We start from the raw sequence: 57,671 nt of genomic DNA on the forward strand, positions 1-57,671 counted from the left end.
GTCCCTATCCGGCGTGGGCGTAGGATATTTGAGAGGAGCTGCCCTTAGTACGAGAGGACCGGGGTGGACTGACCTCTGGTGTATCGGTTGCATTACCAAGTGCATGGCCGAGTAGCCAAGTCGGGACGGGATAAACGCTGAAGGCATCTAAGCGTGAAGCCCCCCTCAAGATGAGATATCCCATACGAATGTAGTAAGACCCCTTGAAGACGACGAGGTTGATAGGCAAAAGGTGGAAGCGTGGTGACATGTGGAGCTGATTTGTACTAATAGGTCGAGGGCTTAACCAAGTAAGGTTAAGGTTTGGATAGAGAGTGAGAAATCACTGAACAAAACGAGGGTTATTCTTAAGGAATAATCAAACGGATGATATATTTAATGTGCAGTTTTGAATAAACAAGAACTTAAAGCTTAGAGATTTTTCTCTAAGCTTTTTTTACGTTTACAAAAAAGCTTAGAAAAGCCATAAAGACAATTCTAATAAATACAAAATCCACTTTTCAAAATATAACTCAAGGGGTATAATAAATTTAAGCAATATTTTAAATTATATATACTTTAGAGGTTTTATATGGGAGATAGGGGAAAGAAATCTGAGACTGCCGAATATATGGCAGCAAAGAAGATTCTTGACTACGTTCTTAGCAATATTGAGTTAGGAATTATTGTAAGGGACGTGGAATCTGGAAGAGTTGTATTTGCCAATGAAAAGGCAAGTTCTGATATTGCTATTGAGACAGTTATTAGAGAGACCTACGATGAAGCTATAGTGAATAACGGAAAGCTTAAAGAAGGCTTTAAATACAATAATGTCAAATATTATTCAAAATACGGACGTTGGTTTGAGGTTAGATTAAAGGAAATGGCATGGGTTGATGCTAAATCTGTAGTTGTTGCTACAGCCCTTGATGTAACTGATAGCAAACGCCAAGATAAAAGAAAATATAATAAACACGAGGAATTTATAAAAGAAGCAGTAGAGACAAGAAGAGATGAATTTGTGTTGTTTTATCAGCCTTTAGTGGATGCTAATACAAAGGAATGCATTTCCTGTGAAGCACTTATTCGCTGGGATTCTAAGTCTCTTGGATTTTTATATCCTGGCGATTTTATTCCTATGGCTGAATATTTAGGTCTTATTACAACTATTGGTGAGTATGTAATGGAGACTGCTTGCATTCAGTGTAAGGACTGGAATGATAGAGGTTTTAAGGATTTTAGAGTAAGTGTGAACCTATCGGTGGTTCAGCTCATGCAATTTGATATAGTGGATTCTATTAAGGAAATTATAGAGAGAACAGAAGTTGATCCTTCTAATATTTATGTAGAGGTTACAGAATCCTTTGCAATAAATGATATGGAAAGGGTTATAGCTATTTTAAAAGCCCTTAAGGGACTTGGAATTAAGATAGCTCTCGATGATTTTGGCACAGGTTATTCATCTCTTAATTATATAAAGAGATTACCGCTAGATATAATAAAGATTGATAAGACCTTTATTGATGACATAATAGAAGATGAGTATTCAAGGGCATTTGTTAAGCTTATTGTGGATCTTTCTAAGACTCTTAAAACTAAAGTTGTAGCCGAGGGCGTGGAGACCGAGGAACAATATATAATGTTAAGGGATTTTGGAGTAGATTATATTCAGGGATTTTATTTTGGAAAGCCAATAGATGCTATAAGTTTCGAGAAGGAGAATTTATCTAAGCTTAAAAAGATAAGCTAAATGTGTATTAAAAGATAAGCTAAATGTGTATTAAAAAATGCTAATAGAAATTACTAGAATAAAGAGGGGGAGATGGTAAAAATGAAGATTTTAATTAAGAATGGTAGGTTAATTGATCCAGCAAATAAGATTGACGACCAAATTGATATTTTAGTCGACAATGGTATCGTTAGCCAAGTAACTAACAATATTGACGAGGCTTTAGCTTCAGGGGAAGATGACACAATTATCGACGCTAGTGGACTTTATGTTTGCCCAGGATTTATCGATTTGCGAGTACATTTTCGCGAGCCAGGATATGAACATAAGGAGACAATAAGAAGCGGTTCAAGAGCAGCTGCAAGAGGCGGCTTTACAACAGTTTGTACAATGCCAAAGACAAAACCTGCTATGGATAGTGAGGAGAGAATTAGAGAGGCTATTGAAAAGGCTAAGGAAGTTACAGATATAAATGTAATCCCAGTTGGTGCTATTACAGCAAGTGATGAAGGCCAGTATATTACTGATTTTACAGGCATGAAGGAAGCAGGAGCTGTGGCAGTTTGTGAGGATGGAAATTCTATTATGGATGCAAGAATTGCAAGACAGGCACTAAAGCAGGCTGCAGAGGTAGATATTCCTGTATTTGCTCATTGCGAAGATAGAAATCTTATGGCTAGAGGCGTTATGAATGCCGGGGAGAGAGCTAAGCAGTTAGGACTTTATGGCATTTTAGATGCAGTTGAAGAAACTATGGTGGCTAGAGACATTTTACTTGCTAAAGACACTAAGGCTAAGCTACATATTTGCCATTTATCAACAAAGACTGCCGTAGACATGGTTAAGCAGGCTAAGGATTTAGGTTTAAATGTAACAGCAGAAGTTACACCACAGCATTTAATATTAACTGAGGATGACGTGGATGGTTCTGATGCAAATTATAAGAGTGCTCCTCCATTTAGAAAGAAAGAGGATAGAGACGCGCTTATTAAGGGCCTAAGACTTGGGATTATCGATGCAATTGCTTCAGATCATTCGCCACATCACTATTCAGAGAAGGCAGAGGGCTTTGTGGAGGCGCCATTTGGTCTTTCAATGCTTGAAACTTCAATTAGTTTAGTTATGACTGAACTTGTACAAAAGGGCTTACTTACACCAGTTCAGATGGTGGATAGAATGAGCGTTAGACCAGCTAAGATTATTGGTCTTGATAGAGGAAATTTAAAGGCTGGTAAGGTGGCTGATATTACAATCATTGATCCAAAGGCAAGCTATGTCATTGACTCTAATATGTTCGCATCAAAGGGCAAGAATACACCATTTGATGGTAAGAAGGTAAACGGTAAGGTTCTTTACACAATTGTTAATGGTAGAATTATTTATTCTAACAAGGATGGCAATGAAATCATTATTGATAAGGACATTTTAAGAGATTAAATTCATATAGAAGTTTGAATTTATTTAGGGGACAAGGAAAAATTAGATATGTGTGTGGAAAAGAGGTTGTGAGATGTAAATTTCATGGCCTCTTTTTCGTGAATATTCGCGTATTTTATTGAGAAAAATACTTAAAAATGGTATTCTAGTATAGGTGTAAATTACATCAAGGAGGAGATAACTATGAAGGTATGTGCATTTTTAACAGATAATTTTGAGACAGTAGAATGCCTAGCTGTCGTTGATATATTAAGAAGAGCTGGAATAGAGGTTGATACAATTTCTATTACTGCTAAGAAGGAAGTTGTAAGTGCTCAGGGCGTTACAATTGTGGCAGACTATTTATTTGGTAGCTATGAGTTTGACGGTACTGAGTTATTATTCTTACCGGGCGGCCCTGGAACTAAGAACTATTTTGACCGAAAGGTTTTACTTAACCTTTTAAAGGAACACTACGAGAATGGTGGCCGTTTAGCTGCTATTTGTGCGGCTCCTAGCGTATTTGGCAAGTTAGGTTTCTTAGAGGGTAAGAAGGCAGTTTGTTTCCCTGGCTATGAAGATAGCTTAGAGGGCGCAATTTGCCTTAATGATAGTGTAAATGTTGTCACTGACGGCAATATTACAACTTCAAGAGGCATGGGAACATCTATTGATTTAGGACTTGAGCTTGTAAAGCTTTTAATAGATGTTAATACAGCTAATGAATTAGCTAAAAAGATTCAGTATGAAAGGTAATTTAGATGGACGAGTATAATTTAGATGATGAGCTTGAGCTTGCTAAATTATCCGTTAAAAAGCGTGAGAAAGTCATTGCTGCTATAAAAAGAAAAAGAGCTAGACAGCTCCGAAGACAGAAATTTTTGCTAGTTTTAATACTCGGAATTATAACAGCTGGCATTACGTTTGTCGCCATTAAAGGCGGGGGTAGTGAAGTAAGAGGATTAGAAAGCGATAAAGGGCAAGAAGAACTTGCTGCAGATGAAAATGCAGTGGAAGAAGAGACAAAAGAGACTTATCCATACGCTAATATTTCAGCTAATTATGTAGAAGTAACAGATGAAGATATAGATAGTGCCTATGGTGCTATTTTAGATGTGACTAATAATGAGATTATTGCTGGTAGACTTGCAGATTCTATTATTGAACCAGCCTCTATGACAAAGGTTATGACACTTATTATTGTATTAGAGAATATCGATGATATTGATAATACAACTTATACCTTTGACGATGCGATTTTAAGACCGCTAGTTCAAGATGGCGCATCAAGAGTTGGCTATGAAGGTGGCGAGACAGCAACAATTAAGGACTTGCTTTACGGCCTTATATTAACATCCGGTGCTGATTGTGCAGAGGGCCTTGCTATAGCAACGGCAGGTTCCACTGAAAACTTTGTGGCCATGATGAATGAAAAGGCTAGCGAATTAGGTCTTAAGAATACACATTTTATGAATACTTGGGGAATCTCAGAGGATGGGCATTACACCACTTGTCAGGAGATGGCTATGATAATGTCTTATGTAATTAAGAATGAGACTGCTAGAGAAATTCTTGGAACAGAAACCTATACCACAGCAGGAACTAACAGGGTTCCTGAAGGTTATTATATAAGAAGTACTATGTGGACAAGAATGTATGGTACTGAAGTTACTGGTGTTCAGATTTTAGGCGGAAAGACAGGTTATACTGATACAGCAAGAAATTGCTTAGTAAGTTATGCTTCAAAGGATGGCAACATTTATATTTGTGTTACAGCCTACGGAAGTGGTAGATATAAGCCAATTTTTGACTGCTTTAATTACTACGGTAGATACTTGCCAGCCTCGGCTACTACAGTTGATGAAAATGTTAGCGAAAGCACAAGCTAATAGCGGTTTAGCAGAGGAAATCAAATCTGGAATAATTTAAAATAAATTTTACTGGTAATATTAAAATAAGTATGCTATAATCCCATAGTATGCACTTTTAAGGTCTAGAAGTGACCTAATTTAAGGAGGATTTTATTAAAATGAGTTTTACAGTTGAAAATTTAGAAGAGAAAAACATGGTAAAGCTTGTTATTGAGTCAACTTCTGAGGAATTCGAAGCTGCTCTTAACACAGCTTATAATAAGAATAAGAACAAGATTAGCCTTCCTGGTTTCAGAAAGGGTAAAGCTCCAAGAGCAATGGTTGAGAAGATGTATGGCAAGGAAGTATTCTTTGAGGATGCTGCTAATGAAATTATTCCTGATGCATACGCTAAGGCTGCTGATGAATCAGGTTTAGAGATCGTTTCTCAGCCTAAGATTGACGTTACACAGCTTGAAGCTGGTAAGCCATTTGTATTTACAGCTACAGTTGCTTTAAAGCCTGAAGTTGAATTAGGTACATATAAGGGTATCGAAGTTTCTAAGACAGAAGTAGAAGCTACAGATGCTGATGTTGAAGAAGAATTAAAGAGAGTACAGGATCAGAACGCAAGAATCGTATCTGTTGAAGATAGAGCAGTTAAGGACGGCGATCAGACTGTAATCGATTTTGAAGGTTTTGTAGATGGAGAAGCTTTTGAAGGTGGAAAGGGTGAGAACTACTCACTTACAATCGGTTCACATTCATTTATCGATAACTTCGAAGAACAGCTTATTGGTATGAACGTAGGTGATGAGAAGGACGTTAACGTTACATTCCCAGAAGAATACCATGCTGAAAACTTAAAGGGTAAGGCAGCAACATTCAAGGTTAAGATCAATGAAATCAAGGAAAAGCAGCTTCCAGAATTAGATGATGATTTTGCACAGGATGTATCTGATTTCGATACACTTGCTGAATATAAGGATGATTTAAAGAAGAAGATCACAGAGCGTAAGGAAAACCAGGCTAAGGCTGTTAAGGAAGATGAAGCTATCGCTAAGTTAATCGAAGATTCTAAGATGGATATTCCAGAAGCTATGGTTGAAACACAGGTTAACAGAATGGCTCAGGATTTCGCTCAAAGATTACAGGCTCAGGGTCTTTCACTTGATCAGTACTTCCAGTACACAGGTGCTACAGCTGATAGCTTAGTAGATGAAATGAAGCCAGAAGCATTAAAGAGAATTAAGTCTAGATTAGTTCTTGAAGCTGTTGTTAAGGCTGAGAACATCGAAGCTACAGAAGAAGAATTCCAGGCTGAGTTAGAGAAGATGGCTAGCCAGTATGGTATGGATGTAGCTCAGATTAAGGATATCATGGGTGATTACGAAACACAGCAGATTAAGGAAGATTTAGCAGTTACTAAGGCTGTTGAATTAATCGTTTCTTCAACTGTTGAAAAGTAATTATTCTTGAAAGATAATCAAGATAATTAGTAAATTTATTTAGTTTGTAAATGAATAGGTAATAAGCACTAATTTTTATAAAAAAATAAAAATTAGTGCTTATTTTTATTTAAAATTTATGGATAGTTAGCTCCAATTGTTGTATAATTTAGTAAGTAGTTGATTATATCAAATAAATAAATTACGCTAATGAGGGCGTTTAAAGGAGGAAATAATGAGTTTCGTACCATATGTCATTGAACAGAATAGTAGAGGAGAGAGATCATACGATATCTACTCAAGATTATTAAAAGATAGAATTGTATTTTTAGGAGAAGAGGTAACAGATGTATCTGCTAACTTAGTAGTAGCGCAGATGCTTTTCTTAGAGGCTGAAGATCCAAGTAAGGATATTCATTTCTATATCAACAGCCCAGGTGGCTCAGTATCAGCAGGTTTTGCTATCTATGATACAATGCAGTATATTAAGTGTGACGTTTCAACAATCTGTATTGGTCTTGCAGCAAGTATGGGTGCCTTCCTTTTATCAGGCGGTACAAAGGGTAAGAGACTTGCTCTTCCAAACTCAGAAATCATGATTCACCAGCCTTCAGGCGGTGCAAGAGGTCAGGAAACTGAAATCAGAATCGTAGCTGAGAACATTTTAAAGACACGTAACAAGTTAAATGAAATTTTAGCTGCTAATACAGGTAAGTCTGTAGAAGAAATCGCTAGAGATACAGAACGTGACAACTACATGTCAGCACAGGAAGCCCTTGCTTATGGACTTATTGATAGTGTAGTTGATAAGAGAAACTAATAAATTAAATAGGAGAGTACAATATGGCAGGAAGAACAACAGATGATGGTGGTAAGCTTAGATGCTCCTTTTGTAATAAGACACAGGATCAGGTAAAGAAGCTTATTGCTGGACCTAATGGCGCTTACATTTGTGATGAGTGCGTAGGAATCTGCAGTGACATTCTTGATGAGGAGTTTGATGCAAGCGAGCTTGATGCCGTTGATGGATTAAATATCAACTTACTTAAGCCAAAGGAAATCAAGGAATTCCTCGATGAATATGTAATCGGCCAGGAAGAAGCTAAGAAGGTTTTAGCAGTTGCTGTTTACAATCATTACAAGAGAATTATGTCAGGAAGAGACCTAGATGTAGAGCTTCAGAAGAGTAATATTCTCATGCTTGGACCTACAGGTTCTGGTAAGACTTTCCTTGCTCAAAACTTAGCTAGACTTCTTAATGTTCCATTTGCAATTGCAGATGCTACAACACTTACAGAAGCTGGTTACGTTGGTGAGGACGTTGAGAACATTTTACTTAAGCTTATCCAGGCTGCAGACTATGATGTAGATAAGGCACAGTATGGAATTATCTACATCGATGAAATTGATAAGATTACTAAGAAGTCAGAGAATGTATCTATTACAAGAGATGTCTCAGGTGAAGGTGTACAGCAGGCACTTCTTAAGATTTTAGAGGGTACAGACGCTTCAGTACCACCTCAGGGTGGACGTAAGCATCCACAGCAGGAATTAATTCCTATTAACACAACTAATATTTTATTTATTTGTGGTGGTGCTTTTGACGGTCTTGAAAAGATCGTTGAATCAAGAATGGACCAGAGCTCAATCGGCTTTAACTCTGAGCTTCATGAGAAGTCGGAAGAGACAGTTGGTGAGATGTTCCATAAGGTATTACCTCAGGATTTAATTAAGTTTGGTCTTATTCCTGAATTTGTAGGTAGAGTACCAGTTGTAGTAGCACTTGATTCCCTTGATGAAGATGCTTTAGTAAGAATCTTACAGGAACCAAAGAATGCTATTATTAAGCAGTATCAGGCTTTATTTAACCTTGATGAGGTTGAACTTGAATTTAGAGAAGATGCTGTTAGAGAAATCGCTCATAAGAGTTTCGAGAGAAAGACTGGAGCTAGAGGACTTCGTTCTATCCTAGAATCAGTTATGAACGAGATTATGTATGAGATTCCTTCAGATGATACAATTTCAAAGTGCATCATCACTAAGGAAGCAGTTGAGGGCACATCGAAGCCTTTAATTGAATATAGAACAGAACAGGTTTCAAAAAAAGCACAGTAAGTGATTAATAGTGATTGGCAGAGTCTATCTGTCAATCACTACTTTTATAATAATACAGAAATGAAATTATAATTTAATTTTTAAATGGGCAGGAAAGTATGAAAAATGTTAATTTACCGTTCATACCATTAAGAAATTTAACCGTATTACCAGGTATGACTATGCAGATAGATATAAGTAGGAAAAAATCAATTATGGCTACTAACAAATCAATGGGTCAGAATCAGACAATCTTTTTGGTAACACAGATTGACCGTGAAGTTGTAGAACCTGACATAGATGATTTATATAAAGTTGGCTGTATTGCTAAGATAAAGCAGGTTGTAAAGCTACCTAACAAGATTTTACGAATTCAGGTAGAAGGACAACTAAAGGCTGAACTATGTGATATTGAGGATAGAGGGGATTATTGTTTGGCAAATGTAGCTCCTTTTGTGTCACATTTTTCTAAGCCAGATGAAGTAACTAATAAGGCTATGGTAATGGCGTTACATGAACTTATAAAGCGCTATGCAATTGCTGATTTGAAAATGAGTCGCGACCTTTTAAACGGTTGGCTTGCAATTAAGGATGCAAACAAGTTAATGGAAGCGATTTTAAAAGATTATCCAATGGACTATACTCAAAGACAGGTATTTCTTGAAGTAACAGATATCAATGAGATGTATGAGCTTCTAGCTAAGACTATGCTTGAGGATTGCGAGGCTTTTGCTATTAGAGAAGAGCTTGCAATTAAAGTTAAGAATAGAGTGGATAAGAACCAGCGTGAATACATTTTAAGGGAGCAGATTGGAGTCCTAAATGAGGAGCTAGATGGAAAGCTTGTTTCTGAAATTGACGACTTTAAGCAAAAAATTGAGGCTCTTGATGCAGCTGATTACGTTAAGGAAAAGCTTTTTAGAGAGCTTAGACGATTAAAGGAAGTTCAGGGCAGCTCTTCAGAAGCTAATGTACAAAGAACTTATATTGAAAATTGTTTGGAACTTCCATGGAATGTACAAACAGTGGATAATAAGGACATTTTCAATGCAAGGGATATTTTAGATGAAGACCATTACGGCATGAAGGATATTAAGGAGAGAGTTTTAGAGAGCTTAGCTGTAAGAAATATTACTACTAGGTCTGATGCTCCAATAATTTGTCTTGTAGGCCCTCCAGGAACAGGTAAGACATCTATTGCAAGAAGTGTAGCTAGAGCTCTTAATAAGAACTATGTAAGAATTTGCCTTGGCGGTGTTAGAGATGAGGCTGAAATTAGAGGACATAGAAAGACTTACATTGGTGCTATGCCAGGTCGTATTATTGATGCTTTGGTAAGTGCCGGTAGCAATAATCCACTTATGCTTCTTGATGAAATTGATAAGATGAGTTCAGATTACAAGGGTGATACTCAGTCAGCTCTTTTAGAGGTTTTAGATAGCGAGCAAAACACTCACTTCTTAGATCACTATATTGAGATGCCTGTAGACCTTTCAAATGTACTATTTATCGCAACTGCAAACGATTTATCAGGTATTTCTAGACCTTTACTCGACAGAATGGAGATAATCGAGGTAAACAGCTATACTGAGAATGAAAAACTTCATATTGCAAAGGAACATTTGATTAAGAAACAGATTAAGAAAAATGGTCTTATGCAAAAGGATGTTAAGTTTACAGATAAGGCTATAAATAAGATTATTACTAGCTATACAAGAGAAGCTGGTGTAAGAAATCTAGAACGTCAGATAAGTAAGGTATGCAGAAAGGCAGTAAAGAAGCTTTACGAGCTAGGTGCATTTTTAGAAGACGGAACAAGAAACAAGGATGTAAAGGAAGTTATCAGGGTTACAGATAAGAACCTTGAGGAGTTCCTTGGCAAGGAAAAATATAGAAGAGAAGTTAAGAACAAGAACTCTGATATTGGAATTGTAAGAGGACTTGCATGGACTGCAGTTGGCGGCGATACTCTCGAAATCGAGGTTAATACAATGCCAGGTAAGGGCGAGTTAAAGCTTACAGGTAGTATGGGCGATGTAATGAAGGAATCTGCTATGATTGCGCTATCTTACGTGCGAAGCATTACAGAGAAGGGCAAATATAAGGTTGACAGCGATTTCTTTGATAAGCATAATATACATATTCATATTCCAGAAGGTGCCACACCAAAGGATGGCCCATCGGCAGGTGTGACTCTTGCTACAGGTATTTTATCTGCGGTTACAGGTATTAAGGTTTTTGCAAATCTTGCTATGACAGGAGAAATTACTCTTAGAGGTAAGGTCCTTGCAATTGGTGGCTTAAAGGAGAAGCTTCTTGCAGCTAAGGCAGCTAAGATAACTAAGGTTTTAGTGCCAATTGATAACGAGAAGGACATTGAAGAGTTTGATGAGGAAATCCTTGAAGGCATGGAAATTGTCTATGTTAAGAATATGTTAGAAGTGTTAGATAATAGCTTAGATATTTAAGATGATTTAAAAGATGATTTTTAAGGGGTATTTAAGTTAGTATCTTACTAGTTAGAAGAGGTTAATATGGTTATTAAGAATGTAAATTTAGAGATTGTAATCGGTGTTACAAGTAAGATTCCAGAGACTACGCTACCTGAGGTAGCATTTGCAGGTAAGTCAAATGTTGGTAAATCTTCACTTATTAATGCTTTAATGAGAAGAAAGTCCTACGCTAGAACATCTTCTCAGCCAGGTAAGACACAGACAATTAATTTCTATAATATCAATGAGCTCATGTATTTAGTGGATTTGCCAGGTTATGGATACGCTAAGGTTTCCGAATCTGTTAAGGCTAAGTGGGGCAAGATGATTGAGAAATATCTTAGAACTTCAAAGCAGCTTAAGCAGGTTTTCCTTCTTATTGATATAAGACATGACCCATCAGCTAATGACAAGATGATGTATGATTGGATTGTTGAAAATGGATTTAGACCGATAATTGTTGCTACAAAGCTTGATAAGATCAAAAGAAGTCAGGTTCAAAAGCAGGTTAAGGCTGTAAGAAATGGACTAGGTCTTAGAAAAGAAGATGTGTTAATTCCATTTTCATCAGAGACAAAGCAGGGGCTTGAAGAGCTTTGGAAGTATGTGGATTCTTATGTCTTAGAGGATGAAGCTGTTGATGTGACTATTGAAGAGATGGTTGATGAAAAAAATAGTAAGACTGCAGAAGTAGAAGAAACTACTAGGTCAGGCAGCGAAGACTAATAAAGTAAAGATCAGTATAATTACCGATTTTGTTTATATTACTGATTTTGCTTATATTACTGATATTACTGAAAAAAAGAAGGCTTACAAATATTAAACTTAGATTTAATATTTGTAAGCCTTTATTTTGCATTAACTACATAAGCTTGTTAATGATGAATTCATAGATTTCCTGGCTGTTCTCACGCCATTTCGCACAAATTGTTTCTGCCTGTTCCTCAAGTGGAACGTTAAGGGAAAGTTCGATGATGTTAATGTTACCTTCCTTAACCTTGCAGTCTGTCATATAAGTTCCGTCTGTTGTTCTGTAGTAATCAGATGTTGTACCTGATTCGTTCTTCAAATTATACTTGTTAGTAATTAAATATTCGTCGATTTCTTCTCTAATGCTACTTGATATCTTGGTGTAAAAAAATGCAATAGTATCAACACCGTCCTTGGTAAGTTGATATTGTGTATTGTTCTGATAATTTGATCTCTTAATAAAGGAATCTGCAACTAATGAATTAATTGTTTCCTGAAATGTGAAATAATCAGTATATTGCTTCTCTAACATAAAGGTTGACATTTGACTATTAGTCAATGGAAAATTAACCTTGCTTAGCATGTAAAGAATCATTAACTTGTAAAGTGTTGTCGCATTGCCTTCCATAAATTTAGTCCCCATCTCTTTAAATTGCATAAAATGCCATACTGATAAATAATATACTAACTTTGCCTAATTGACAATATCTAAACGCTAAATAAGGTCTTTTTTTAGGCTATTTAGTCATTATTATCGAAAATTTCCCCTTGAATTATACATTTATCTACGAAATATTTATTCATAGAATTGAGTACAAGCTTCTTGTTTGCAGTCCACTGCGGCTCTACTAAAAGGCTCTTTGGGCCATCACCTGTTAGGCGGTGAATAACCATGTCCTTTGGAAGAATTCTTAGGGCTTCCCCTAATATGTCAAAATATTCCTCCATAGTTAATATCTTAAAGCCCGTAGCTTTGTAGTCATCATAAAGATCAGTGCCCTTTAATACGTGAAGGAGCTGTAGCTTTATGCCTTGAATAGGCTGTTTTGACAAGAATCTTACTGTCTCTAAAATATCTTCCTTAGTCTCCCCTGGAAGACCAATAATTACATGAACTATAATTGGCACCTTTAAGGCATTTAGCTTCTTTACAGCGTCTGTAAAGCAATCAAGTTCATAGCCTCGTCTTATGTATTTAGCAGTTTTTTCATGAATACTTTGAAGACCAAGCTCAATCCAAACTGGTTTAATTTTATTACAACTATCAATGACTTCTAAGACGTCACTATCAAGACAATCCGGTCTTGTAGCAATATCAAGTATCTTGATTTCTTCCCTATTAATTACATTTTTAAAAAGCTTATCAAGATAAGAGGCACTTGAATAAGTGTTTGTAAAGGATTGAAAGTATGCAATATAAGAATTTCCCTTATATTTATTTTGAACCTTTTCCTTTGCAAGTTCAATACTTTTATCAATATTTTCTAAAATGCGTCTCTGTCTTAAAGTCATGCCATCACTGGAGTTTGTGCCAGCCTCTATCGTTTTAGCGATAGAGACTGTGGCAGCAAAATCTCCAGAACCACCACGGCTACAAAATATACAGCCTCTAGTATCTAGCTTACCGTCTCTGTTTGGACAGGTCATGCCACCGTCTAGGGATAGGCGATACATTTTCTCACCGAAAGTATTCTTTATATATTCATTAAGTGAATAGTAATGAGGTAACATTATTTAATATGATCCTTTACAGCCTTAGCTACTGCATCAGCAACTCGTGGGTCGAAAGCTTCTGGTAAAATGTTAACATCAGATAATTCTTCGTCTGAAATAAGACCTGCAATAGCTGTAGCAGCAGCAAGCTTCATTTCTTCAGTAATCTGGCTTGCTCTTCCTTCAAGGGCACCCTTAAAGATACCAGGGAAGGCAATAACGTTATTTACCTGGTTAGGGAAATCAGAACGTCCTGTTCCAACAACTCTAGCACCAGCAGCCTTAGCAACATCTGGCATAATCTCTGGTGTAGGATTAGCCATAGCAAAGAGGATAGAATCCTTATTCATAGTCTTAACCATGTCAGCTGTTACGATATTAGGAGCAGATACACCAACAAATACATCAGCACCAACTAAGGCATCAGCAAGGCTACCTGTCTTACCTTCAAGGTTTGTAACCTCCATCATTGATTCCTGCATCCAGTTAAGGTCCTTTGAAGCCTTTGAAAGGATACCGGACTTATCGCACATTGTGACATTTTTAAAACCATAAGTAAGTAAAAGCTTAGTAATAGCAACACCAGCGGAACCAGCGCCATTAACTACAACCTTAACATCTTCCTTCTTCTTATTAGTAACTTTAAGACCGTTAATGATACCAGCTAAAACTACGATAGCTGTTCCGTGCTGATCATCGTGGAATACTGGAATATCAAGTAATTCCTTTAAACGAGTTTCAACTTCGAAACATCTAGGAGCAGCGATATCCTCTAAGTTGATACCACCAAAGGCTGGAGCAATATTAACAACTGTCTTAATGATTTCTTCAGTGTCCTGTGTATCTAAGCAAATAGGCACAGCATTAACTCCACCAAATTCCTTAAATAATACAGCCTTACCTTCCATAACAGGCATAGCTGCATGAGCACCGATATTTCCTAAACCAAGAACTGCACTACCATCTGAAACAACAGCGATAGTATTAGACTTGATTGTATATTTGTAAGCTGCCTCCTTATCCTTAGCAATAACCTTGCAAGGCTCTGCAACACCTGGAGTATAGGCAAGACTTAAGTCTTCTCTAGTTGCGATTTTCATTTTTGGAGTAGTTTCAAACTTACCATTCCATTCTTCGTGAAGCTGTAGGGCTTTCTGGGCATTTGTCATAATTAATACCAAACCTTTCTTAAATACTACATAGTGTGAAAACGGATAAATAGTGAGTTCACACAAGTTTTATCATAGCACATTTGTAAAATTAAAAAAAGAAAAAGAAAAAGGGCTTTTATTTTTGAAAACTATGTTTTATAATCAAGTTGATAGTTTTTACATAGGAGTTCGAATAGTTTCTTATATTTCGAACATTAATCAAAGCAAAAAATTCATTTATTTTCCCAAACTAGAGCTAATTAAAGAACTTTGTAAGTTATAGGGTGAATTGGCATTTTTGCCTTTATTATTATAAATTTTCAATCGAAAGAGAGGTTTTATGGTGAAAGAAAAGTTAGAAGAACTTTCTTTGGTTTCCTTAAAACAGATCGCTAAGGATTTAGGAATAAAAAATGTATCTACATTAAAAAAAGGTGCCTTAGTTGATATTTTAACGGAAACTGCACAGTCAGATTCAAGAGTTGAGAATCTAGTTTCAAACTATGATGGAGTTAAAAAGACTAGAAAGTCTAAGACAGTGGTTACGGAAAGCAAAACAAAAACTGAAGGCGAAGACATTTCCACAAGTACAGAAGATTACGATGGAGATGCAGTTACAGATCTTTTGAAAAATGAAACGCAGCAGCAGCGTTACGAGCGCTACGAAAGATATATTACACCGGCACAGGAAGCAGAAAGTAAGCCTGTAGCTAAGGAAGAAAAGCACATTACAAGATATGTTGCAAAGGATGCTCAAAGAAGTCCAAGAAAGAGTTATTATAAGAGTCCACAATACGACAATCAAAGACAGGACAATTATTCTAGATACGATAATCAAAGACAAGATAATACAACAAGATATGATAATCAAAGACAAGATAATACATCAAGATATGATAATCAAAGACAGGACAATTATTCTAGATACGATAACCAAAGACAAGATAATACAACAAGATATGATAATCAAAGACAAGATAATACATCAAGATATGATAATCAAAGACAAGACAATACACAAAGATATGAGAATCATAATAAGGCTGTAGTTAATACAGATATTAAATTAGAAGCAGATGAAACATTAGCTAATGGTATCCTTGAAGTTTTAAATGATGGATACGGCTTTGTTAGATGTGAGAATTTCCTTCCAGGTGACGACGATGTTTATGTATCACCAACTCAGATTAGAAAGTTTAACTTAAAGACAGGTGATATTGTTGTTGGTCCATGTAAGTTAAAGTCAACAACTGATAAATTTAAGGCCCTACAGTATTTAATTTCAGTTAATGGATTAGATCCAAGCGTAGCACAGGAAAGAGTTGCTTTTGAGAAATTAACACCAATTTTCCCTAATGAAAGAATCCATTTAGAGCAGGGTTCAAGCTCATTAGCTATGAGAATGGTAGATTTAATCAGCCCAATTGGTAAGGGCCAGAGAGGTATGATTGTTTCTCAGCCTAAGTCAGGTAAGACAACACTTTTAAAGCAGATTGCTAAGGCAGTTGTAAGAAACAATCCAGAAATGCATTTAATCATCCTACTTATTGATGAAAGACCAGAAGAAGTTACAGATATGAAGGAATCTATTGCTGGTGATAATGTAGAGGTTATTTATTCTACATTTGATGAACAGCCAGATAATCATAGAAGAGTTTCAGAAATGGTTATTGAAAGAGCTAAGAGATTAGTTGAGCAAAAGCAGGATGTAATTATCTTACTTGATAGTATTACAAGACTTGCAAGAGCTTATAACTTAACAGTACAGGCCTCTGGCCGTACTTTATCAGGTGGTTTAGACCCAGCCGCTCTTCATATGCCAAAGAAGTTCTTTGGTGCAGCTAGAAATATGAGAGAAGGCGGAAGCTTAACAATTCTTGCAACAGCCCTTGTAGATACAGGAAGTAAGATGGATGATGTTGTATTTGAAGAGTTTAAGGGAACAGGTAACATGGAATTAGTTCTTGATAGAAAGTTATCTGAAAGAAGAATTTTCCCAGCCATCGACGTTATTAAGTCTAGTACAAGACGTGAGGATTTATTGCTTGATAATGATGAGCTTGAGGCAGTTAATATTATGCGTAAGGGCTTAAATGGCAGCAGAGCAGAAGAATCCGCTGAAAGAGTTATTGACCTATTTACTAAGACTAGAAATAACGCAGACTTTATTAATAGAGTTATTAAAGAAAGATATGTTTAACTCAGTCGGAGTACAAGCTCCGACTGAGTTAAATGCTCCGCGAGGATGCGCACTGATTCGGACAGGAATTTGTCTGCTTAAGCAGACCCGAATCCGGCGCGCAAGACTCGCGAGCGAGTCTTGACAAATGTATCTGTAAATCCAAGTAAAAATAGACCTAAAAAGAAATTTTAGATTGTATTTTATCCTAAACAATAAATAAAAACAGGCGCTGATAGTGGTATTTCTTGCTTATTTATGCTATAGAATAGATAGAAAAAATACTTGCATAACTAATATCTGTATGATAGAATATAAAAGCTGTTTATCGATAGATACTAAGTTATCGTTGTATACAAAGTTATCATTCGATGCAAGTTATCGCATGGCAACATGCTATCAGTCGATAACCAATTATTAGATAAATTATTCTTAATTGTAAAGAGGTGAAATCATGAGAGAAGGTATCCATCCAGAGTATTACCAGGCTAAGGTTGTTTGCAACTGTGGTAACGAATTCGTAACAGGTTCAACAAAGGAAGAGATCCACGTAGAAATTTGTTCTAAGTGTCATCCATTCTACACAGGTCAGCAGAAGGCAGCATCAGCTCGTGGACGTATCGATAAGTTCAACAAGAAGTATGGTGTTAACAACTAATATTAAAATATTAAAGATTGAGGTGTATGCCTCAATCTTTTTTAGTTTATAAAAAGTTTAGGACTATTCACAGGGATGGCTTTTCTTAGGCTTGATTAAAGCCTCTAACTAATGTTATTATAAGTATGTTTGTTATTGAATAAATTTTAGCTAATGTTAGCTTATAATAGATAGCTAGAATATTTGGAGGACTAGATAATGAAATTGTCAGGCATTGGTGGTCAGGCAGTCATAGAGGGTATTATGATGCGCAACAAGGATAAGTATTCCGTTGCAGTCAGAAAGCCAGACCAGGAAATTGAAGTCATTGTAAAAGATTGCAAGATGACCACACAGAAATATAAATGGTTAAACTACCCAGTAATTAGAGGTATCTTTAACTTCTTTGATTCGTTATTTACAGGAATAAGTGTAATTAACTATTCATCAACATTTTACGAAGATCCATCAGAACAGGAAAAGACAAAGATTGATGAGATTGGTAAGAATATTTTTAAGGATAAGTTTGAATCTATCCTTATGGCAGTAACAGTTATTATATCTATTTTCTTAGCTGTTGGCTTATTTATGATTCTACCATTTGCAGTATCGAGATTATTGTCAAATTATGTGGCTTCAAAGGGCTTATTAAACTTCTTTGAAGGCATTGTAAGAGTATTGATTTTTATTCTCTACCTTGTGTTAATTTCTCAGCTAAGTGACATTAAGAGAACCTTTATGTATCACGGCGCAGAGCATAAGTGTATTAACTGTATCGAGCATGGTGCAAGACTTACACCAGAGAATGTTAAGAACAGTTCTAGATATCACAAGAGATGTGGAACAAGTTTCCTATTTATTGTAATGTTTATTAGTATTGTTTTATTTATCTTTATTAGAGTGGAGAATACAGCAGCACAGATTATTATCCGTGTACTTTTAATCCCTTTAATTGCTGGCCTTTCTTATGAATTAATCATGTGGGCTGGAAAGAATGACAATAAGTTTACAAGAGCTTTGAGTAAGCCAGGTATGTGGCTTCAGAGACTTACAACTAAGGAACCTGATATGGATATGATCGAAGTTGCTATTAAGGCAGTGGAGAAGGTATTTGATTGGGAGAAGTTCTTAGTTGAAGAGTATTATGAAGGTTCAGAAAATCTCGTGGAAGATATTGAGAATTCTGAAAGAGAGCTTTCAATTTCAGCAGCTCAGGTTGGAAAGAGACATAGAACTACACGTTCTATCGTTGTTGAGAATAAAGAAGAGGACGAGAAGGAATTAACAGCGGAAGAGAAGTATATTAAGGCTGCTAAGGAATTTGAGGCCGCACAGCAAGGCGATAGCTTAGAGTCTGTTTATGAGACAATTAATGAGCTTGAAGAAGCTGAGGGTAAACCAGCTAATCACAGCGCAGGTAATTATGAAAGTGCTAACTTTACTACAGTAACTAAGCCTTTAGAAGAACTAGCAGAAGATACTGAAGCTTCTATTGAAGACGACTTCGTATTTGAAGAAGTAGAAGAAGTTCCAGCTAAGGATTCTTTTGAAAATGTAAGCACTAACGAGACTTCAGAAACAGCCCTAGAGGATGATTCCTTTGAATTTGAAGAAGTATCAGCTGATGCAGAGGGCGACCTTGATTTAGCTATTGAAGATTTATCAGAAGATGATGATGATGCAGGCTTTGAGTTTGAAGAAGTAGAAGAAATCGAAGCTAAGGCTGAGTCAGAAGAAGTTGAAATGCCAGCTTTTAAGACAAGACATAGAGATTAAGTGAATAATTAAATTACGAATTAACAAAAGGACTGTATATATTTTTTACAGTCCTTTTTGATAGAAAGGATAAATATGACTATAAGGGAAGAGATTCTTAATGCCAGTATAATATTAGAAGCAGCTAATATTGAAAATGCTAGCTATGACGCTAAAGAATTAATGCTTCATTGCCTTAATATCTCATCAACTGACTTCTTTTTAAAAAGAGAAGAAAGCATAGATGAAGAGACAAAGTTAAGATATGAAGCCCTAATAAATAGAAGAGCTAGCCATGAACCCTTACAACATATAACAGGAATCGCCTACTTTTACGGCCGCGAATTCAATGTAAATAGTAGTGTGCTTATTCCAAGATACGACACAGAAAATTTAGTGGAGCGAGTGCTTAAGTTAGTTAAGAGAGGCGACCACATTTTAGATATGTGCACAGGCTCAGGTTGTATTATTGAGACAATTGCCCTAGAGTCTAGACTTACTAGAGAAGAAGCATATTTTTTAGGAGTTGATATATCAGAGGAAGCACTTAAAGTAGCAAGGGCCAATAAGGCAAAGCTTGGGGCAGATGCCGTAGACATTATGCAAAGTGACCTTTTTGAAAACTTAAATGATAATTTAAGAAATTCTTTTGACATCATTGTTTCAAATCCTCCTTATATTAAGACTGCAGTAATAGAGGAGCTTGATAAGGAAGTTAAGCTACACGACCCATATATTGCCCTAGATGGCAGCAGTGATGGACTAAAGTTTTATAAGAAGATTACTGAGGAAGCGATACATTTTCTAAAAAAGGATGGATATCTTGCTTACGAAATCGGTAGTGACCAGGCAGAGGAAGTAAGGGATATTATGGCTTCTAAGGGCTTTGTAAATATAGAAGTTTATAAAGACCTTTCAGGACTTGATAGAGTAGTGATTGGTAAACTTGAGGATGGCCTCTAACTAAAACATCTTGCATAGTTTCTTTACTAATGTTAGAATAAATATTCGTGTGAGTTAAATTAGGTTATTGAAAGGTTAGGTTAATCTTATGGATATGTTTGATAGACTTGAAGATACAGTTAATAGATATGAAGATATTAATGCAGAACTTGCAAACCCTGATGTAGTTAATGATCAGGCTAAGTTTAGAAAGTTAATGAAGGAGCAGGCTAATCTTACTCCTATCATTTCTGCATATACAGAATATAAAACTAATAAGCAGAATGTTGAGGATAGCTTAGCTATTCTTGATGAAGAATCAGATGAAGAATTAAAGGATTTAGCTAAGGAAGAATTAGCAGAATCTAAGGCTAGAATCGCAGAACTTGAGACTGAGCTTAAGATTTTACTTCTTCCTAAGGACCCTAACGATGATAAGGATATCATTATGGAAATTAGAGCTGGTGCCGGTGGTGAAGAAGCAGCACTTTTCGCAGCAGAATTATTCCGTATGTATACTCATTATGTTGAGTCTAAGGGCTGGAAGGTTGAGGTTTTATCAGGTGATGAAACAGGTATCGGCGGCCTTAAAGAAATCGAATTTATGGTTAAGGGCCAGGGTGCTTACTCAATTATGAAGTATGAATCAGGTGTTCATAGAGTTCAGAGAGTTCCAGTTACAGAATCTAATGGTAGAATCCAGACTTCAACTGCATCTGTAGCATGTATGCCAGAGGCTGAAGAAGTTGATATTCAGATTAATGAGAAGGATATTAGAATTGATGTTATGCGTGCTTCTGGTAACGGTGGTCAGTGTGTCAATACAACTGATTCAGCTGTACGTTTAACACATTATCCTACAGGTATTGTTATTTATTCTCAGACTGAAAAGTCTCAGATTCAGAATAAGGAGAAGGCTTTTGCCTTACTTCGTGCTAAGTTATACGACTTAGAAACACAGAAGGCTCATGATGCTGAAGCAGATGCTAGACGTAGCCAGATTGGTACTGGTGATAGAGCTGAGAAGATCAGAACTTATAACTTCCCACAGGGTAGAGTTACAGACCACAGAATCGGTCTTACACTTTATAAGCTTGATAAGATTATGGATGGTGACATTCAGGAAATCATTGATGCTTGTATCGCAGCAGATCAGGCAGCTAAGCTTGCTAAGATGGGCGAATAATAATTTAGAGAATAATAATTAGATAAGACTTTAGCTAGGTACTTTAGTACCTAGCTTTTTTAATATCATGCTTTTTAATATCATGCTTTTTAATATCATGCTTTTTGACTGTTATGATTTTGCTTTCTTGTTATCAGGCTTCATTTCTTGTATAATATATAAATAATACCTATAGTATTCATAAGAGGTAAAATTATGGCATTATATAGAAATGTTACGGATAGAGGCGTAAAAAAGCCCTTAGACATAACGGGGCATATCCAGAATAAAATGCTAAAAAAGAATATAGGTGATTTAAGACGATTAGGAGCAGATATCTCAAATTCCAGATTTAAAGATATGGATATAGGCTCCGATAAAGTCATGCAACAATATATAAAAGAGCTAGTGACATTTCTTGAAAGCTACGATTTTTCAAGGCTTGATCAAAGACTGGCCAATGTGCAATTTAGCGCGGCACTAAATACAGCCAAAGAAATGGATGAAAAAGCGAAGGAACTTGGCATCAATCCTATATCAAAGCTACTGGGGGATATTATTAAAGACGTGAAAAAAAGAGATGATTCCTCAGCAAGACAAGAACTATCTTTAATTAATAAGAAGCGTAATGCTATCTTAGTTAAATTAGGTAGAAATAAAATTTAACATAGATTATTTCTGCAAGAGTAGAAAACTAGAAAGACAATTAATTTCAAGGAGGCATTTAATGGACAAGATTTTACAAAAAATCAAGACAGTAATTAACGAAATAATTTTGTTGTCTATTGCGTTAATAGTTGTGGGGGTATACTTAATTATTGAGCCTATGGGAGCTCAGATTGTTATCTGTAGAATATTTGGCGCACTATTTTTAGTATGGGGAGTGCTAAGAGTAATTACTTACTTTAGAACAGATAAATCAGTAATTTTTGCATCCTTTGGTTTGGTGCAGGGCTTAACACTTATTTTCTTAGGACTATTTTTTATCATAAATCCTGTGGAAATAGCAGCATTTTTTGGTATAATTCTTTCTATAGTTGTTATGATTAATGGTGTGTTAATGATTCAATATGCAATAGAATTAAAAAGACTAAATTCCCCTTCTTGGTGGCTTGAAATTCTCTCAGGAATTTTAATGCTAGTTTTAGGGGTAGTAGCCTTAGTTAATCCTTTTGCAACAAGTGCAACACTTATGGTATTCATTGGTGTTATCTTAATTTATGAGGGCATTGTAAATCTAGTTTCAGTCCTTAGAATCACATCCATTGCAAAGCAAGTAGAATACGAAGTAAAGGATGCAGTTAATAAGGTTAAGGATGAATTTAGACCAAACTAGGAAGGGCTCGCGAGCGAGTCTTGACATTCATTAGAAATTTTATTAACTAGAAAAGATATGGCAAAGAAATATTACGCAGTAAAGGCAGGCAGAAAGCCTGGAATTTATGAAAGTTGGGATGAATGTAAGGCCTTGGTTACAGGCTTTAAGGGAGCAATATATAAGAGCTTTACAAGTCTAGAGGAGGCAAAGGCCTTTATGGAGATAGGCTACGAGACAGCGACAGGCACTAAAGCCCCTAGCTCTAATAAGGCTAATAATGAAAATGTCACAAGTTCCGAGACTATTGATGACAATTACGCCTTCGTGGATGGCTCTTTTAATATTGCCACTGGAGTTTATGGCTATGGTGGATTTTTAATAGTAGGCAAGGAAAAGTATGTATTACAAGGATCAGGAAGCGATAAAGAGATGGCTTCAATGCGAAATGTATCAGGAGAAATCCTAGGTAGTATGGCAGCTATTAAGAAAGCTATAGAACTTGGACTTTCAGAAGTCTACATTTATTTTGACTATATGGGAATTAGAGCCTGGGCTCTTGGAGAGTGGAAGAGAAACAAGACCGGCACAATTAAATATTACGACTATATTCAATCGGTAAAAGATAAGATAGATATACATTTTATCAAGGTTAAAGGCCATTCCGGAGTGGAAGGCAATGAAGAAGCCGATAGACTAGCAAAAGCAGCAGTGGGAATCCAATAGGATTCCCATTTTTTTTACTCTCATTAAAATTTTTTTTTACACACTTAACAGTTTTTCTTTACAACTGTCTTGTCAGTTGTAAAGTTTAGTGGTATAGTCATAACAACGTTTAAAAAACGTTAAGGTTATTAGCAGATTAAACGGGGCTTTAGGTATAGTTATTAGGAAACCTAACTAATAACTATACTGACAAGCAAGAAAGGACTGCGGATGGGAGATTTATGTCAATAGTAGATGATATTTTAAAGCTTAAAGAGGAAAAGAACGCCGTAATTTTAGCTCACTATTATGTAGACGAGGAAATTCAAGAGATAGCTGATTACGTTGGCGATTCATTTTACTTAAGCAAGGTAGCAACTAAGGTAGACCAGGATAGAATAATCTTTGCAGGTGTAGAGTTCATGGGTGAAAGTGCTAAGATTTTAAATCCTAACAAGAGAGTCTTTATGCCAGATGCATCAGCGGACTGTCCAATGGCTCACATGGCTACTAAGGAAGAGATTTTAAAGATGAGAGATGAGTACGATGATCTAGCTGTAGTCTGTTACATCAATTCAACAGCAGAACTAAAGACATATTCTGATGTCTGTGTCACATCTTCTAATGCCGTAAAGATTGTTAAGAGCTTGCCTAATAAGAACATTTTCTTTATTCCAGATCAGAACCTAGGTCGTTTCGTGGCTGAGCAGGTTCCAGAAAAGAATGTAATTCTTAATAATGGTTTTTGCCCAAGACATGTAGACATTACTAAGGAACATGTATTAGCTGCTAAGAAGGCACATCCTAATGCAAAGCTTGCAGCACATCCAGAATGTACAAAGGATGTTCTTGATGAGGCAGATTATATTGGAGCTACATCAGGAATCATTAATTATGTAGTTAATTCTGATGAGGAAGAATTCCTTATTGGAACAGTTGATGGTGTACTTGCAGAAATCAAGAAGAAGGCACCTGATAAGAAGTTATATTTATTAAAGCCAGATCAGATTTGTATCAATATGAAGAAAGTCACTCTTGAGAAGGTTTTAGCCTGTCTAGAAGAGGACTGTAACGAAGTCTTTGTAGATGATGAAACAAGACTTAAGGCCTTAGTTCCACTTGAGCGCATGCTTGAACTTGCAGCCAAGTAGGAGCTAATAAAAGAAAGGGGTATATTTATGGAGAACAAGACAGATATTTTAATCGTCGGATGTGGATGTTCAGGACTATATGCAGCCCTTAATTTACCAGCGAGCAAAAAGATTACAATTATTACTAAGTCCGACCTAGAAAGCTCAGATTCCTTCCTAGCTCAAGGTGGAATGTGCATGTTAAAGGACAAGTCGGATTACGAATCATTTTTTGAGGACACCCTAAAAGCTGGTCATTATGAAAATGATAAGAAGTCGGTAGAAATCATGATTAAGTCATCACCTGAGGTCGTAGAGGACCTACTAGAATATGGTGCAGACTTTAATAAGGATGAGAAGGGAGACCTTGCCTACACTAAGGAAGGCGCTCACTCTACTAACAGAATCATTTATCATAAGGATGTAACAGGTAAAGAAATTACATCAACACTTTTAAGAAAAGTTCAGACATTGCCAAATGTTACATTTTATGAAAATACAAGAATGCTTGATATTATTGAAAAAGATCAGGTATGTGTTGGCGCAGTAGTTAAGGACGCTAATGGGAAACTTGTAAAGGTTGAGGCAGAGACAGTAATTCTTGCCACAGGCGGAATTGGTGGAATCTATAAGCACTCAACAAACTTTAAGCACCTTACAGGAGATTCTCTTGCAATTGCCCTTAAACATGGCATCGAATTAAAGAATATTAATTACGTGCAGATTCATCCAACAACCTTTTATTCAAAGGATGACAAGGAAAGAAGCTTCCTAATTTCAGAATCTGTAAGAGGTGAGGGCGCCCTTCTTTATGATAAGAATGGCAATCGTTTTGTAAATGAATTGCTACCTCGTGACCTTTTAACAGAGGAAATTAAAAAGCAGATGGCAAAGGATAAAACTGAATTCGTTTGGGAAGACCTACGTACAATTCCTAAAAAAGAGCTAGAGGAACATTTTCCTAATATTATTGCTCACTGCAAGGAAGCAGGCTATGACGTATTTAAGGAGCCAATTCCAGTAGTTCCAGCTCAGCATTATTTCATGGGTGGAATTAAGGTTAACTATGAATCTAAGACTAATTTTGAAAATCTATACGCTGTAGGCGAGACAGCTTGCAACGGCGTACATGGTAGAAATAGACTAGCTAGTAACTCATTACTTGAAAGTCTTGTATTTGCAAAAAGAGCAGCCCTTGATATGACAAACAAGGAGCTTGATTCTAAGGCAAGTCTTATTGTAAATAACGCAGATAAGATTATTGCTGAGGTGGATTTAGATAAGTATAAGGACGAAGAGGCTCTAAATGAGACTTACAAGAAACTAGTTAAAGATAAGATAGATGAGGAAAATAGAATTTATAAGGCTTTAAGAGCTTAGAATGGGAGATTATTTATGTTTGATGAAGTAACATTAAGACTTAACGTTGATCCTTTAATTTTAGGAGCGTTAAAGGAAGATATTACAAGTGAAGACGTTACAACTAATAGTGTAATGCCAACAAAGAAGCAGGGTAGCGTAGATTTAATTGCCAAGGAAGAGGGCGTTATTTGCGGCCTTCAGGTTTTTGAAAGAACCTTTAAATTACTTGACCCTGAAACAGTAGTTAGCTTTAGCGTAGAGGATGGCGACAAGGTAACTAAGGGACAAAAGATCGGCCAGGTTGATGGCGATATTAGAGTTTTACTTTGCGGCGAGAGAACAGCCCTTAACTATTTACAGAGAATGAGTGGTATTGCAACTTATACTAATAGCGTGGCTTCGCTACTTAAAGGTACTAAGACAAAGTTACTTGATACAAGAAAGACAAGCCCTAACAATAGAATTTTTGAAAAATATTCTGTAAGAGTTGGCGGCGGTAATAACCACAGATACAACCTAACAGATGGTGTTTTACTTAAGGATAATCACATTGGGGCAGCAGGCGGCGTAAAGGAAGCAATCCTTGCAGCTAAGGAATACGCTCCATTTGTAAGAAAGATTGAAGTTGAAGTTGAAAATCTTGACATGGTTAAGGAAGCTATTGAAGCTGGCGCAGACATTATCATGCTTGATAATATGAGCCATGAAGATATGGAAAAGGCCATGAAGATTATTGATAAGAAGGCAGAGGTTGAGGTTTCTGGAAATGTAACAAAGGAAAACATTGAAAGACTTACAGACCTTGGGGTAGACTTCATTTCAAGTGGTGCCCTTACTCACTCAGCACCAATTATGGATTTATCTTTAAAGAATCTTCATCCAACAGAGTAATATCTAGAAAATGAGCTAGACTTTAGAAAAAGTCTTAACCTTATAATTAGCCTTGTTGAAGATTTTGGGATAATTAATTATAATTATTCTATAATAGGATTTAGAAAGGATTAGCCAGATGAATGGTGAAGATAGAAGAAAAGGTATTGTTGATATTTTAAAAAAATCAGATAAGCCTATGTCTGGTGAAGCTTTGGCTAGAAAATTCGATGTAAGTAGACAGGTCATAGTTCAAGATATTGCCTTGATTAGAGCTAAGAACATTGATATCTATTCCACTAATAGAGGATACGTAATTAGTGCTAAGAATGAGGAATTTTCTAGGGTATTTAAAGTTTATCATACCGATGATGATGTGGAGACAGAGCTTAATGCAATCGTGGATTTAGGCGGATGGGTTAAGGATATCTTCGTATATCATAGAGTTTACGGCGTTTTAAAGGCCGATATGAATATTCATTCAAGACGTGATATAAAGGAATATATGGAAGAGATTAAAAGCGGTAAAAGCACCTTGCTTATGCATATAACTTCCGGATATCACTACCATACAATTGTAGCATCAGATGAAAAGACTTTAGAATATATATGGGATGAGCTTCAAAGATTAGGATTTATAGCCAAACTACAGGATTATGAGCCAGTAGATTTTTGGAGTAAAGAAGAAACAACAATATAGGACTAAGAACATTAAAGAATATGGACTAGGAAACTATTCGTAAAAAATAGTTTTCTAGTTCTTTTTTTAGTATATAATATAATTTACGAACTGGTAAGATTTTTCTTACTAGCTTTGGAGCGGAAAATTAAATCCGCTCTTATTTTATTGAAGGAGATTTATATGAAGAAAGCAAGAATTATTCGAAGAGTCTTAATAAGCGTTTTGCTTGTTATAGCGGTATTGTTTACAACTTTTTTTGTCTACACAGCCGATTATTATAAGGCCAGTGAAAATGTGGACACTAGCTTAGAATCAGATGATGACGTAAATGTATATATGCTTGATAGTAACGATATGGTATTTAGTCCCACAGGAGATGTAAAGGCAGGAATTATCTTTTATCCTGGAGGAAAGGTAGAGTACACTTCCTATGCACCATTACTTCATGAATTAGCTAGTGAAGGGGTTTTATGCATTTTAGTAAAGATGCCAAGAAACTTAGCTATTCTTGGAACTAACAGGGCGGATGGCCTTAAGGAGAATTTTCCAGAAATAACAGATTGGTATATGGCAGGCCACTCTCTTGGGGGAGCTTGTGCTTCTATGTATATAAGTAAACATAGCAGTGAGTACACAGGCCTTATCCTACTTGCAGCTTATTCCACTAAGGATTTGTCTAAAACCAATATAAATGTATTGTCAATTTATGGATCTGAGGATGGTGTACTAAAAAAAGATTCTTATGAGAAAAATAAGTCAAATCTGCCTGACAACTGGGTTGAAGAGGTCATACAAGGTGGATGCCATTCATTTTTTGGAAGTTATGGCTTGCAAGATGGCGACGGAAACGCTACTATATCTAACAAGGATCAAATTGATATAACAACAGGTTTTATAATTAATTTCATATCCGAACAAAGCTAATTGGAGGACGTTTACTTATGGAGAAAAGAAAAACTTTTGGTGGGTCAATAGGATTTGTATTGGCCGCAGCTGGAAGCGCAGTTGGTCTTGGAAATATTTGGAGATTTCCATACCTAGCAGCAAGAGATGGAGGAGGACTATTCCTTGTTGTATATATTGTGCTTGCACTTACCTTCGGATTCACCTTAGTAACCGCTGAAATTGCAATAGGAAGGAAAACTAAGCAAAGCCCCCTAACAGCATATGGTGTATTGAATAAGAAGTGGACATGGCTTGGATGGTTATCAAGCATCGTGCCTTTTATCATATTACCTTATTATTGTGTAATTGGTGGATGGGTATTAAAGTACCTAATTGCATTCATAACAGGACATGGCGTTGATGCAGCTACAGAAGGTTATTTTACTGATTTTATCACTAGTAAAACAGAACCAATCGTTATGATGTTTATATTCTTATTATTAGTTTGTATTGTAATTTACTTAGGCGTAAATAAAGGTATTGAATCCTTTTCAAAGATTATTATGCCAATATTACTTGTATTAGTTGTGGGAATTGCTATATTTTCATTAACAATTAGTAAGACAGATGACAGCGGCGTAGTAAGAACTGGTGTACAGGGATTAAAATATTACGTAATTCCTAACTTAGATGGAATAACAATCAAGAAGTTCTTTACAGTAGTAATGGATGCTATGGGACAGTTATTCTATTCGTTATCAGTAGCTATGGGTATCTTAATTGCCTATGGTTCATATGTAAGAGATGATGCTAACTTACCAAAGTCAATTAACCAGATTGAAATCTTTGATACAGTAGTAGCTTTCCTTGCAGGTGTTATGATTATTCCTGCAGTTTATGTATTTTCAGGAACAGAGGGTATGTCTTCAGGACCATCCCTTATGTTTGTAGCATTACCTAAGATTTTCGCATCAATGGGTAAGATTGGAAATCTAATCGGTGTCGTATTCTTTGCAATGGTACTCTTTGCAGCCATAACAAGTGCTATGTCAGTACTTGAGGCTATTGTATCTGGCATGATTGATAGCGATAAGAACTATAATAGAGGTCAGGCAGTTATTATTGAATTCTTTATTGCATTCATTCTTGCTTGCCTTGTATGCTTTGGTTACAACGACCTATACTTTGAATTCAAGCTTCCAAACGGAGCAGTAGGTCAGATTCTAGATATTATGGATTACATTAGTAACAGTATCTTAATGCCAATAGCAGCTATTGCTACATGTATCTTAGTAGGCTGGGTAATTAAGCCAAAAGCTATTATTGAAGAAGTAGAAAAAAGTGGAGATAAGATGGGCAGAAAGGGCTTATTCACAATTATGATTAAGTATATAGCTCCAGTTTGTCTATTTATCCTATTACTTATGAGCCTTGGTGTTTTTTAATATTAAATAAAAAGGAAATTAAAGGAGTGAGTTATGAGGGATGACCTTATGGCTCACTCCTTTTTAAGAGATAAAAATTTGACACTAAAGGTAAAATTTGCTACAATGTTGCGCGTATGAGAAGTAACCCTTTTCATGCAAATATGACCACTTTTTAAAACTAATTTAAAAAGTTAAGCCTAACGGACAGGCGGGTCGGTTGCCGGTGTGGTAAACCCACGTTATTGATTGAGCAAAAGCTCTGTTTTTTAAGTTGATTACTTTATAATCGGTGCTAATTAGCACATCATCTTGTTAAACGGTCAATAAAGAGTAACGCGTATTTGCATGTAATGCTATAGGAATTCTCTACATTTTATAACAGACTGATAACGAGACGATTGTGCGTATGTGCGATTGTCTCGTTTTTTAGTGACTAAAACTGTGCAGCAGCACGCTTTGCATGCTAGCATGCAAAAGCGATGCTATTGCACAGTCAAACAGAAATGAGCAAGTAGACGCAAGGCGTCGGATTGCGAATTTCTGCAGCATCATGAAAGTGCGAAGCACGAAATGATGCGTAGGTCACTAAATAGTAGAGGGATGTGCCCAAACAAGCAGCGACAAGGCAAGGCCGGAGTCGCGTCCGGCTAAAACAGCCAGCTGCAAGGCGAAGCCACTTGCAGCGTCATAAAAGAAGAAAGCCAAGCGGCTACGCCAAACAAGCAGCGACAAGGCAAAGCCGGAGTCGCGTCCGGCCAAAAAAACCAGCTGCAAGGCGAAGCCACTTGCAGCGTCCGGACCCCAAAATCCCTCCGGCTTTGCAGCGTCCGATAGCACAACTTAAAAAACAGAAATTATAAAGAGGAGGCAAGTACTATGCTAGATCAGACAAGAGCTCCTATATACGAGGCATTAGAAAAATTAAGACGACAAAGAGTAGTTCCCTTTGATGTTCCTGGGCATAAACGAGGAAGAGGTAACCCAGAACTAGTAGAATTACTTGGTGAGCGTTGTGTTGGAATAGATGTAAACTCTATGAAGCCACTAGATAACCTAAGTCATCCAATCTCTGTAATCAAAGATGCGGAAGACCTTACAGCTAGTGCTTTTGGGGCAGAGAATGCATTTTTAATGGTAGGTGGAACAACTTCAGCTGTGCAGGCTATGATTCTTTCAGTCTGTAAGCGAGGTGATAAGATCATCTTACCAAGAAACGTACATAAGAGCGCAATTAATGCATTAGTACTTTGCGGCGCGATTCCAGTATATGTAAACCCTGAGGTTAATAAGGATTTAGGCATCTCTCTTGGAATGGAAGTTTCAAGTGTGGAGGAGGCCATAAGACAGAATCCTGACGCAGTGGCAGTACTTGTTAATAACCCAACTTATTACGGTATTTGCTCAGATATTAAATCTATAGTTAAGATTGCTCACGAAGCAGGAATGAAGGTGCTTGCCGATGAAGCTCACGGTACACATCTATATTTCCAGCCTGACCTACCAATTTCAGGTATGGCAGCAGGAGCTGATATGTCAGCAATTTCCATGCATAAGTCAGGAGGAAGCTTAACTCAGAGTTCAATTTTACTTACTAATAAAGGAGTTAATGCAGACTATGTAAGACAGATTATTAATCTAACACAGTCTACATCCGCTTCATATTTATTACTATCAAGCCTCGATATTTCTCGTAGAAATTTAGCCCTTCGCGGGGAGAAATCATTTTCAAAGGTAATGGAAATGGCCGAATATGCAAGAAAGGAAATCAATAGCATTGGTGGCTATTATGCCTATGGTAAGGAATTAGTTAACGGTACTAGCGTATATGATTACGATGTAACAAAGTTATCAATTCACACATTAGGTATTGGACTTGCAGGTATTGAGGTGTATGATTTACTTAGAGACGAGTACGATATTCAGATAGAATTTGGCGATGTAAGTAACATTTTAGCTTATATCTCCATTGGCGATAGATTACAAGATATTGAAAGACTTGTTGGTGCCCTTGCAGATATTGCAAGAATTTATAAGAAGGACAAGACTGGTATGCTAACAGGCGAGTTTATTAGCCCAGTGGTTGCTAAGTCACCTCAGGAAGCCTTCTATGCCAACAAGATATCTCTTCCACTTAGGGAAACTAAGGGAAGAATTTCTGGTGAAAATGTAATGTGTTACCCACCAGGAATCCCAATCCTTGCACCTGGCGAGGAAATTACAGAAGAGATTATTGAGTATATCGAGTATGTAAAGGAAAAGGGATGTTCTATGCAAGGAACAGAAGATCCTGAAGTTAATAATTTAATGGTTTTGGTTTAGGAAGGTTTTAAGATATGGAAATGTGGTTTTCTGAACTTCACACATCTAATGTGAAGATATCAATGAGAATTGAAAAACAGCTATTTTCTGGAGTTTCAGATTGCCAAAGAATCGATGTATTGGTATCTGATGAATTTGGCAAGATTTTAGCACTTGATGGTGAGATACTTTTTTCAGAGAAGGATGAGTTTATCTATGATGAGATGGTAACCCATGTACCTATGTCGGTTCATCCAAATGTTAAAAAGGTTCTTATTATTGGTGGAGGCGATGGTGGTGTTGCCACATCTCTTACACAGTATGAAACAATTGAACAAATCGACGTTGTAGAGCCTGATGAGATGTTTGTGGAAGTTTGTAAGGAACATTTTCCTGAACTATCTAAAGGTTTAGAAGACGAAAGAGTTAATGTCTATATTCAGGATGCTCTTAGATTTTTAAGAAGCAAGTCAGATGAATATGACTTAATTATAAATGATGCAACAGACCCTTTTGGTTACACAGAAGGACTCTTCACTAAGGAATTTTATGGCAACTGCTATAAGGCCTTAAAGGAAGATGGTATAATGGTTTACCAGCACGGAAGTCCATTCTATGAGGAAGACAAAGAAGAATGTGTGAAAATGCATCGCAAGGCCTATAAGGCTTTTCCAATCAGCAGAGTTTATCAGGCACATATTCCAACATGTCCATCCGGTTATTGGTTATTTGGATTTGCATCTAAAAAATATCATCCAATTAATAACTTTAAACCAGCAGAATGGAAGAAGCTTGGTATCAAGACACGTTACTACACAACCAATCTACATAAAGGCGCATTTATGCTTCCAAAATATGTAGAGGATATGCTTGAAGAAGAAGAGAGAGACTAATTTTAAGGAGGATTAATAATGAGCCGTTTATTAATTATTGGCTGCGGTGGCGTAGCGCAGGTTGCTATTACAAAGTGTTGTCAGAATAGCGAAGTATTTACAGAGATTTGTATTGCCTCAAGAACAGTATCTAAGTGTGAGGCTTTAAAGGAAAAGTTAGAAAAGAATACAACTACAAAGATTACAACTGCTAAGGTAGATGCAGATAATGTAGATGAATTAGTAGCTTTAATTGAAAGCTATAAGCCAGAGGCTGTACTTAACCTTGCCCTTCCATACCAGGATTTAACTATTATGGATGCTTGTCTTAAGACAAAGGTAAACTATATTGATACAGCTAACTACGAACCAGAGGATACAGAAGATCCTGAGTGGAAGGCTATTTATGAAAAGAGATGTAAGGAAGCAGGATTTTCTGCTTACTTTGATTATTCATGGCAGTGGGCATATCAGGATAGATTCAAGGAAGCTAATATCTTAGGCCTTCTTGGTACTGGTTTTGACCCAGGTGTTACATCAGTATTTACAGCTTATGCTAAGAAGCACTACTTCGATACAATCGAAAGTGTAGATATCCTTGACTGTAACGGTGGTGACCACGGTTATCCATTTGCTACAAACTTTAACCCAGAAATCAACCTAAGAGAAGTTTCAGCTCCAGGTTCTTACTGGGAAGATGGACATTGGGTAGAAATCCCAGCTATGTCTATTAAGAGAGAATACGATTTCCCAGAAGTTGGTATGAAGGACATGTATTTACTTCACCACGAAGAAATCGAATCTCTTGCAAAGAACTATCCAGAGATTAAGAGAATTAGATTCTTTATGACATTTGGTCAAAGCTACCTTACACATATGAAGTGTTTGGAAAATGTTGGCATGTTAAGAACAGATCCTGTTAATATTAACGGTGTTGATATTGTTCCAATTCAGTTCTTAAAGGAATTATTACCAGACCCTGCAACTCTTGGCCCAAGAACAGTAGGTAAGACAAATATCGGCTGTATCTTTAAGGGTAAGAAGGATGGTAAGGATAAGACAATTTATATCTATAATGTATGTGACCATCAGGAATGCTACAAGGAAGTAGGCTCACAGGCTATTTCTTATACAACAGGTGTACCAGCTATGATTGGTGCTATGATGGTGGTAACAGGTAAGTGGAATGGAACAGGTGTATTTAACGTAGAAGAATTTGATCCAGATCCATACATGGAAGCACTTAATAAGTGGGGCTTACCATGGGTTGTTGATGAGAATCCAGCTATTGTAGAATAATAATAAAACTAATTGGAAACTAGTAGCGTCACTAGGCGGGCGTTACTAGTTTTTTTAGAAGGGAGTAAGAAATGAATATAAGAGACTTAAAAACTCCAGCTTACGTAATAGATGAGAATAAATTAGAGGAAAATTTAAAAGTGCTTGAAAGCGTTGAAAAGGCAGCAGGATGTAAGATTTTACTTGCACAAAAAGCCTTCTCAAACTTTTACACCTACCCTTTAATTTCAAAATATATTAGTGGAACTACAGCTAGTGGCCTATATGAGGCCCGCCTTGGAAAGGAAGAGATGGGAAAGGAAAATCATGTCTTTGCTCCAGCCTTTAAGGATGAAGACATGGAAGAGCTAGTTAAGATTTGTGATCACATAGTCTTTAACTCAATTTCTCAGCTAGAACACCATAGACCAGTTTGGCAAAAAGCAGGGGTTAGTGTAGGCTTAAGAATTAATCCTGAATTTTCTACACAGGGAGACCATGCAATATATGACCCATGCGCTCCAGGTTCTAGATTTGGCGTGACTTTAAAGAAATTAGAGGAAGCACTAGAAGCTAATCCAAGGCTACTAGATGGAGTTGAGGGAATACATTTTCATACTCTTTGTGAACAGGACTCAGATGACCTTGAGGCCACACTAGAAGTGGTTTTAGAGAAGTTTGATTTTGTCCTAAAGGGAAGAAAATGGATAAACTTTGGCGGTGGTCATCATATAACAAGAGAGGATTATGACATCGAGACTTTAATTAGATGCATAAATCAGGTGAAGGCTAGATATAACTGCGAAGTTTACCTTGAACCAGGAGAGGCTATTGCCCTTAATGCAGGTTACCTTGTAACCACTGTTCTTGATAAGGTGGATAACGGCATTGAGACACTAATCCTTGATGCATCGGCTGCTTGTCATATGCCAGATGTCCTTGAGATGCCTTATGTTCCACCCCTTAAAGATGCGCTTAAAGTGGAGGATACTGACCTTGATATTTGGACTATTAAGAAAATGTACAAAAATGGAATATCTCCAGTGAGAGCCATGGGTAAGCAAATCATGGAAGGTTATAGTCATGTCTATAGACTTTCAAGCTTTACCTGCCTTGCAGGAGACATTATTGGAGACTACTGCTTTAAGGATGAGATAAATATAGGTGATAAGCTGATCTTTGAGGATATGGCAATTTATTCTATGGTAAAGAATAATACCTTTAATGGCATACCTCTTCCAAGCATTGCCACTATGAAGGACGGAGATTGTAGAATAATTAAGGAATTTGGCTACGAAGACTTTAAGGGAAGATTAAGTTAAGAATTTTATGAAACTAAATTTTCCACAACTAAATAGATTATGATAAAATTAATATGCACGGTTTGTGCATATTAATTTTTTAATCCCATCACACATTTATGAGGTTGTAATGAGAATAGATAATAAAGCATGTATGGCAGAATATAGAATGCCTGCAGAATATAATAGACATAAGGCAACCATTATGATTTGGCCCGTTAGACCAGGCTCTTGGCCTAATGGTGGTGTAAAGGCTAAGGAAGTCTTTACTGAAATTGCAAGACATATTGCAAGACATGAAGAGCTTATAATGGTAGCAAGTAAGGAATATGAAGAAGAGGCTAAGTTTTATCTTTTATCTAAGGATAATGAGGCTGATTCTGATTTAATAAATAAGAACATTAAGATAGTAATTGCAGATACTAACGATGCTTGGGCTAGAGATACATCTCCAATTTTTGTAAAAAAGTTGGGAGACAACAAAGCTGTCCGTGGAGTTAACTTTACCTTTAATGCTTGGGGCGGGGACTATGATGGTTTGTATGCCCACTGGGAAGAGGATGATAAGCTAGCTATAAAGCTTTGCAATGAATTAGGATATGACTACTTTGATGCAGCCCCTTTCGTCTTAGAAGGTGGCTCAATTCATACAGATGGTAAGGGTACTTTAATAGCGACAGAAAGCTGTTTGCTTAGCCCAGGTAGAAATCCAAAGCTATCTAAGCAGGAAATTGAAGAGGTCCTTAAAAAGACCCTTGGTATGAAGAAGATTATCTGGATTCCTTATGGAATTTATAATGATGAGACTAACGAGCATGTGGACAATGTCTGTGCCTTTACCTCAGAAGCTAATCTAGTTTTAGCTTGGACTGATAAAGAAGACGACCCACAGTATGCAATGTCTATGGCGGATTTAAAGGTTTTGGAAAATGAGACCGATTGCGATGGGCTTCCTCTAAAGGTTCATAAGTTATATATCCCAGATATTCCTGTAACTATTAAGGAAGAGGATTTATTAGGTTATGAATTTGAAGAGGGTGAGGATGAAAGAGAGTTAGGCGAAAGATTAGCAGCAAGCTATGCTAACTTTTATATTGCCAATGGAATCGCTCTAGTTCCTCAGTTTAACGATAAGAAAGATGCAGATGCAATCGCTCTTTTACAGGCATTAATGCCTGATAGAAAAGTAATAGGAATCTATGCAAGAGATATTATTGTAGGTGGTGGCAACATCCACTGTATTACAATGCAGATTCCAGAATAGAGGGGTTTGCCCTAATATTTAGAAAGGTGCGTAAAGACGCAAAAAAGATATGAATAAGTATAGTAAATTTAAAGTGGCATATTGTTTAAACATTTGCCTAGTTGTATTGGGAATTGTAGGTTTAATCGTTAGTATACATAGTAACGGACTTGGATTATTTTCATATTACACACAGGATAGTAACATCCTTGGTTTACTTTCAAGTTTGTGCTTTGTAATCACAGGCTATGAAGGCTTTAAGAGTGGTGAAGTAAAGACAAATAACTTCGTTTCTAAGTTTAGATTTATGGCTACATCATGTATGTGCCTTACTTTCTTAGTAGTTGTATTTGTTTTAATTCCACTTGCAGGATTTAAGTGGACAGGCTGGTATTTATTTGGTGGTGCTAACCTTTACTACCACACACTTTGCCCAATCATTAGCTTTATAAGCTTTACATTCTTTGAGGATGTAGTGAACTTAAGATTTGTAAATACAGCAATTAATTTTATCCCAACTGTAATTTATGCAGCAGTAACAATTACACTAAATGCCCTTAATGTTATGTATGGACCATATCCATTCTTAAAGGTGCATGAACAGTCAGTACTTGCTTCAGTAATTTGGTTTATTGTTATTGTAGGCGGTTCATGGGGATTATCGATTTTAGTTTACATTTTAAAAAAGAAGAATTTAAAGGCAGCGTAAATTAAATTCTAAAGGAGATTTATGAATAAAAGAGAAGTAAAGGTGGCAGCAGTTCAGTTTGCCTGTACAAGAAATGTTGATGAAAATATAGCTACAGCCGATAAGTACGTGCGAGAAGCCGCTAAGGCAGGGGCAAATATTGTCCTTATTCCTGAACTTTTTGAAAGACAGTATTTTTGTCAGGAGAGAAGATACGATTATTATGACTTTGCTACAAGCATAGAGGATAATAAGGCAGTGAATCACTTTATAGAACTTGCTAAGGAATTATCAGTTGTAGTAATTGTAAGTGTTTATGAAAAGGATATAACAAGATTATTTAATAGCGTGGTAGTTATTGATGCTGATGGAACTAATCTTGGAACCTATAGAAAGACTCATATCCCAGATGATCACTATTATCAGGAAAAATTCTATTTCACACCAGGAGACACAGGCTTTATGGCCTTTGAAACTAAATTTGCAAAGATAGGTGTGGGAATTTGTTGGGATCAGTGGTTCCCAGAGACTGCTCGTTCTATGGCACTTCTTGGGGCAGAACTTTTATTTTACCCAACAGCCATTGGTAGTGAGCCAATCTTAGAGCTAGATAGTATGCCACACTGGAGAAGAGTTATGCAGGGCCACTCAGCAGCTAATTTAATGCCGGTTATTGCAGCTAATAGAATTGGACGAGAGGACGTTACTGCAAGCGAAGCTAACGGAGGCCAGACATCAAGCCTTAACTTCTATGGTTCATCCTTTATTACTGATAACACAGGTGAAATTGTTGAGGAGCTTGGAAGAGACGTGGAAGGTGTAATCTGCCACAGCTTTGATTTAGACGAGTTAGAAAAGGATAGAATGTCATGGGGCCTATTTAGAGATAGAAGACCAGACATGTATAAAATAATATCAGAAAAGTAGGAATAGAATATGAAGAAGCTTACGATTGGAATGCTTGCCCATGTAGATGCTGGAAAAACCACACTTTCAGAGGCCATTCTTTTTAAAACAGGAGTTATACGTAAGCTTGGTAGAGTTGATAATGGTGATGCCTTTCTTGACACGGACGAAGTGGAAAAGAATAGGGGTATCACCATTTATTCAAAAGAAGCCAAGTTTAACTATAAGGACCTTGAAGTCAATTTAATAGATACCCCAGGACATGTGGATTTTAGTGCAGAGATGGAAAGAAACCTCTGGGCCTTAGATATTGCAGTTATTGTAATAGACCAGGCAGACGGCGTTATGGGACATACAGAGACAGTATGGAATTTGCTATCTAAATATAAGATTCCTACTTTTATTTTTGTGAATAAAATGGACCAGGCAGGGGCTAGTAAAGAAAGAGTCTTAAAGATTTTACAGAATAGATTATCTACTAACTGCATTGATTTTAATAAAAAGGATATGGAGGAAATCTCCTTTGCATCAGATGAAAGTTTAGATGAATATTTGGAATCTGGGGAAGTTTCAAAAGAAACTATTGTGTCTGAAATTTACAAAAGACATCTCTTCCCAGTGCTTTTTGGTTCAGCATTAAAACTAGAGGGTGTAGAAGAATTACTGGATGCAATTAATGATTATAGTAAGGATGCTTATAGCGGCAAGGAAGAGCTAGACTTTGGCGCTAGAGTTGTAAAGATAACTAGAGAAAATAACGATAGATTGGTACATTTGAAATTAACTTCTGGTAGCCTTCAGGCAAAAGACATGATTGGCGAGGAGAAGGTAAATCAAATTAGAGTCTATAATGGTGATAAATTTAGCCCTGCAAAATCGGTATCTGCAGGAGATGTGTGCGCAATAGTGGGTCTTAATGAAGTAACTGCAGGCCAAGGTCTTGGTATTGAAAATCTAGCAAATACCGCAGTGATAGCACCAGTCCTTGAGTATAAGATGATTCTACCAAAGGATAAGGATCCGCTAGTTATGCTACCTCTCCTTAGACAGTTAGAAGAGGAGGAGCCAGCCCTAAATATTAGATGGAATGAAGAGTTTAGAGAAATCATTGTTAGTCTAATGGGTGCTGTGCAGCTTGAAATTCTAACAGGACTTATTAAGAAGAGATTTGGCGTAGAGGTTTCCTTTGGAACTGGTAGTGTGGTTTATAAAGAGACAATTAAGGGCAGCAGTTATGGTATTGGCCACTTTGAGCCTTTAAGACACTATGCAGAGGTACATTTAAAGCTAGAAGAAGGCGAGAGAGGTTCTGGTCTTGTATTTAAAGCTGAATGTAGCGAAGACTTACTTGATAAGAACTGGCAAAGACTGGTTTTGACACATTTGCAGGAAAGAAATCACAAAGGTGTCCTAATTCGCGCAAACATAACCGACATGGTTATAACTTTGGTAAATGGTAGAGCCCACCCTAAGCATACAGAAGGCGGTGACTTTAGACAGGCTACCTATAGAGCTATAAGACAGGGCCTTATGATGGCAGAGTCTGTGATTTTAGAGCCTTACTATGCTTACGAGATTAGGCTTGATAGAGCCTATATTGGTAGGGCTATGACAGATATTGAGAGAATGGGCGGTAGCTCTAATTTAATAGATAATGGAGATGAGTGCTTAATTCAGGGTGAGGCGCCAGTAGTAGCCATTGGAAATTATCAGGCTGAGCTTAATACTTACACTAAGGGTACGGGCCGCATTAGCCTTCAGATGGCAGGCTATAAGGAGTGCCACAATAGTGAGGAAGTAATTGAGGCTAAGGCTTATGACCCTGAAAGAGATACAAGAAACCCAGTAGATTCTGTATTTTGCGCTCATGGTTCAGGCTACACTGTGCCTTGGTTTGAGGTTAGAGACCACGCTCACTGTGAGATTATTGAAGAAAATGGACATACAACAGGAGATATATCACTTCGACCAATAAATGCTAAAGCTGCCTCAAGAACAGTGTCTGATGAGTGGATTGGAACGGAGGAAGTAGATAGAATTTTATCTGAAACCTACTACTCTAATAGTAAGTCAGATGCTGCTAAGGAAAGAAAGAGAAAGAAAAATGAAAATAATGGGGCAAGATATGTAACTGCCTGGGGAGACTCTTCTAAGGAGAGTTTGTATTCTGAGAAGTATGTAGGTAAGGACATGACCCTATACGGTAATAAGAACAAGGAAGGTGCAAAGAATTACCTACTTGTGGATGGTTATAATATTATTCATGCTTGGCCAGAACTTGATGAATTGCAAAAGACTAATTTTGACGGGGCAAGGGGTAGACTCCTTGATATTATGCAGCATTATCAGTCTCTAATTCATTCAGAGCTTATTGTGGTATTTGATGCCTATAAGGTAAAGGGCCACCAAGAAGAGTTTGTAGATCTTAATAACATTCATGTGGTTTACACTAAGGAAGCGGAAACTGCAGATCATTACATAGAAAAATTTGCCCATGAAAATGGCAGAAAAAGAAATGTAACAGTGGCAACCTCTGATGGAGTGGAACAGGTGATTATTAGAGGTCAGGGATGCATTTTAATGTCTGCAAGGGAATTGCTTGAAGATGTGGAGAAGAGAGAAGAGGAACTTCGAAAGAATTTCTTAAATAAACACTTCTAATATTGATAAAACTTTTTCAATGTATTAATCTTATAAAAGCGCAATTTTAAATTGCTTTGGCAATAAAGGAGAGATTTATGAGTAAGTTATGGGTTGTTGGAGATTCTACACTTAGTAGTTTTGAAGACAAGTATTATTATCCAAGATATGGATACGGAACAAAATTGGGAGAATACCTAAATGATAAGGTAGAAGTGGTAAATATTGCACTTTCAGGTAGAAGTTCTCTTTCCTTTACTAAAGAAGAAAATTACGAAACATTGATGAATAATATGGAGTCTGGAGATTTCCTACTTATGGGCTTTGGCCATAATGATGAGAAGGCTGAAGTAGACAGATTTAGAACTGCAGTGGGAGACTATAAGACAGAAGGAAGTTTTGCAAACTCACTATATATAAACTATATTGAACCTGCAAGAACAGCAGGAGTGGTGCCAATTCTTGCTACACCTATTGTTAGACGTAAGACTGAGGATAATTGGAGCAAGGTTTTGCTACATATCACTGAGGATAACGGTGATTTTAAGGGTGGCGACTATCCAGAGGCAGTAAGAAAGCTAGCTGCAGATACACATGTTGCCTTAGTTGATATGACAGAGATTACAAGAAAGTTTTATGAGGAGCTTGGAGTTGAGGAAACTGCTTATCTTCATGCTTGGTCTTGTAATAACATGGTAAGCGTAGATAACACTCACACTAATGTATGGGGGGCCTACGTCAATGCATTTTTTGTTATGAAGACTATTAAGGAGCTTGGAATTACTGGTCTTTCTGAAAATGTAATAGACCTAGCTAATTACATGCCATACCCTGCTAAGGAAAACTACCTTGAGGCTAATAAAGATTATAAGCCAGTAGAATTTAATTCTAACTTAGAAGCAAGTAAGCTCTTTAAGGATGTAGAAGGCTTTAAGGTATCAGCTTTTGGTGATATTTTAGCTCCTGCAGATAATAAGGACTTTAGTTGTGAGCTTGAAGAAAAGGATGGAAAGCCTGCTATTAGAATGGCAGTAAGAGAGAACAGAGGTAAGATTAGTATTGTAACAGATGGTATCTTATTTGCCTTTAAGCAGATTCCAGCAGCAACTAAATTTAAGCTAACAGCTGATATAACAGTTAATGACTATTTTAGTAATGACCAGGTTTCCTTTGGACTTATGGTAAGAGATGATGTCTATGTTGATATGGACACAGCTGACGTATTAGGAGATTATGTGGCAGCAGCTCCACTCTTCCTTACTAAGAAGGAAAATGCTACAAATTGCTTTGCAAGAAGAAGTAGCGAGCAGGTTCTTGGCTCAAAGCTTAAAAGAGAAATTAAGAAAGGTATGACAGTAAAGGCTTGCCTTTTTGCAACAGAAGATGGATATGGCGCAAGTTTTGATGATGGAGATGTTATAACTGGCGGCTTTGACTTTAAGCTTACAACAGTTGATCCTCGGCATGTATATCTTGGATTATTTGTAAGTAGAAACGCTGATGTTACATTTTCAAATATAAGCTTAGAAATGTAGAGAAACAGAGGAGGATACTATGAAGAAGTTATTATTGGTATTTAACCCTAATTCAGGAAAAGGACTTATTAAGAACAGCCTAATGCAGATAATTCAGATTCTATCAGAGGCAGACTACGAGGTAACTGTTTACCCTACAAAGAAGGCCAATGATGGATATGAGAAGGTATTAGAAGTTGGTGATAATTATGATGTCATTGTATGTAGCGGTGGCGATGGTACTTTAAATGAAGTAGTAGGGGCGATTTTACGTTTAGAGAATAAGCCTCAAATCGGATATATACCAAGTGGAAGTACTAATGATTTTGCTGCAAGTCTAAATATTGATAAGAACATGGTGCAGGCAGCTACTGCTATTGCTAATGGCAATATTTACCCTGTAGATATTGGACTAGTTTACACAGATGGAGAGTATGAGAGGTCCTTTAACTATGTTGCGGCCTTTGGCGCATTTACACAGGTAAGCTATAATACTCCACAGGAGTTAAAAAACGTGTTAGGTCATCAGGCCTACGTCTTTTCTGGCGCAAAGGAATTACTTAATTTAAAGCCACAATACATGCAGGTTTCAGGTATTGATGAGAATGGAAATGAATTTAATATAGAAGGAAATTTCCTATACGGCATGGTAAGTAATACTCAGTCAGTAGGTGGCATGAAGGGCATTATTGGTAACACAGTGGATTTACAGGATGGAATTTTTGAGGTTCTACTTGTAAAGGAAATTAAGACACCACTAGATGCACAAGAACTACTTGGCGCCTATATTACACAGGATTATGACAAGTGTAAGATGGTACACAATCTAAAGACTAGCCATATTAGCTTTAAATCGGATGTGGACGTAGATTGGACCTTTGATGGGGAATATGGCGGAGCAAGAAAAGAAGTAACCTATAAGGTTATGGAAGCTGCTGTAGACTTCTTAATTTAAAATAGTATATGCTTTATAAAATTAAGTAAATTAGGCAAAAACACCTTACACTTAATTTTCTTAAGCAGACATTTTGAAAACTAAGTTAATAATTTAAAGCGAAAAACTTCTACAAAAGTAAATTGTTGGAATTGTATCTTAATATTATTTTGAAAAAATTTAAAGATAGCCCTAAAAAGCCACTTTTTAATAATTTAAAGTGCTTTTGGGGCTATTTTTTTATGAAATTTCACACAATTTAGACACAATTCGTTACAACTAACTAGACTAATCCTTTTGAAAATGTGTATTTATCGGGAATAAATTGTCTGACAATTTAATTTTACAAGTTTTCCAAAAAGTTTTAAGATTTCTCACAAGCAAGTAAATATGCCAGTTATGGCGATTGGTTGTTTTAGTTATGAGGAAGTTACTAATAGATTTGACTTGCAATTTATCTTTAGGAAAGGGATTAAAGCTTATGGAAAAAGAAATGAGAAGACCAGGACTTTACAGATCAGATTTTGAACATGATAACTGTGGTATTGGTGCCGTAGTTAACATCAATGGTGTGAAGACACACAAGACAGTATCCGATGCGTTAAGTATTGTGGAAAATTTGGAACACAGAGCAGGTAAGGATGCTAAGGGAGAAACAGGAGACGGTGTGGGAATCCTTCTTCAGATTTCTCATAAATTTTTCGAAAAGGTTACAAAGAACACAGGAATTTCTATTGGAAAAGAAAGAGACTACGGAATTGGTATGTTCTTCTTCCCTAGAGATGAATTTGCAAGAAATAGAGCCAAGAAGATGTTTGAGATTATTGTTGAGAAGGAAGGCATGGAATTCCTTGGTTGGAGAGAAGTTCCAACAACACCAACAGTTCTTGGTAAGAAGGCAATCGATTGCATGCCATTTATTGAGCAGGCTTTCGTTAAAAGACCTAAGAAGGTAAATCAGGGTATCGACTTTGATAGAAGACTTTATGTAGCAAGACGTGTATTTGAGCAGACAGCAGAGGATACTTATGTATGTTCACTTTCTAGTAGAACAGTAATTTACAAAGGTATGTTTTTAGTTGGTCAGTTAAGAAAATTTTATCTCGATTTACAGGATGAAGCTTACGAATCAGCTATCGCCCTTGTACACTCACGTTTCTCTACTAACACAAATCCAAGTTGGGAAAGAGCTCATCCTAATAGATTTATTGTTCACAACGGTGAAATTAATACTATTAAGGGTAATGCAGATAGAATGCTTGCAAGAGAAGAGACAATGGTTTCTCCATACTTAGAAGAGGAAATGTCAAAGATTACACCAGTTGTCAATGTAAATGGTTCAGATTCAGCTATGCTTGATAACACTCTTGAATTCCTTGTTATGAATGGAATGCCACTTCCACTTGCAGTTATGATTACAATTCCTGAGCCATGGGCTAAGAATAAGTCTATGAGCCAGAATAAGAAGGATTTCTATCAATACTATGCAACAATGATGGAACCTTGGGATGGTCCTGCATCAATCCTCTTCTCAGATGGTGATGTAATGGGCGCTATCCTTGATAGAAATGGACTTAGACCTTCAAGATACTATGTAACAAATGATGGTTACATCATTCTTTCATCAGAAGTTGGTGTACTTGAAATTGATGAGTCAAGAATTGCAAAGAAGGATAGACTTCGTCCAGGTAAGATGCTCCTTGTGGATACAACAAAGGGCAAGGTTATTTCTGATGATGAGTTAAAGGAACATTTTGCATCAGAAAAGCCTTATGGCGAATGGGTTGATTCTGAGCTTGTTTGGCTTGCAGACTTAAAGATTCCTAACAAGAAGACACCTATGCACACTAAGGAAGAAAGAGCAAGACTTCAAAAGGCCTTTGGTTATACATACGAAGACTTTAAGACTTCAATTTTACCAATGGCACTTAATGGCGGTGAAGCAACTGGAGCTATGGGTATTGATACTCCACTTGCAGTACTCTCAAATCATCATCAGCCATTATTTAACTATTTTAAGCAGTTATTTGCTCAGGTTACAAACCCACCTATCGATTCAATTCGTGAGGAAGTTGTAACATCAACAACAGTTTACCTTGGTACAGATGGTAATCTTTTACAGGCAGAGGCTAAGAACTGTAAGCAGCTTAGAATCAACAATCCTATTCTTACAAACTCTGACTTACTTAAGATTAAGTCAATGAAGGTAGAAGGCTTTAAGGTAGAGACAGTTCCTATTACTTACTATAAGAACACATCTCTAGAGAAGGCTATTAACCATCTTTATATCGAGTGTGATAGAGCCTATAAGGAAGGGGCAAACATCCTTATCCTTTCAGATAGAGGTGTGGATGAAAATCATGTCGCTATCCCTTCATTACTTGCAGTATCAGCAGTACAGCAGCACCTTGTACAGACTAAGAAGAGAACTAGTATGGCAGTTATCTTAGAGTCAGGTGAGCCAAGAGATGTACACCATTTTGCAACATTACTTGGTTTTGGTGCTTCAGCAATTTGCCCATATCTTGCCCTTGAGTCAATTCAGGAATTAATTGACTATAACATGCTTGATAAGGACTATAACGCAGCAGTTGATGACTACAATAAGGCAATTATTAACGGTATTGTAAAAATCGCTGCTAAGATGGGTATTTCTACAATCCAGTCATATCAGGGTGCTAAGATTTTTGAGGCAATCGGTATTAATTCTGATGTAATTAATAAGTATTTCTCAGGTTGTGTATCAAGAGTTGAAGGTATTTCTTTAAAGGATATTGAGGAAGATGTTGAAGTCCTTCATTCAAAGGCTTTTGATCAGCTTGAATTAAATGTTGATACAACTCTTGATTCAGTTGGTGCTCATAAGTCTAGAAGTAACCAGGAGGAGCATTTATACAATCCACAGACAATACATTTGCTCCAGCTTGCTACTAGAAATGGCGACTACGAAACATTTAAGGAATACACAAGTCTAATTAATAAAGAGACAGGTGTTAAGAATTTAAGAGGTCTTATGGACATTAAGTTCCCTAAGACAGGAATTGATATAGATGAGGTTGAATCAGTAGATTCTATTGTTAGAAGATTTAAGACAGGTGCTATGTCTTATGGTTCAATTTCTAAGGAAGCTCACGAAACAATGGCCATTGCTATGAACATGCTTCATGGAAAATCTAACTCTGGTGAAGGTGGTGAAGATGAGGATAGACTTACACCAGATGCAGATGGAAGAAGCAGATGCTCAGCCATCAAGCAGGTAGCTTCAGGTAGATTTGGTGTTACATCTAAATATCTTGTTTCTGCTAAGGAAATTCAGATTAAGATGGCACAGGGCGCTAAGCCAGGTGAAGGTGGACATCTTCCAGGAAAGAAGGTTTATCCATGGATTGCTAAGACTCGTCTTTCAACTCCAGGCGTTGCCCTTATTTCACCTCCACCACATCATGATATTTACTCAATCGAAGATTTAGCTCAGTTAATCTACGATTTAAAGAATGCTAATAAAAATGCGAGAATTTCCGTTAAGTTAGTATCTGAAGCCGGTGTTGGTACAATCGCTTCAGGTGTTGCAAAGGCTGGTGCTGGCGTAATCCTAATTTCAGGTTACGACGGTGGTACAGGTGCAGCTCCAAAGTCATCTATCCACAATGCAGGTCTTCCTTGGGAACTTGGTCTTGCAGAAGCACATCAGACATTAATTATGAACGGTCTTAGAAATAAGGTTGTAGTTGAAACTGATGGTAAGCTTATGAGTGGTCGTGACGTAGCTATTGCAGCTATGCTTGGTGCTGAGGAATTCGGCTTTGCCACAGCTCCACTTGTAACAATGGGTTGTGTAATGATGAGAGTATGTAACCTTGATACTTGCCCTGTAGGTGTTGCAACACAAAATCCAGAGCTTCGTAAGAGATTTAAGGGTAAGCCAGAATACGTTGTAAACTTCATGAAATTTATTGCTCAGGAATTACGTGAAATCATGGCTAAGCTTGGAATCAAGACAGTGGATGAATTAGTTGGTAGAACTGATTTACTTACAAGCAAGGAAGTTACAAATTCAGGTAGATGGTCAAAGGTATCTCTAAAGCAGATTCTTGATAATCCATACATCAAGGAAGCTTCAGAGATTAAGTATGATTCTAAGAAGGTATTTGACTTCCAGCTTGAAAAGACAGTGGATGAAAAAGTACTTCTTAAGAAATTTACTAAGGCCTTTGATGAAGAAGAGCCTTATAGCTTTGAGACAAATGTTACAAATACAGATAGATCTCTTGGTACTTTACTTGGTGCTGAAATCACAAGAAGATTTAGCGATAAGTTAGAGGATGATACATATAAGTTAAAGTGTAATGGTGCTGGCGGTCAGTCCTTTGGTGCCTTTATCCCTAAGGGCTTAACAATCGAGCTTGAAGGTGATAGTAACGATTACTTTGGTAAGGGCTTATCAGGTGGTAAGTTAGTGGTTTACCCACCTAAGAAGGCTACTTATAAGGAAGATGAAAATATCATCATTGGTAACGTAGCACTTTACGGCGCAACAAGTGGTAGAGCTTATATAAATGGTGTAGCCGGCGAAAGATTTGCAGTAAGAAACTCAGGCGCTACAGCAGTTGTAGAAGGTGTTGGTGATCACGGTTGTGAATACATGACAGGCGGTATCGTTGTAGTTCTTGGTATGACAGGTAAGAACTTTGCAGCTGGTATGAGCGGTGGTGTTGCTTATGTTCTTGATGAGGATACTTCTTTATATAAGAGAGTTAATAAGTCATTAGTTTCTCTTGAAGCTGTAACTAATAAGTACGATGTATTAGACCTTCACACATTAATTGAAGAGCATGCTAAAAACACAAACTCAAAGAAGGCTAAATTAATCTTAGAAAACTTCGAAGAGTATCTTCCTAGATTTAAGAAAATCATGCCACATGACTATAAGAGAATGTTAAATATGATAGTTCAGATGGAAGAAAAGGGTATGAATTCAAAGCAGGCACAGATTGAAGCATTTTATGCAGCAACTAAGTAAGTATAGGAGGATATAGTAATGGGTAAAGCAACAGGATTTTTAGAATATAAGCGAGTAGGAGCCAAAGCTATTGCTCCTTTAGAAAGAATTAAGAACTTTAATGAATTCCACACACCTCTAGATGAAATGGCTCAGAGAAGACAGGCAGCACGTTGTATGGATTGTGGCGTACCATTTTGCCAGGCAGGTGTAACTCTTAAGGGGATGACAAGTGGTTGTCCTCTTAACAACCTCATCCCTGAATGGAACGACCTATTATATACAGGAAACTACAAGCAGGCTTACAACAGACTTAAAAAGACAAGTAACTTCCCAGAATTTACATGTCGTGTTTGTCCAGCCCTTTGCGAGAAAGCCTGTACTTGTAACCTAGACGGGGAGCCAGTTTCTACTAAGGAAAATGAAATGGCTATCATTGAATATGCTTATGCTCACGGCTATGCAGACCCAAAGCCACCAAAGACTAGAACAGATAAGAAAATCGCAGTCATTGGTTCAGGTCCTAGTGGTCTTGCAGTAGCAGATCAGTTAAACTTCAGAGGTCATAACGTAACTGTATTTGAAAGAGCAGATAGAGTTGGTGGACTTTTAAGATATGGTATTCCAAACATGAAGCTTGAAAAGCACATTATTGATAGAAAAATTGATGTCATGGAAGCTGAAGGCGTGGAATTTAAGACAGGCGTAGATATTGGTAAAGACCTTAAGGCTAAGGATATCTTAAAGGATTACGATGCAGTAGTACTTTGCTGTGGCGCTTCAAATCCAAGAGATATCAAAGCAACAGGTCGTGATGCTAAGGGCATTTACTTTGCAGTAGATTTCCTTACAGCAACAACAAAGAGCCTACTTGATTCTAACCTTACAGATGGCAAGTACATTTCAGCTAAGAATAAAAATGTAATTGTTATCGGTGGTGGTGACACAGGTAATGACTGTGTTGGTACATGTATTAGACATGGCTGCAAGTCAGTAACTCAGCTTGAAATGATGCCAAAGGCACCGGATGAAAGAACTGAGACAAACCCATGGCCACAGTGGCCTCTCATTTCTAAGACTGATTACGGTCAGGAAGAGGCTATTGCAAAATTTGGTCATGATCCAAGAATTTATACAACTACAGTTCAGGAATTTAAAAAGGATGCAAAGGGCAACTTAAAGTCAGTAGTAACAGTAGAGCTTGAAAGCAAGCTTGATAAGAAGACTGGCAGAAAGATGATGGTTCCAGTAGAAGGAACTCAGAAAGAACTCCCTTGCGAGTTAGTCCTCATTGCAGCAGGTTTCCTTGGCAGCCAGAAGTATGTAGTTGATGCCTTTGGTGTAGAAGTAAACGAGCGTACAAACGTAAAGACAAGTCTTGATGGCTTTGCAACAAACGTAAAGGGCGTCTTTACAGCCGGCGACATGCACACAGGCCAGTCCCTAGTAGTAAAGGCTATTAAGCAGGGTAGAGACTGCGCTAGAGAAGTGGATACTTACTTGATGGGTTATACAAATTTGTAGATCGCGCTAGGAAGCTTATTTCGTCCCGAAGCGCAGTTGCGGTCGAGGGTGCCTAAAAACCCGCGATTAATGCAAGAAAGGCACACGCCAAGAAATATAATAAGAACAAAGTGGCTAAATCTCTAAATTAGTGGGATTTAGTCACTTTTTTTAAAAATTTTCCGGGAAATGAAAGCTGAAATTCGGCCTTAGATTTCCGGAAATTGACCTAACTTGCTAATAAAACTCACAAAAGTCAACAAATTTCTTAAGTTTAGAAAGCCCCTAATAATTTCTTGTGCTCAAATCTTAAAGTAGAAGTAAAAAAGGCACAAAGCTTTAAAAGTTAGAATAAAATTTCTGGGGCGCAACCCAGAAGCTTATGGCTAAATTTCCGATATCAAAAGATTACAGGCACAACAGCCAATTAAAAGCAGTGATTCCAAGAAATCAAGCTGTGCCTATAATGGTGTAATTCTTACCCTTAGCCACAAAACCCCAATTTATGTATCAAAACCTCTATCAAAGCACCCATCAAACCCCTCACTCAGCATACATCTAGCCACAGCGAAGCGAATGGCGACCGTTTCACACCATCACACCCGTCCCACACCACCACGCCCGTTCTACATCCATCTCCCCACTACAATGGCGTCCGGATATGCGTCGAAGCCATTCGGGGGTGGGGCACAATGAAATCTCGAGCACAAGTTTGGGAGGACATGCTAACCTGGCAGGTACTTGAAAGTTGGCATATCCAAAGGATATAGCCAACTTTCTTAGTATCCTTTGCCAAGGTTAGATAGCGGGAGCGTGTCTCTCCCAAACTTAGTGCTCGAGATGCAATGTCCGTTCGTGCCCCCTCCCCCAGGGGCTTCCCCACCATATCCGACGCAATATCTTGTATATCGCTTGTGAATTTCCTCATAATATAGTATAGTAATAATATATTAAGTTGTTCGTGCGAAACTGGGGGATTTGTAATATGAGGGATAGAAAAAACAGCATTTCAAAAAAGAATATCGAATTAACAAACATGAAAAGGGCAATTAAGTCATCCTTTGTTTTGGCGGTGATTTTGCCATTTTTAATGCTAGCCTACGGACTCACTAGTTGGAACGACAACGGCCTTAAGATAGCCTTTATGATAGGCGCAGTGATTTTGGAAATAATTCAGATTAGCTATTGCGTTGTACTTTATATTCAAGTGCGAAACGACGAATTTGAGACTTTTAAGATCCTTTACATGTCCTATTATGTAATCACTGTCATCATGCTAATGCTGGCATCTGGAAGTGATATGAAAGTCTTTGATTCCGAAATTTTATACATCATCGCTTGTGCGTACTTTATATTTGTTCCAATAGTTAATGAAAAAGACCGACTTATAATCATTATCGCCATGTCCGTGATAATGGTGACTATGGTTCTCATTTTCAGAATGGATGTGAGATACGTTATAGATGTGTGTCTGATTCAGATTTTGACTATGTTTGTTTCGAGATATCAGCACAATATTAACTTGCGACATGAGAAGATGAATAATTCTTTGCGAAAAAAGACGGATTATTCAGAACACGACCCACTTACAGGCTTGTTTAATAGACGTGGCCTAGAGAGTCGAGCTAATGCCATTTGGCCATATTGCGAGAGAAATAAGGTGTCGGTTGGTATCTTGGCTTTAGATATTGATTACTTTAAAAAATATAACGATGCTTATGGACACCCACAAGGTGACGAGTGTCTTAAGCAAGTTGCAAGGGTTTTAAGAGAGTCAGCCCAGAGAAGCACTGATGTTGTAACAAGAACTGGCGGCGAGGAGTTCATTATTTTCGTGCAGGACACAGATGAGCACAACATCGTTCAGTTAGCCCTAAAGATTAGACGAAACCTAGAAGCTGCAAAGATTCCACATGCTTATAAGGCAATTTCTAATTATGTTACCGTAAGTATTGGTGCAGCTACTTTTGTTCCTGGCTATGGTAAGGATTTTGATAAGCTTTATGAAAATGCAGACAAAGCCCTCTACGCAGCCAAGAATAACGGAAGAAACTGCATAGTTTATGAGGGAAACCTCTACGGGAGGATTAAAAACGGAATAGCACAAGTTATCTCAATGTAGGATACTAATAGGAATATCAGTGGGATACTAATAAAGAAAATTAATGGACCTAAGGCAATAAATTAGCCTTTTAGGTCCATTTTTATTGGTGAAAAAATCTCAAAAAAAGGAATTTAGAGGGATTTTTTAGAATGTAATTTTATACTCCTAAATACTTTAGTAATACTATTATAGTACTAAGGTACCTAAAAATATTTCTAAAAACTTAAGTTGTTAACACTTAATTTTTGTAAAAAAAGGACATTTTGTGAATTTACAGACAATTACTTGTATAAATTGCACAAAGAAATTGCAATAATATATAATTAATCAACAAAAATCCACAATAAGATTTAATTTTTAAAACAATAAAATCCCCCCACAAAAGTTGCAATTTGAGTTTTTATATAGTATATTTGTTAAGGCTTAAGAAAAGAGCCAGTAAATGCGCAGAATATCTAGAATATTTTGCCTTGAGAGGATTAGAATTAAAAATGGGGAGGTAGGGATATGTTAACAGTATCTATACTTTTGGACTCAGTGGAGAAAGTCCAGAGATTTGTAAGTGCAATTAGTAAATATGGTTGTGGTTTTGACGTGGAGTCAGGTTACAGCTGCGTGGATGGTAAGTCATTAGTAGGTTTATTTAGCCTAGATATTAGCAAGCCACTACAGCTTACAATTAATGATGGTAATAATGAAATGGAAGATGTTTTAAGAGACATTAACGAATTCATGGAATACTAATTCTTTATGATAAATAACACCAGGAGAAATCTTGGTGTTTTTTTATGCTCTAAAAGCATTCAACTTAAAAGCATTCGACCTGTAACGATTCCTTATGCTATAATTTTTTTATGAAGATAATAGATACATTTTCATAAAAGAGCATAATCTAGGAGAATGGATATGAAGAATTACGACGAGGCAAAAGAGAAGAATTTATATGCCACAAAGTCTAGAGGCTATGGGAAAATCATGGTTAGGGACCAGCTTGACGATAATGGCGAGGAAGTTAGATATTTGCTGGTAAATTTCCAGAAGGAATCTGCTATGTTTAAGGCACCAGAAAAAAGAGACGAGCTTTGTTTTGCCTACACCAAGCAATTTGCCAACGCCTTTAAGATAAATAGTCAGATAAAGGATAGTTTGCTTATTGGCGGCGCTGCATTTTCATATCCAAAATACTATCTAAGCCACTACCCAGAGGCTAGGCTTGATGTGGTGGAGATAAACCCGGAAATGCTTGAAATAGCCAAGAAATACTTCTATTTAGAGGATTATATAAAAATGTATGCAAAGGCCGCAAATGGAGCAGATAACGGTCGTCTAGGCATCCACATTCAGGATGGAATGCAATTTTTGGCGGCATGCGAGAAAAACTACGATTTAATTATTAACGACGCTTATATTGGCGCAAGCCTTGATTCAGGCCTTATGTCTTATAGAGGTGTGGCACAGATTAAGCGTCACCTAAACGCTGGCGGCATCTATATGGTAAATATTATCACGGCCTTAACGGGCTTTTTTGCCAATGATCTTAAGAAAGCTAGGGAGGTTTTTGGGGCGAATTTTAAAAATGTATACGTCTACCCTGTAAGGCCCGACCTATCAAGTCTTGAAAAGCAAAATTGCATTCTTATTGGAACAGATTTGGAAATTCCTAAATTAGATGTGATTGAATAATAACAGTATAAATGAAAATGGAAGTACTCAAATGAATACTTCCATCCCCTCGTATAATTATTAAAACTTAAGTGTTTATGGGCGTTATTGCCCTTTCTTTATACTAATCGTATAGAAAGTTATTGTCAACTAAAAAGTGCGAAAAAACTAGAAAATCTCTATACATTTTCAAAAATATCCCTGTAAAAATTATAATGCTAAATTAAAGCAAAGGAACGTAGAATAAATATCCAAGCAGTGAGGGTTACACTTGATAGAAGCGTAGTTAAAACCACGATGCTTGAGGATAAAACCTCGTCGTTATCCATGGCTTTTGCCATAACAAAGCAAGTAACGGTAGTTGGTGAGGCAAGCATTACAAGGATTGCGATAAGTTCCTGGTTTCTAAAGCCCATAAAGATGGCGATTGGCACGAAAATTGCAGCAAGTAGGATAAGTTTTATAAAGCTTGCAATAATTGTAGGCTTGATTTTCTTTATGGCCTTGCTGCCCTCAAAACTTGCGCCAATGCAGATTAGAGCAATAGGAGTAGCGGTTTGAGCTATATTTGCAATAGTCTTATTAATTATGGCAGGGTATGTAAAACCTGCAAGAGAAGAGGCAAGACCTAGTAAAATTCCAATAATAATAGGATTTTTAGCAATATTAATTGCGGCTTTCTTTATAGTATCCTTCTTTGAAAGGTCGGTGTTTGCTGGCTTTCCGTGAAGCTCTGGATGAGCCTTAAAGGTAAGGATTATTACTGCGAAAATGTTAAAAAGTGGGACAGCAGCAACAATCATTAAAGGTGCCATGCCCGCGTCTGCGTATATATTTTCAATAAAGGCAATTCCAAGGATTGCGGCAGAACTACGGCAAGAAGCCTGCACGAAAGCCCCTTTCATGGAGTCGTCCTTCATAAAAATTTCCGTGAATAACCAAGTTAGAGAAAACATAAGAAATGTTACGATAAAGCAAAAGAGAACGAATTTCAAATCAAAATCTGCCTTAAAATCTGCGGTTGATAAATCTCTAAATAATAAAACAGGTAATGAAACTTTGAAAACGTAGCGATTTGCCACGGTTGCGAAATGCTCATCAACGATGCCAAGCCTTCTTATGACATAACCGATAATCATGACTAAGAAGATGGGAATAGTAGAGTTTAAGCTAAATACAAAAGAGTCCATAAATCAAATCCTCCTAATAGTGCTTTTTGAAAGCTATTAGTAAAACAATAAAAGAATTTTTTGAAAATGTAAAGATTATTTTCTTCGGGAAATATTGGGAATAGCTTAATTAAGCCAGCTTTAAAGAAATTATAAAACAAAAAAGCATCAGGTAAAACCTGATGCTTTAGCTAGTGCAGACGGCGGGACTTGAACCCGCACCCAAGCAATATGGACTAGATCCTTAGTCTAGCGCGTATGCCAATTCCGCCACGTCTGCTTAAGTTTTTGTTGTCTGCTGTATGCCAGCGACTTGTATATATTAACACCGGCAGAATTTATTGTCAACACATTTTTTGAAAAAAAGTGGCTAAAATACTAATAAAGACGGGATGTCAATTATTGATATAACGATTTATAACAGATTATTTATTGATGATTTATTGATGTATTTATTGAAATAAAGAAAGGATAGTTTATAAAGATATCATTTTTAATTTCTACTAGGGCTTTGTATAATGAGTCTAGATAAAGATATATGAATTGTAGTTAATTTAAGATCATTATTTTCTTTTAAGATTATGATTTAGTTAGAAAATTAGGAAAGGAAGAGAAATGCAGGAATTAAAGAATCAAGAAGAATTAGATGTGCTTATAAATAGTGAGAAGATATTAGTGTTAGATTTTACTAGTAAAACTTGCGCTCCATGTAGCGCTATTAAGGAAAAACTAACTTCCTGGGGAAGGGCTAAAGCAGGCATTACATTGCGTTCAGTTTCAATTGAAGAACATCCAAAGCTTGCAGCAGATTTAGAGATTTTCTCAGCCCCAACAGTTTTAGTTTTTGCAGAAGGCAAGCTAACTATAAAAGAAGCTGGTTACTTTAGCCTAAGCCAGTTAATAGAAAAGATAGAGAGATTAGAAAGCCTATTATAAGTGCCTGATATAAATTGTAAAAAAAAGGACATAGCTTACACTGCAGTAAAGCGGACATTCGGAATCCGCTTCGCTACTTCCTCATGAACGCAGTGGCACTTTGTGCCACCTGTCAGAAGGGGCTTTAACCCCTTCTGACACTAGTAAGCTTTATCCCCCGCTTAAAGCTTACGCTTTTGAAGCGGGGGATTGCTTACACTGCGTTCAATTATTGACAGTAAATTTTTGCTGATTTAAAATAGTTTAAGTGAGCGGAAGTGTTGGAATGGCAGACAAGCAAGATTCAGATTCTTGTGTGGTAACACGTGTGGGTTCAAGTCCCATCTTCCGCATTAGTAAAAAAGGAACTACGGCTTGAAGCCGTGGTTCCTTTTTTAGTAAGGCCGAGGAGTCCCTTGAACCCAGAGTTCAGCGGGTCTTCGTTTCACTACGGTCGGCGCTAAGCCAAGGTCCCCTGGACCTTGAGCGCCCTCGCCCTTACGGGCTTCGTCGGTCGGTTCGGAGGGAAAAAGGTCCACTGGACCTTTTTCTTAATCCTCCTCACCTCGTCTTCCGCCACGTCCCGGGAGAAGAGAGTGAAACCTACAGCAAAGCTGTGGTTTTAGGGGTACAAAATGGGGTACAAAAATTTCACCCTTTATTCTTAATACATCCGAAATCTAAATTATGCTATAATAAACTGAAACTTATTTTTGAAGGATAAATTTTTATGAAAAAGAAATTAGGAATATTCGCCCTTATTTCAGCGATGATACTTGTTATAGTAGCCTTTGCATATTGGAAGCTTAAGGGTAGAGATAATGAAACTGGAATTGTAATAGAAGAAGCAACAAGCCTAGATTGCCAGGAGGTTTCTGAGGAACAGACACAAGAGCCTACAAGTGAGAGTGAAAGTCAGGAAACAAGAAGGGTATATTTAGATGTGACTAACATTTTACAAAATCCGGAACTTCCTACAGGCTGCGAGGCGGTTTCGGCGACTATTGTGCTAAATTATTATGGCGCTAATATGTCAAAAACTGAGTTGGTGGATAAATATTTGCCTTATTCAGATGACCCTAATCAGGGCTTTTGCGGCGGAACACCTTACGATAAGCCCGATGGTAGCGATTTGCAGTGGGTGGCTGCGGCACCAATTGCAACAGCGATGAATCAAGCTTTAGTGGCTCACGGCATGAATTACACAGCTAAGGATATTTCAGGAACTAGCTTTGAAAATGTATTGACCTATGTAAAAAATGGACAACCCGTAGTTTTTTGGGCCCTTGAAAATATGTCTAGAGGCTCTCATACCTTAGTTTTAATGGGTTATGACCTAGATGCAGGAGTTTGCTATTTTGCAGATCCAATGAAGAGCGGAATTCAGAGCTATTCTATGGATGCCACTAAGTATGCCTATAACACTAGAGGACAGTATGCAGTTGTGGTGGAATAGGGTTGTTAAATTAGAATATCTAAAACTTATACAAATGATGATATAAAGTATTATTTCATATTGTCCGATATCATTTATACAGTTTTGATAATGTGATTATTGGCACTGTAAAAAGAACAATTTATATAATGATGGAGGCAATAATATGAAAAGGAAAAAATCATTCTCTAGAGTGCTAGCTGTTTTTATAGCACTCTCTATGGTTATAACAATTGTTGTAACTAATCTTTATTTATCAAAAGCTATAAAGGTAAAAGCGGCTGGCTTTTATTTTGAGGATTGTATTTCTGATGTAGTTTTATATGATAGCGGTTGTTTAAAGTCAATGAAAGTAAAAATTGTTAATGATGGTGCGGGTTATGCTACTGCTTATGGAAAAATAGCTATTCATTCTAAACAATCTCCTTATAATTATAATGATCCATATATTAACTTAAGTACTGATGATTGTGATGATTGGAGTGCTGTAGATGATACGTATCTTAAAAACAATGACGGCTTGCTTGAATGGGG

45 protein-coding genes, 2 tRNA genes and 1 rRNA gene (1 of these 48 running past the window's edge) are annotated in these 57,671 nt (G+C 37.0%); 43 read left to right on the top strand and 5 right to left on the bottom strand.

Annotated features, from left to right (window positions below):
• From BLQ66_RS08275 to yihA, 10 genes are all read left to right on the top strand, one after another.
• Positions 1-290: ribosomal RNA gene (locus BLQ66_RS08275) — 23S ribosomal RNA — on the top strand; the annotation flags it as partial.
• 281 nt (positions 291-571) lie between these two features.
• The gene (locus BLQ66_RS08280; RefSeq protein WP_051195521.1) at positions 572-1,729 is read left to right on the top strand and encodes a putative bifunctional diguanylate cyclase/phosphodiesterase; all 1,158 of its coding nucleotides are present in this window, start codon (positions 572-574) and stop codon (positions 1,727-1,729) included.
• Between the two features lie 81 nt (positions 1,730-1,810).
• A complete protein-coding gene (locus BLQ66_RS08285; RefSeq protein ID WP_074521752.1) occupies positions 1,811-3,145 on the top strand; it encodes a dihydroorotase in 1,335 nt (444 codons plus the stop codon).
• Between the two features lie 183 nt (positions 3,146-3,328).
• A complete protein-coding gene (locus BLQ66_RS08290; protein WP_074521753.1) occupies positions 3,329-3,880 on the top strand; it encodes a DJ-1 family glyoxalase III in 552 nt (183 codons plus the stop codon).
• A 5-nt stretch (positions 3,881-3,885) separates the two neighbouring features.
• Positions 3,886-5,013: a D-alanyl-D-alanine carboxypeptidase family protein gene (locus BLQ66_RS08295; protein ID WP_074521754.1), complete on the top strand. Its 1,128-nt coding sequence runs from the start codon at positions 3,886-3,888 to the stop codon at positions 5,011-5,013.
• Between the two features lie 140 nt (positions 5,014-5,153).
• Positions 5,154-6,443, top strand: coding sequence for a trigger factor (gene tig, locus BLQ66_RS08300; protein ID WP_027432195.1), 1,290 nt, complete (start codon positions 5,154-5,156; stop codon positions 6,441-6,443).
• A 214-nt stretch (positions 6,444-6,657) separates the two neighbouring features.
• Positions 6,658-7,242, top strand: coding sequence for an ATP-dependent Clp endopeptidase proteolytic subunit ClpP (gene clpP, locus BLQ66_RS08305; RefSeq protein WP_027432196.1), 585 nt, complete (start codon positions 6,658-6,660; stop codon positions 7,240-7,242).
• 23 nt (positions 7,243-7,265) lie between these two features.
• Complete coding sequence (gene clpX, locus BLQ66_RS08310; RefSeq protein WP_074521755.1) at positions 7,266-8,537, top strand: ATP-dependent Clp protease ATP-binding subunit ClpX; 1,272 nt, start codon at positions 7,266-7,268, stop codon at positions 8,535-8,537.
• Between the two features lie 98 nt (positions 8,538-8,635).
• On the top strand, positions 8,636-10,984 hold the full coding sequence (gene lon / locus BLQ66_RS08315) for an endopeptidase La (RefSeq protein WP_074521756.1): 2,349 nt from the start codon (positions 8,636-8,638) through the stop codon (positions 10,982-10,984).
• Positions 10,985-11,050: 66 nt separating this feature from the next.
• A complete protein-coding gene (gene yihA, locus BLQ66_RS08320) occupies positions 11,051-11,734 on the top strand; it encodes a ribosome biogenesis GTP-binding protein YihA/YsxC (RefSeq protein ID WP_083330321.1) in 684 nt (227 codons plus the stop codon).
• Positions 11,735-11,870: 136 nt separating this feature from the next.
• Here the strand turns inward: yihA and BLQ66_RS08325 are convergent, their stop codons facing one another.
• The 3 genes from BLQ66_RS08325 to BLQ66_RS08335 all read right to left on the bottom strand — a co-directional run bounded on the left by BLQ66_RS08325 (position 11,871) and on the right by BLQ66_RS08335 (position 14,640).
• On the bottom strand, positions 11,871-12,386 hold the full coding sequence (locus tag BLQ66_RS08325) for a DUF4364 family protein (RefSeq protein WP_027432199.1): 516 nt from the start codon (positions 12,384-12,386) through the stop codon (positions 11,871-11,873).
• Between the two features lie 113 nt (positions 12,387-12,499).
• Positions 12,500-13,489 (bottom strand): tRNA modification radical SAM protein MnmL/YtqA, encoded by a 990-nt coding sequence (locus BLQ66_RS08330; RefSeq protein ID WP_074521757.1) that lies wholly within the window; start codon positions 13,487-13,489, stop codon positions 12,500-12,502.
• A complete protein-coding gene (locus BLQ66_RS08335; protein WP_074521758.1) occupies positions 13,489-14,640 on the bottom strand; it encodes an NAD(P)-dependent malic enzyme in 1,152 nt (383 codons plus the stop codon). Before BLQ66_RS08335 ends, BLQ66_RS08330 begins: the two co-directional genes overlap by 1 nt.
• A gap of 322 nt (positions 14,641-14,962) precedes the next feature.
• Here BLQ66_RS08335 and rho point away from each other — a divergent pair, with 322 nt between their 5' ends.
• From rho to BLQ66_RS08480, 29 genes are all read left to right on the top strand, one after another.
• Positions 14,963-16,822 carry a transcription termination factor Rho gene (rho, locus tag BLQ66_RS08340; RefSeq protein WP_330389839.1) on the top strand — a complete coding sequence of 620 codons (1,860 nt, stop codon included), beginning with the start codon at positions 14,963-14,965 and terminating at the stop codon, positions 16,820-16,822.
• 433 nt (positions 16,823-17,255) lie between these two features.
• Complete coding sequence (rpmE, locus tag BLQ66_RS08345; protein WP_027432203.1) at positions 17,256-17,459, top strand: 50S ribosomal protein L31; 204 nt, start codon at positions 17,256-17,258, stop codon at positions 17,457-17,459.
• A 198-nt stretch (positions 17,460-17,657) separates the two neighbouring features.
• Positions 17,658-19,214 carry a DUF1385 domain-containing protein gene (locus tag BLQ66_RS08350; RefSeq protein ID WP_074521759.1) on the top strand — a complete coding sequence of 519 codons (1,557 nt, stop codon included), beginning with the start codon at positions 17,658-17,660 and terminating at the stop codon, positions 19,212-19,214.
• A 75-nt stretch (positions 19,215-19,289) separates the two neighbouring features.
• On the top strand, positions 19,290-20,156 hold the full coding sequence (gene prmC, locus BLQ66_RS08355; RefSeq protein ID WP_074521760.1) for a peptide chain release factor N(5)-glutamine methyltransferase: 867 nt from the start codon (positions 19,290-19,292) through the stop codon (positions 20,154-20,156).
• Positions 20,157-20,250: 94 nt separating this feature from the next.
• Entirely contained in the window at positions 20,251-21,321 is a 1,071-nt protein-coding gene (prfA, locus tag BLQ66_RS08360; protein ID WP_074521881.1) for a peptide chain release factor 1, read from the top strand.
• Between the two features lie 195 nt (positions 21,322-21,516).
• Positions 21,517-21,966, top strand: a complete 450-nt coding sequence (locus tag BLQ66_RS08365) for a hypothetical protein (protein ID WP_027432206.1) — start codon at positions 21,517-21,519, stop codon at positions 21,964-21,966.
• A gap of 61 nt (positions 21,967-22,027) precedes the next feature.
• On the top strand, positions 22,028-22,636 hold the full coding sequence (locus BLQ66_RS08370) for an HdeD family acid-resistance protein (RefSeq protein WP_074521761.1): 609 nt from the start codon (positions 22,028-22,030) through the stop codon (positions 22,634-22,636).
• 57 nt (positions 22,637-22,693) lie between these two features.
• Positions 22,694-23,341, top strand: a complete 648-nt coding sequence (locus BLQ66_RS08375; RefSeq protein WP_074521762.1) for a ribonuclease H1 domain-containing protein — start codon at positions 22,694-22,696, stop codon at positions 23,339-23,341.
• Between the two features lie 221 nt (positions 23,342-23,562).
• Positions 23,563-24,471: a quinolinate synthase NadA gene (nadA, locus tag BLQ66_RS08380; protein ID WP_074521763.1), complete on the top strand. Its 909-nt coding sequence runs from the start codon at positions 23,563-23,565 to the stop codon at positions 24,469-24,471.
• A gap of 27 nt (positions 24,472-24,498) precedes the next feature.
• Positions 24,499-25,830 carry an L-aspartate oxidase gene (locus tag BLQ66_RS08385; protein WP_074521764.1) on the top strand — a complete coding sequence of 444 codons (1,332 nt, stop codon included), beginning with the start codon at positions 24,499-24,501 and terminating at the stop codon, positions 25,828-25,830.
• Between the two features lie 15 nt (positions 25,831-25,845).
• Positions 25,846-26,703, top strand: coding sequence for a carboxylating nicotinate-nucleotide diphosphorylase (gene nadC, locus BLQ66_RS08390; RefSeq protein ID WP_027432211.1), 858 nt, complete (start codon positions 25,846-25,848; stop codon positions 26,701-26,703).
• 118 nt (positions 26,704-26,821) lie between these two features.
• Positions 26,822-27,382 carry a transcription repressor NadR gene (locus BLQ66_RS08395; protein ID WP_027432212.1) on the top strand — a complete coding sequence of 187 codons (561 nt, stop codon included), beginning with the start codon at positions 26,822-26,824 and terminating at the stop codon, positions 27,380-27,382.
• Positions 27,383-27,544: 162 nt separating this feature from the next.
• Positions 27,545-28,288: an alpha/beta hydrolase gene (locus BLQ66_RS08400; protein WP_074521765.1), complete on the top strand. Its 744-nt coding sequence runs from the start codon at positions 27,545-27,547 to the stop codon at positions 28,286-28,288.
• Positions 28,289-28,305: 17 nt separating this feature from the next.
• Positions 28,306-29,694, top strand: coding sequence for a sodium-dependent transporter (locus BLQ66_RS08405; protein ID WP_074521766.1), 1,389 nt, complete (start codon positions 28,306-28,308; stop codon positions 29,692-29,694).
• 858 nt (positions 29,695-30,552) lie between these two features.
• A complete protein-coding gene (locus tag BLQ66_RS08410; protein WP_027432215.1) occupies positions 30,553-31,995 on the top strand; it encodes an aminotransferase class I/II-fold pyridoxal phosphate-dependent enzyme in 1,443 nt (480 codons plus the stop codon).
• Positions 31,996-32,009: 14 nt separating this feature from the next.
• Positions 32,010-32,867: a polyamine aminopropyltransferase gene (gene speE, locus BLQ66_RS08415; RefSeq protein ID WP_074521767.1), complete on the top strand. Its 858-nt coding sequence runs from the start codon at positions 32,010-32,012 to the stop codon at positions 32,865-32,867.
• An 18-nt stretch (positions 32,868-32,885) separates the two neighbouring features.
• Positions 32,886-34,145, top strand: a complete 1,260-nt coding sequence (locus BLQ66_RS08420; RefSeq protein ID WP_074521768.1) for a saccharopine dehydrogenase family protein — start codon at positions 32,886-32,888, stop codon at positions 34,143-34,145.
• Positions 34,146-34,216: 71 nt separating this feature from the next.
• A complete protein-coding gene (nspC, locus tag BLQ66_RS08425) occupies positions 34,217-35,446 on the top strand; it encodes a carboxynorspermidine decarboxylase (protein WP_074521769.1) in 1,230 nt (409 codons plus the stop codon).
• Between the two features lie 109 nt (positions 35,447-35,555).
• Complete coding sequence (gene aguA / locus BLQ66_RS08430; RefSeq protein WP_074521770.1) at positions 35,556-36,689, top strand: agmatine deiminase; 1,134 nt, start codon at positions 35,556-35,558, stop codon at positions 36,687-36,689.
• A 49-nt stretch (positions 36,690-36,738) separates the two neighbouring features.
• Complete coding sequence (locus BLQ66_RS08435; RefSeq protein ID WP_074521771.1) at positions 36,739-37,377, top strand: Pr6Pr family membrane protein; 639 nt, start codon at positions 36,739-36,741, stop codon at positions 37,375-37,377.
• 21 nt (positions 37,378-37,398) lie between these two features.
• Positions 37,399-38,283, top strand: a complete 885-nt coding sequence (aguB, locus tag BLQ66_RS08440; RefSeq protein WP_074521772.1) for an N-carbamoylputrescine amidase — start codon at positions 37,399-37,401, stop codon at positions 38,281-38,283.
• A gap of 9 nt (positions 38,284-38,292) precedes the next feature.
• On the top strand, positions 38,293-40,923 hold the full coding sequence (locus tag BLQ66_RS08445) for a translation factor GTPase family protein (RefSeq protein ID WP_074521773.1): 2,631 nt from the start codon (positions 38,293-38,295) through the stop codon (positions 40,921-40,923).
• Positions 40,924-41,000: 77 nt separating this feature from the next.
• Positions 41,001-42,437: an SGNH/GDSL hydrolase family protein gene (locus BLQ66_RS08450; RefSeq protein WP_074521774.1), complete on the top strand. Its 1,437-nt coding sequence runs from the start codon at positions 41,001-41,003 to the stop codon at positions 42,435-42,437.
• Positions 42,438-42,456: 19 nt separating this feature from the next.
• Positions 42,457-43,371 carry a diacylglycerol/lipid kinase family protein gene (locus tag BLQ66_RS08455; protein WP_074521775.1) on the top strand — a complete coding sequence of 305 codons (915 nt, stop codon included), beginning with the start codon at positions 42,457-42,459 and terminating at the stop codon, positions 43,369-43,371.
• A gap of 460 nt (positions 43,372-43,831) precedes the next feature.
• Positions 43,832-48,370 carry a glutamate synthase large subunit gene (gltB, locus tag BLQ66_RS08460; RefSeq protein ID WP_074521882.1) on the top strand — a complete coding sequence of 1,513 codons (4,539 nt, stop codon included), beginning with the start codon at positions 43,832-43,834 and terminating at the stop codon, positions 48,368-48,370.
• A gap of 18 nt (positions 48,371-48,388) precedes the next feature.
• On the top strand, positions 48,389-49,873 hold the full coding sequence (locus BLQ66_RS08465) for a glutamate synthase subunit beta (RefSeq protein WP_074521776.1): 1,485 nt from the start codon (positions 48,389-48,391) through the stop codon (positions 49,871-49,873).
• A gap of 964 nt (positions 49,874-50,837) precedes the next feature.
• Complete coding sequence (locus BLQ66_RS08470) at positions 50,838-51,974, top strand: GGDEF domain-containing protein (protein WP_074521777.1); 1,137 nt, start codon at positions 50,838-50,840, stop codon at positions 51,972-51,974.
• Between the two features lie 489 nt (positions 51,975-52,463).
• Positions 52,464-52,700 (top strand): HPr family phosphocarrier protein, encoded by a 237-nt coding sequence (locus BLQ66_RS08475; RefSeq protein WP_027432225.1) that lies wholly within the window; start codon positions 52,464-52,466, stop codon positions 52,698-52,700.
• A gap of 162 nt (positions 52,701-52,862) precedes the next feature.
• Positions 52,863-53,639 carry a spermidine synthase gene (locus BLQ66_RS08480; protein WP_074521778.1) on the top strand — a complete coding sequence of 259 codons (777 nt, stop codon included), beginning with the start codon at positions 52,863-52,865 and terminating at the stop codon, positions 53,637-53,639.
• A 197-nt stretch (positions 53,640-53,836) separates the two neighbouring features.
• On the opposite strand, the gene BLQ66_RS08485 is transcribed toward BLQ66_RS08480, so the two are convergent.
• Together BLQ66_RS08485 and BLQ66_RS08490 are read right to left on the bottom strand one after the other, a co-directional pair.
• Positions 53,837-54,808 (bottom strand): AEC family transporter, encoded by a 972-nt coding sequence (locus BLQ66_RS08485; protein ID WP_074521779.1) that lies wholly within the window; start codon positions 54,806-54,808, stop codon positions 53,837-53,839.
• 174 nt (positions 54,809-54,982) lie between these two features.
• Positions 54,983-55,067, bottom strand: a tRNA-Leu gene (locus BLQ66_RS08490).
• 335 nt (positions 55,068-55,402) lie between these two features.
• Between BLQ66_RS08490 and BLQ66_RS08495 the strand changes: the two genes are divergently transcribed.
• The 4 genes from BLQ66_RS08495 to BLQ66_RS08510 form a co-directional block, all read left to right on the top strand.
• Positions 55,403-55,723 carry a thioredoxin family protein gene (locus BLQ66_RS08495; protein WP_074521780.1) on the top strand — a complete coding sequence of 107 codons (321 nt, stop codon included), beginning with the start codon at positions 55,403-55,405 and terminating at the stop codon, positions 55,721-55,723.
• Positions 55,724-55,974: 251 nt separating this feature from the next.
• Positions 55,975-56,055, top strand: a tRNA-Leu gene (locus tag BLQ66_RS08500).
• Positions 56,056-56,432: 377 nt separating this feature from the next.
• The gene (locus BLQ66_RS08505; protein WP_074521781.1) at positions 56,433-57,158 is read left to right on the top strand and encodes a C39 family peptidase; all 726 of its coding nucleotides are present in this window, start codon (positions 56,433-56,435) and stop codon (positions 57,156-57,158) included.
• A gap of 145 nt (positions 57,159-57,303) precedes the next feature.
• On the top strand, positions 57,304-57,671 hold the 5' portion of the coding sequence (locus tag BLQ66_RS08510; RefSeq protein WP_074521782.1) for a leucine-rich repeat protein. 1,609 nt of this gene lie beyond the right edge of the window; the window shows 368 of its 1,977 coding nt (coding positions 1-368); the start codon lies at positions 57,304-57,306; its stop codon lies beyond the right edge, outside the window.

It is taken from the genome of Lachnospira pectinoschiza (assembly GCF_900103815.1).
In the GTDB taxonomy this organism is placed as follows: domain Bacteria; phylum Bacillota; class Clostridia; order Lachnospirales; family Lachnospiraceae; genus Lachnospira; species Lachnospira pectinoschiza_B.

What these genes read in the sequence shown, in the direction of transcription:
- BLQ66_RS08280 (WP_051195521.1), top strand. Translation starts at nt 572, where the DNA reads ATGGGAGATAGGGGAAAGAAATCTGAGACTGCCGAATATATGGCAGCA.
- BLQ66_RS08285 (WP_074521752.1), top strand. Translation starts at nt 1,811, where the DNA reads ATGAAGATTTTAATTAAGAATGGTAGGTTAATTGATCCAGCAAATAAG.
- BLQ66_RS08290 (WP_074521753.1), top strand. Translation starts at nt 3,329, where the DNA reads ATGAAGGTATGTGCATTTTTAACAGATAATTTTGAGACAGTAGAATGC.
- BLQ66_RS08295 (WP_074521754.1), top strand. Translation starts at nt 3,886, where the DNA reads ATGGACGAGTATAATTTAGATGATGAGCTTGAGCTTGCTAAATTATCC.
- tig (WP_027432195.1), top strand. Translation starts at nt 5,154, where the DNA reads ATGAGTTTTACAGTTGAAAATTTAGAAGAGAAAAACATGGTAAAGCTT.
- clpP (WP_027432196.1), top strand. Translation starts at nt 6,658, where the DNA reads ATGAGTTTCGTACCATATGTCATTGAACAGAATAGTAGAGGAGAGAGA.
- clpX (WP_074521755.1), top strand. Translation starts at nt 7,266, where the DNA reads ATGGCAGGAAGAACAACAGATGATGGTGGTAAGCTTAGATGCTCCTTT.
- lon (WP_074521756.1), top strand. Translation starts at nt 8,636, where the DNA reads ATGAAAAATGTTAATTTACCGTTCATACCATTAAGAAATTTAACCGTA.
- yihA (WP_083330321.1), top strand. Translation starts at nt 11,051, where the DNA reads ATGGTTATTAAGAATGTAAATTTAGAGATTGTAATCGGTGTTACAAGT.
- BLQ66_RS08325 (WP_027432199.1), bottom strand. Translation starts at nt 12,386, where the DNA reads ATGGAAGGCAATGCGACAACACTTTACAAGTTAATGATTCTTTACATG.
- BLQ66_RS08330 (WP_074521757.1), bottom strand. Translation starts at nt 13,489, where the DNA reads ATGTTACCTCATTACTATTCACTTAATGAATATATAAAGAATACTTTC.
- BLQ66_RS08335 (WP_074521758.1), bottom strand. Translation starts at nt 14,640, where the DNA reads ATGACAAATGCCCAGAAAGCCCTACAGCTTCACGAAGAATGGAATGGT.
- rho (WP_330389839.1), top strand. Translation starts at nt 14,963, where the DNA reads ATGGTGAAAGAAAAGTTAGAAGAACTTTCTTTGGTTTCCTTAAAACAG.
- rpmE (WP_027432203.1), top strand. Translation starts at nt 17,256, where the DNA reads ATGAGAGAAGGTATCCATCCAGAGTATTACCAGGCTAAGGTTGTTTGC.
- BLQ66_RS08350 (WP_074521759.1), top strand. Translation starts at nt 17,658, where the DNA reads ATGAAATTGTCAGGCATTGGTGGTCAGGCAGTCATAGAGGGTATTATG.
- prmC (WP_074521760.1), top strand. Translation starts at nt 19,290, where the DNA reads ATGACTATAAGGGAAGAGATTCTTAATGCCAGTATAATATTAGAAGCA.
- prfA (WP_074521881.1), top strand. Translation starts at nt 20,251, where the DNA reads ATGTTTGATAGACTTGAAGATACAGTTAATAGATATGAAGATATTAAT.
- BLQ66_RS08365 (WP_027432206.1), top strand. Translation starts at nt 21,517, where the DNA reads ATGGCATTATATAGAAATGTTACGGATAGAGGCGTAAAAAAGCCCTTA.
- BLQ66_RS08370 (WP_074521761.1), top strand. Translation starts at nt 22,028, where the DNA reads ATGGACAAGATTTTACAAAAAATCAAGACAGTAATTAACGAAATAATT.
- BLQ66_RS08375 (WP_074521762.1), top strand. Translation starts at nt 22,694, where the DNA reads ATGGCAAAGAAATATTACGCAGTAAAGGCAGGCAGAAAGCCTGGAATT.
- nadA (WP_074521763.1), top strand. Translation starts at nt 23,563, where the DNA reads ATGTCAATAGTAGATGATATTTTAAAGCTTAAAGAGGAAAAGAACGCC.
- BLQ66_RS08385 (WP_074521764.1), top strand. Translation starts at nt 24,499, where the DNA reads ATGGAGAACAAGACAGATATTTTAATCGTCGGATGTGGATGTTCAGGA.
- nadC (WP_027432211.1), top strand. Translation starts at nt 25,846, where the DNA reads ATGTTTGATGAAGTAACATTAAGACTTAACGTTGATCCTTTAATTTTA.
- BLQ66_RS08395 (WP_027432212.1), top strand. Translation starts at nt 26,822, where the DNA reads ATGAATGGTGAAGATAGAAGAAAAGGTATTGTTGATATTTTAAAAAAA.
- BLQ66_RS08400 (WP_074521765.1), top strand. Translation starts at nt 27,545, where the DNA reads ATGAAGAAAGCAAGAATTATTCGAAGAGTCTTAATAAGCGTTTTGCTT.
- BLQ66_RS08405 (WP_074521766.1), top strand. Translation starts at nt 28,306, where the DNA reads ATGGAGAAAAGAAAAACTTTTGGTGGGTCAATAGGATTTGTATTGGCC.
- BLQ66_RS08410 (WP_027432215.1), top strand. Translation starts at nt 30,553, where the DNA reads ATGCTAGATCAGACAAGAGCTCCTATATACGAGGCATTAGAAAAATTA.
- speE (WP_074521767.1), top strand. Translation starts at nt 32,010, where the DNA reads ATGGAAATGTGGTTTTCTGAACTTCACACATCTAATGTGAAGATATCA.
- BLQ66_RS08420 (WP_074521768.1), top strand. Translation starts at nt 32,886, where the DNA reads ATGAGCCGTTTATTAATTATTGGCTGCGGTGGCGTAGCGCAGGTTGCT.
- nspC (WP_074521769.1), top strand. Translation starts at nt 34,217, where the DNA reads ATGAATATAAGAGACTTAAAAACTCCAGCTTACGTAATAGATGAGAAT.
- aguA (WP_074521770.1), top strand. Translation starts at nt 35,556, where the DNA reads ATGAGAATAGATAATAAAGCATGTATGGCAGAATATAGAATGCCTGCA.
- BLQ66_RS08435 (WP_074521771.1), top strand. Translation starts at nt 36,739, where the DNA reads ATGAATAAGTATAGTAAATTTAAAGTGGCATATTGTTTAAACATTTGC.
- aguB (WP_074521772.1), top strand. Translation starts at nt 37,399, where the DNA reads ATGAATAAAAGAGAAGTAAAGGTGGCAGCAGTTCAGTTTGCCTGTACA.
- BLQ66_RS08445 (WP_074521773.1), top strand. Translation starts at nt 38,293, where the DNA reads ATGAAGAAGCTTACGATTGGAATGCTTGCCCATGTAGATGCTGGAAAA.
- BLQ66_RS08450 (WP_074521774.1), top strand. Translation starts at nt 41,001, where the DNA reads ATGAGTAAGTTATGGGTTGTTGGAGATTCTACACTTAGTAGTTTTGAA.
- BLQ66_RS08455 (WP_074521775.1), top strand. Translation starts at nt 42,457, where the DNA reads ATGAAGAAGTTATTATTGGTATTTAACCCTAATTCAGGAAAAGGACTT.
- gltB (WP_074521882.1), top strand. Translation starts at nt 43,832, where the DNA reads ATGGAAAAAGAAATGAGAAGACCAGGACTTTACAGATCAGATTTTGAA.
- BLQ66_RS08465 (WP_074521776.1), top strand. Translation starts at nt 48,389, where the DNA reads ATGGGTAAAGCAACAGGATTTTTAGAATATAAGCGAGTAGGAGCCAAA.
- BLQ66_RS08470 (WP_074521777.1), top strand. Translation starts at nt 50,838, where the DNA reads ATGAGGGATAGAAAAAACAGCATTTCAAAAAAGAATATCGAATTAACA.
- BLQ66_RS08475 (WP_027432225.1), top strand. Translation starts at nt 52,464, where the DNA reads ATGTTAACAGTATCTATACTTTTGGACTCAGTGGAGAAAGTCCAGAGA.
- BLQ66_RS08480 (WP_074521778.1), top strand. Translation starts at nt 52,863, where the DNA reads ATGAAGAATTACGACGAGGCAAAAGAGAAGAATTTATATGCCACAAAG.
- BLQ66_RS08485 (WP_074521779.1), bottom strand. Translation starts at nt 54,808, where the DNA reads ATGGACTCTTTTGTATTTAGCTTAAACTCTACTATTCCCATCTTCTTA.
- BLQ66_RS08495 (WP_074521780.1), top strand. Translation starts at nt 55,403, where the DNA reads ATGCAGGAATTAAAGAATCAAGAAGAATTAGATGTGCTTATAAATAGT.
- BLQ66_RS08505 (WP_074521781.1), top strand. Translation starts at nt 56,433, where the DNA reads ATGAAAAAGAAATTAGGAATATTCGCCCTTATTTCAGCGATGATACTT.